The sequence below is a fragment of the Mycobacterium sp. 1245801.1 genome, assembly GCF_001673055.1.
Lineage (GTDB): Bacteria > Actinomycetota > Actinomycetes > Mycobacteriales > Mycobacteriaceae > Mycobacterium > Mycobacterium europaeum_A.
Map to the genome: position 1 here is coordinate 1 of NZ_LZKY01000158.1, position 56838 is coordinate 56838.

General features: G+C 68.7%; 56 protein-coding genes and 1 pseudogene (1 of these 57 only partly in view). 31 read left to right on the top strand and 26 right to left on the bottom strand.

Going from position 1 to position 56838, the window contains the following annotated elements; genetic code table 11:
- Window positions 1-53 precede the first annotated feature (53 nt).
- Window positions 54-950: pseudogene (locus A5622_RS09655) on the bottom strand (hypothetical protein); the annotation flags it as partial.
- A gap of 730 nt (window positions 951-1680) precedes the next feature.
- Between A5622_RS09655 and ag85B the strand changes: the two are divergent.
- The 8 genes from ag85B to A5622_RS09695 all read left to right on the top strand — a co-directional run bounded on the left by ag85B (window position 1681) and on the right by A5622_RS09695 (window position 7472).
- Window positions 1681-2673 carry a diacylglycerol acyltransferase/mycolyltransferase Ag85B gene (gene ag85B, locus A5622_RS09660; protein WP_066870705.1) on the top strand — a complete coding sequence of 331 codons (993 nt, stop codon included), beginning with the start codon at window positions 1681-1683 and terminating at the stop codon, window positions 2671-2673.
- A gap of 23 nt (window positions 2674-2696) precedes the next feature.
- Window positions 2697-3272, top strand: coding sequence for a chorismate mutase (locus A5622_RS09665; protein ID WP_369829232.1), 576 nt, complete (start codon window positions 2697-2699; stop codon window positions 3270-3272).
- 105 nt (window positions 3273-3377) lie between these two features.
- Entirely contained in the window at window positions 3378-3815 is a 438-nt protein-coding gene (gene rpfC / locus A5622_RS09670; protein WP_066870708.1) for a resuscitation-promoting factor RpfC, read from the top strand.
- Window positions 3816-3850: 35 nt separating this feature from the next.
- Window positions 3851-4327, top strand: coding sequence for an SRPBCC family protein (locus tag A5622_RS09675; RefSeq protein WP_197507983.1), 477 nt, complete (start codon window positions 3851-3853; stop codon window positions 4325-4327).
- A gap of 5 nt (window positions 4328-4332) precedes the next feature.
- Entirely contained in the window at window positions 4333-5166 is an 834-nt protein-coding gene (locus A5622_RS09680; RefSeq protein WP_066878144.1) for an SDR family oxidoreductase, read from the top strand.
- Window positions 5167-5178: 12 nt separating this feature from the next.
- Window positions 5179-5601, top strand: a complete 423-nt coding sequence (locus tag A5622_RS09685; protein WP_066878146.1) for a lipoprotein LpqH — start codon at window positions 5179-5181, stop codon at window positions 5599-5601.
- 57 nt (window positions 5602-5658) lie between these two features.
- Window positions 5659-6981, top strand: a complete 1323-nt coding sequence (locus A5622_RS09690; RefSeq protein ID WP_066878149.1) for a cytochrome P450 — start codon at window positions 5659-5661, stop codon at window positions 6979-6981.
- A 47-nt stretch (window positions 6982-7028) separates the two neighbouring features.
- On the top strand, window positions 7029-7472 hold the full coding sequence (locus tag A5622_RS09695; RefSeq protein WP_066878151.1) for a nuclear transport factor 2 family protein: 444 nt from the start codon (window positions 7029-7031) through the stop codon (window positions 7470-7472).
- A gap of 64 nt (window positions 7473-7536) precedes the next feature.
- Here the strand turns inward: A5622_RS09695 and A5622_RS09700 are convergent, their stop codons facing one another.
- The 10 genes from A5622_RS09700 to bfr form a co-directional block, all read right to left on the bottom strand.
- A complete protein-coding gene (locus A5622_RS09700; RefSeq protein WP_066870735.1) occupies window positions 7537-7971 on the bottom strand; it encodes an SRPBCC family protein in 435 nt (144 codons plus the stop codon).
- Window positions 7971-8804, bottom strand: coding sequence for a lysophospholipid acyltransferase family protein (locus A5622_RS09705; protein WP_066870792.1), 834 nt, complete (start codon window positions 8802-8804; stop codon window positions 7971-7973). The genes A5622_RS09700 and A5622_RS09705 overlap by 1 nt, the downstream gene beginning before the upstream one ends.
- Window positions 8805-8945: 141 nt before the next feature.
- Window positions 8946-9200 carry a DUF3761 domain-containing protein gene (locus A5622_RS30595; protein ID WP_082972107.1) on the bottom strand — a complete coding sequence of 85 codons (255 nt, stop codon included), beginning with the start codon at window positions 9198-9200 and terminating at the stop codon, window positions 8946-8948.
- A 135-nt stretch (window positions 9201-9335) separates the two neighbouring features.
- A complete protein-coding gene (locus A5622_RS09710) occupies window positions 9336-11294 on the bottom strand; it encodes an adenylate/guanylate cyclase domain-containing protein (RefSeq protein WP_156752907.1) in 1959 nt (652 codons plus the stop codon).
- A gap of 92 nt (window positions 11295-11386) precedes the next feature.
- On the bottom strand, window positions 11387-12520 hold the full coding sequence (locus tag A5622_RS09715) for an amidohydrolase family protein (RefSeq protein WP_066878155.1): 1134 nt from the start codon (window positions 12518-12520) through the stop codon (window positions 11387-11389).
- A 9-nt stretch (window positions 12521-12529) separates the two neighbouring features.
- Window positions 12530-13882: a glutamine synthetase family protein gene (locus A5622_RS09720; RefSeq protein WP_066878157.1), complete on the bottom strand. Its 1353-nt coding sequence runs from the start codon at window positions 13880-13882 to the stop codon at window positions 12530-12532.
- A 57-nt stretch (window positions 13883-13939) separates the two neighbouring features.
- Entirely contained in the window at window positions 13940-14821 is an 882-nt protein-coding gene (locus A5622_RS09725; RefSeq protein ID WP_066878159.1) for a TIGR03854 family LLM class F420-dependent oxidoreductase, read from the bottom strand.
- A 101-nt stretch (window positions 14822-14922) separates the two neighbouring features.
- The gene (locus A5622_RS09730; RefSeq protein WP_066870794.1) at window positions 14923-15417 is read right to left on the bottom strand and encodes a carboxymuconolactone decarboxylase family protein; all 495 of its coding nucleotides are present in this window, start codon (window positions 15415-15417) and stop codon (window positions 14923-14925) included.
- A gap of 65 nt (window positions 15418-15482) precedes the next feature.
- Window positions 15483-17552 carry an MDR family MFS transporter gene (locus A5622_RS09735; protein WP_066878161.1) on the bottom strand — a complete coding sequence of 690 codons (2070 nt, stop codon included), beginning with the start codon at window positions 17550-17552 and terminating at the stop codon, window positions 15483-15485.
- Window positions 17553-17588: 36 nt separating this feature from the next.
- Window positions 17589-18068 (bottom strand): bacterioferritin, encoded by a 480-nt coding sequence (gene bfr / locus A5622_RS09740; RefSeq protein ID WP_066870748.1) that lies wholly within the window; start codon window positions 18066-18068, stop codon window positions 17589-17591.
- 339 nt (window positions 18069-18407) lie between these two features.
- Between bfr and A5622_RS09745 the strand changes: the two genes are divergently transcribed.
- Complete coding sequence (locus A5622_RS09745; RefSeq protein ID WP_066870751.1) at window positions 18408-18593, top strand: bacterioferritin-associated ferredoxin; 186 nt, start codon at window positions 18408-18410, stop codon at window positions 18591-18593.
- A gap of 20 nt (window positions 18594-18613) precedes the next feature.
- Here A5622_RS09745 and A5622_RS09750 read toward each other — a convergent pair whose 3' ends face one another.
- Genes A5622_RS09750 through A5622_RS09765 form a run of 4 tightly spaced genes read right to left on the bottom strand, consistent with a single transcriptional unit; the run spans window position 18614 to window position 21507 of the window.
- Window positions 18614-19363: an enoyl-CoA hydratase/isomerase family protein gene (locus A5622_RS09750; protein ID WP_066870755.1), complete on the bottom strand. Its 750-nt coding sequence runs from the start codon at window positions 19361-19363 to the stop codon at window positions 18614-18616.
- A gap of 18 nt (window positions 19364-19381) precedes the next feature.
- Window positions 19382-19825: a TIGR03618 family F420-dependent PPOX class oxidoreductase gene (locus tag A5622_RS09755; protein WP_066878163.1), complete on the bottom strand. Its 444-nt coding sequence runs from the start codon at window positions 19823-19825 to the stop codon at window positions 19382-19384.
- 9 nt (window positions 19826-19834) lie between these two features.
- Entirely contained in the window at window positions 19835-20536 is a 702-nt protein-coding gene (locus A5622_RS09760; protein WP_066878165.1) for an EthD domain-containing protein, read from the bottom strand.
- Window positions 20537-20571: 35 nt separating this feature from the next.
- Entirely contained in the window at window positions 20572-21507 is a 936-nt protein-coding gene (locus tag A5622_RS09765; protein ID WP_066870763.1) for a hydrogen peroxide-inducible genes activator, read from the bottom strand.
- A 101-nt stretch (window positions 21508-21608) separates the two neighbouring features.
- On the opposite strand from A5622_RS09765, the gene A5622_RS09770 reads away from it, so the two are divergent.
- The 3 genes from A5622_RS09770 to A5622_RS09780 are packed head-to-tail and all read left to right on the top strand — an operon-like array spanning window position 21609 to window position 24115.
- On the top strand, window positions 21609-22196 hold the full coding sequence (locus A5622_RS09770; protein ID WP_066870766.1) for a peroxiredoxin: 588 nt from the start codon (window positions 21609-21611) through the stop codon (window positions 22194-22196).
- A gap of 40 nt (window positions 22197-22236) precedes the next feature.
- A complete protein-coding gene (locus A5622_RS09775) occupies window positions 22237-22773 on the top strand; it encodes an alkyl hydroperoxide reductase (protein ID WP_066878167.1) in 537 nt (178 codons plus the stop codon).
- Between the two features lie 10 nt (window positions 22774-22783).
- A complete protein-coding gene (locus A5622_RS09780) occupies window positions 22784-24115 on the top strand; it encodes an alpha-amylase family protein (RefSeq protein ID WP_082994560.1) in 1332 nt (443 codons plus the stop codon).
- A gap of 23 nt (window positions 24116-24138) precedes the next feature.
- Here A5622_RS09780 and A5622_RS09785 read toward each other — a convergent pair whose 3' ends face one another.
- The gene (locus A5622_RS09785) at window positions 24139-24576 is read right to left on the bottom strand and encodes a DUF1810 domain-containing protein (RefSeq protein ID WP_066878169.1); all 438 of its coding nucleotides are present in this window, start codon (window positions 24574-24576) and stop codon (window positions 24139-24141) included.
- Window positions 24577-24594: 18 nt separating this feature from the next.
- On the opposite strand from A5622_RS09785, the gene A5622_RS09790 reads away from it, so the two are divergent.
- From A5622_RS09790 to A5622_RS09820, 7 genes are all read left to right on the top strand, one after another.
- Window positions 24595-25836 (top strand): alpha-hydroxy acid oxidase, encoded by a 1242-nt coding sequence (locus tag A5622_RS09790; RefSeq protein WP_066878171.1) that lies wholly within the window; start codon window positions 24595-24597, stop codon window positions 25834-25836.
- A gap of 93 nt (window positions 25837-25929) precedes the next feature.
- Window positions 25930-28251 carry an endopeptidase La gene (gene lon, locus A5622_RS09795; RefSeq protein ID WP_066878173.1) on the top strand — a complete coding sequence of 774 codons (2322 nt, stop codon included), beginning with the start codon at window positions 25930-25932 and terminating at the stop codon, window positions 28249-28251.
- Window positions 28252-28482: 231 nt separating this feature from the next.
- Window positions 28483-28833 (top strand): hypothetical protein, encoded by a 351-nt coding sequence (locus A5622_RS09800; protein WP_066878175.1) that lies wholly within the window; start codon window positions 28483-28485, stop codon window positions 28831-28833.
- A 65-nt stretch (window positions 28834-28898) separates the two neighbouring features.
- On the top strand, window positions 28899-29288 hold the full coding sequence (locus A5622_RS09805; protein ID WP_066870781.1) for a nitroreductase family deazaflavin-dependent oxidoreductase: 390 nt from the start codon (window positions 28899-28901) through the stop codon (window positions 29286-29288).
- Window positions 29289-29295: 7 nt separating this feature from the next.
- Window positions 29296-29628 carry a TfoX/Sxy family protein gene (locus A5622_RS09810; protein WP_066878177.1) on the top strand — a complete coding sequence of 111 codons (333 nt, stop codon included), beginning with the start codon at window positions 29296-29298 and terminating at the stop codon, window positions 29626-29628.
- 41 nt (window positions 29629-29669) lie between these two features.
- Complete coding sequence (locus A5622_RS09815; RefSeq protein WP_066878179.1) at window positions 29670-30296, top strand: endonuclease; 627 nt, start codon at window positions 29670-29672, stop codon at window positions 30294-30296.
- Between the two features lie 7 nt (window positions 30297-30303).
- Window positions 30304-31029, top strand: a complete 726-nt coding sequence (locus tag A5622_RS09820; RefSeq protein ID WP_066870786.1) for a DUF72 domain-containing protein — start codon at window positions 30304-30306, stop codon at window positions 31027-31029.
- Window positions 31030-31042: 13 nt separating this feature from the next.
- Here the strand turns inward: A5622_RS09820 and A5622_RS09825 are convergent, their stop codons facing one another.
- The 3 genes from A5622_RS09825 to A5622_RS09835 all read right to left on the bottom strand — a co-directional run bounded on the left by A5622_RS09825 (window position 31043) and on the right by A5622_RS09835 (window position 37241).
- Complete coding sequence (locus A5622_RS09825; protein ID WP_066878180.1) at window positions 31043-33157, bottom strand: NAD-dependent epimerase/dehydratase family protein; 2115 nt, start codon at window positions 33155-33157, stop codon at window positions 31043-31045.
- Between the two features lie 113 nt (window positions 33158-33270).
- Window positions 33271-34755, bottom strand: coding sequence for an acetyl-CoA acetyltransferase (locus tag A5622_RS09830; RefSeq protein ID WP_066878182.1), 1485 nt, complete (start codon window positions 34753-34755; stop codon window positions 33271-33273).
- A gap of 83 nt (window positions 34756-34838) precedes the next feature.
- Window positions 34839-37241, bottom strand: a complete 2403-nt coding sequence (locus A5622_RS09835) for a CoA transferase (RefSeq protein WP_066878185.1) — start codon at window positions 37239-37241, stop codon at window positions 34839-34841.
- A 214-nt stretch (window positions 37242-37455) separates the two neighbouring features.
- Here A5622_RS09835 and A5622_RS09840 point away from each other — a divergent pair, with 214 nt between their 5' ends.
- The 4 genes from A5622_RS09840 to A5622_RS09855 all read left to right on the top strand — a co-directional run bounded on the left by A5622_RS09840 (window position 37456) and on the right by A5622_RS09855 (window position 42624).
- Window positions 37456-38373, top strand: coding sequence for an undecaprenyl-diphosphate phosphatase (locus A5622_RS09840; RefSeq protein WP_066878188.1), 918 nt, complete (start codon window positions 37456-37458; stop codon window positions 38371-38373).
- 109 nt (window positions 38374-38482) lie between these two features.
- Window positions 38483-39343, top strand: a complete 861-nt coding sequence (locus A5622_RS09845; protein ID WP_066878190.1) for an SDR family oxidoreductase — start codon at window positions 38483-38485, stop codon at window positions 39341-39343.
- A 44-nt stretch (window positions 39344-39387) separates the two neighbouring features.
- Window positions 39388-41781 carry a phosphoketolase gene (locus A5622_RS09850; RefSeq protein ID WP_066878191.1) on the top strand — a complete coding sequence of 798 codons (2394 nt, stop codon included), beginning with the start codon at window positions 39388-39390 and terminating at the stop codon, window positions 41779-41781.
- Window positions 41782-41862: 81 nt separating this feature from the next.
- Window positions 41863-42624: a CPBP family intramembrane glutamic endopeptidase gene (locus A5622_RS09855; protein WP_066878193.1), complete on the top strand. Its 762-nt coding sequence runs from the start codon at window positions 41863-41865 to the stop codon at window positions 42622-42624.
- Between the two features lie 6 nt (window positions 42625-42630).
- Here A5622_RS09855 and A5622_RS09860 read toward each other — a convergent pair whose 3' ends face one another.
- The 6 genes from A5622_RS09860 to modA form a co-directional block, all read right to left on the bottom strand.
- Window positions 42631-43659, bottom strand: coding sequence for a zinc-binding alcohol dehydrogenase family protein (locus A5622_RS09860; protein ID WP_066878194.1), 1029 nt, complete (start codon window positions 43657-43659; stop codon window positions 42631-42633).
- Window positions 43660-43704: 45 nt separating this feature from the next.
- Window positions 43705-44007, bottom strand: coding sequence for a GlsB/YeaQ/YmgE family stress response membrane protein (locus tag A5622_RS09865; protein ID WP_066872807.1), 303 nt, complete (start codon window positions 44005-44007; stop codon window positions 43705-43707).
- 145 nt (window positions 44008-44152) lie between these two features.
- Window positions 44153-45250: an alanine and proline-rich secreted protein Apa gene (locus A5622_RS09870; protein ID WP_066872804.1), complete on the bottom strand. Its 1098-nt coding sequence runs from the start codon at window positions 45248-45250 to the stop codon at window positions 44153-44155.
- A gap of 121 nt (window positions 45251-45371) precedes the next feature.
- Window positions 45372-46475, bottom strand: coding sequence for a sulfate/molybdate ABC transporter ATP-binding protein (locus tag A5622_RS09875; protein WP_066878196.1), 1104 nt, complete (start codon window positions 46473-46475; stop codon window positions 45372-45374).
- Complete coding sequence (locus A5622_RS09880) at window positions 46472-47272, bottom strand: ABC transporter permease (protein WP_066878198.1); 801 nt, start codon at window positions 47270-47272, stop codon at window positions 46472-46474. The genes A5622_RS09875 and A5622_RS09880 overlap by 4 nt, the downstream gene beginning before the upstream one ends.
- Before the next feature lie 7 nt (window positions 47273-47279).
- Window positions 47280-48050, bottom strand: coding sequence for a molybdate ABC transporter substrate-binding protein (gene modA, locus A5622_RS09885; RefSeq protein ID WP_066878200.1), 771 nt, complete (start codon window positions 48048-48050; stop codon window positions 47280-47282).
- A gap of 193 nt (window positions 48051-48243) precedes the next feature.
- Between modA and A5622_RS09890 the strand changes: the two genes are divergently transcribed.
- The 3 genes from A5622_RS09890 to A5622_RS09900 all read left to right on the top strand — a co-directional run bounded on the left by A5622_RS09890 (window position 48244) and on the right by A5622_RS09900 (window position 51468).
- The gene (locus A5622_RS09890; protein WP_066878202.1) at window positions 48244-48921 is read left to right on the top strand and encodes an SDR family oxidoreductase; all 678 of its coding nucleotides are present in this window, start codon (window positions 48244-48246) and stop codon (window positions 48919-48921) included.
- A 57-nt stretch (window positions 48922-48978) separates the two neighbouring features.
- A complete protein-coding gene (locus A5622_RS09895) occupies window positions 48979-49896 on the top strand; it encodes an LLM class F420-dependent oxidoreductase (RefSeq protein WP_066878246.1) in 918 nt (305 codons plus the stop codon).
- A 186-nt stretch (window positions 49897-50082) separates the two neighbouring features.
- Window positions 50083-51468 carry an NAD(P)/FAD-dependent oxidoreductase gene (locus A5622_RS09900; protein ID WP_066872790.1) on the top strand — a complete coding sequence of 462 codons (1386 nt, stop codon included), beginning with the start codon at window positions 50083-50085 and terminating at the stop codon, window positions 51466-51468.
- A 48-nt stretch (window positions 51469-51516) separates the two neighbouring features.
- Here A5622_RS09900 and A5622_RS09905 read toward each other — a convergent pair whose 3' ends face one another.
- Window positions 51517-51939 (bottom strand): PaaI family thioesterase, encoded by a 423-nt coding sequence (locus A5622_RS09905; protein ID WP_369829231.1) that lies wholly within the window; start codon window positions 51937-51939, stop codon window positions 51517-51519.
- A gap of 319 nt (window positions 51940-52258) precedes the next feature.
- Between A5622_RS09905 and A5622_RS09910 the strand changes: the two genes are divergently transcribed.
- From A5622_RS09910 to A5622_RS09930, 5 genes are all read left to right on the top strand, one after another.
- Entirely contained in the window at window positions 52259-52678 is a 420-nt protein-coding gene (locus A5622_RS09910; protein WP_066872787.1) for a BlaI/MecI/CopY family transcriptional regulator, read from the top strand.
- Between the two features lie 14 nt (window positions 52679-52692).
- Entirely contained in the window at window positions 52693-53643 is a 951-nt protein-coding gene (locus A5622_RS09915; protein WP_066878204.1) for a M56 family metallopeptidase, read from the top strand.
- A 100-nt stretch (window positions 53644-53743) separates the two neighbouring features.
- Window positions 53744-55213: an NADP-dependent phosphogluconate dehydrogenase gene (gene gndA / locus A5622_RS09920; RefSeq protein WP_066878206.1), complete on the top strand. Its 1470-nt coding sequence runs from the start codon at window positions 53744-53746 to the stop codon at window positions 55211-55213.
- A gap of 50 nt (window positions 55214-55263) precedes the next feature.
- Window positions 55264-56700, top strand: coding sequence for a GuaB1 family IMP dehydrogenase-related protein (locus A5622_RS09925; protein WP_066878207.1), 1437 nt, complete (start codon window positions 55264-55266; stop codon window positions 56698-56700).
- A 53-nt stretch (window positions 56701-56753) separates the two neighbouring features.
- Window positions 56754-56838 carry the 5' end (the start) of an acyl carrier protein gene (locus A5622_RS09930; RefSeq protein ID WP_066878209.1) on the top strand. It continues 191 nt past the right edge of the window, so only the first 85 of its 276 coding nucleotides appear in the window; its start codon is at window positions 56754-56756; its stop codon lies off the right edge, out of view.

The window sequence follows — 56838 nt, forward strand, 5'->3', positions numbered from 1 at the left end:
GGTGGGCGGCCACAGCGACATCGCCGCCCTCACCTTGCAGCTCGAAACGACTTTGCCGGTACCGGTTTTCGTGCAATCGATGGCCCAGGTGACGATCGCGCGCCGGCGGCGCTGGCCGGCCCCACGTGGATCCCCACCGCGAGTGATACCGACCCGACGAAGGTGATGGCACCGGCCGCCAACGCGGTCATGGCCCCGGCGTAGGACAACTGCCGCTTCTGAGTGGGCGCCGGAACGGGTTCGCCGATGTGCTCGACCAGCTGGTCGTCGGTGAATTCGGTGCTTGCAGCCGCCGACAGCGCCGCGCCGCGCGCGATCGTCACCTGGGCCATCGATTGCACGAAAACCGGTACCGGCAAAGTCGTTTCGAGCTGCCAGGAGAGGCCGTCGATGTCGCTGTGGCCGCCCACCACGACGACGCCGCCGGGCTGCCATCCGTTGCGCTCGAACATGCCGGTCAGCCAGCGGGTCAGGCCGTCGAAGCCGCCCCGCACGTGCTTGGTGGCCGTCTGGGTCTCACCGTCGTGCGTGTCGACCATGACCACGGTCGTCGAGTCCTGGTCGAGGATGCAGACGGCGGTCTGCTCGTAGCCGATGACCGGCGCGATGGCCCGAGCCAACGTCTCGATGGCTTCGAGGAACCGGATCGGCACGACGTTGTCGAATCCCGCGTCGGTCAAGGCCTCCAAGACCAGCGCGGCCTGTGCGGATGCTTCGTCGTTCCAGGTCACTCCGATGACACGCAGCCGGCGATCGCTCGCGGCCGCCTCGGTGTCGACCCGCAATACCTCGTCCACCACTTGTTCTGCGGTGCCCACGGCGCGCACACCGTGGCCCGCGCGCAACACCAGCTCTTGGTGATCGAGGATGGTGCCGTCGGCGCCATGTCCTTCGGCGAGGACCCAACCAACGGCGGTCGGCGTCACTGACAGGCCAAGAACCGTGTCCAAATCTATGCCCCAATCGGTCCCGCGTCCGACGCCCTCAGCCGCATCTACGCGCACCATGAAGCCGCGGGCGCGGTGATTCGAGAGAGCCGGAACAGACGCGGGATAGCGTGGTCTTCATCGGCTTGCTTCGAGAGCAGCCTACGCGGTCGGCGCAAGTCCGGCTGCCCCGGTCGGGCATGACCGCGGAATCGCCAGATGAAAGGGCGGCGCGGTGAAACGGAGCTGGGCCGCAGGCGGGTTCGCCGCTTCAGCCGGTTGCCGCCGGTTGCAGAGCTCCGACGAGGTGAGGGCCGCGAGGGCCGCGAGGGCCGTAGTGCGGGGGGCCTCTGGGTCGCCAAACCAGGCTTTATCGGCCGCGCAAATTAAATGCCCCGCACCGCGCGACCGTGGCGCCGTCAAACGATCAAACTGCCGACGCGCGGCGCGCCGGTGGCGATCAGCGAATCCGGTCCGGGCTTCATTTCGGGGGATTCTCAAGCGTGGGGCATCGCGAGAGCTCGACTCGACGTAAACCCGCTGCGGCCTGGCGTTTTCTCACCCGGTGTGTGGGGCGGTCATACAGCGGGTACGCGGGGCCCGACGCCGCCCGGTTGCGCCGGGTGGCGAAATTGTGAAGTGAAAAGCGATGCCGAAACGAGACGCGTTCGCGTCCCAATCGACATTTGACGGACTCACACGGTAAATTCCTGTGAGACCACGATCACACTGATCACATCGACAAGGGGCAGGTATGACAGATCTGAGCGAGAAGGTCCGGGCCTGGGGGCGCCGGCTTTTGGTCGGCACAGCGGCGGCAGCCACACTGCCGGGCCTGATCGGTCTTGCCGGCGGCGCTCCAACCGCGAATGCGTTTTCGCGGCCGGGCCTGCCAGTCGAGTACCTGCAGGTGCCGTCCGCCGGCATGGGCCGCAACATCAAGGTCCAGTTCCAAAGCGGCGGCAGCGGCTCCCCCGCGGTCTATCTGCTGGACGGTCTGCGGGCCCAAGACGACTACAACGGCTGGGACATCAACACCCCTGCGTTCGAGTGGTACTACCAGTCGGGCCTGTCGATCGTCATGCCGGTCGGTGGTCAATCCAGCTTCTACAGCGACTGGTACAACCAGGCCTGTGGTAAGGCCGGTTGCCAGACGTACAAGTGGGAGACCTTCCTCACCAGCGAGCTGCCGCAGTACCTGCAGTCCAACAAGAGTGTGAAGCCGAACGGAAGTGCGGCGGTCGGCATCTCGATGGCCGGTTCGTCGGCGATGATCCTGGCCGCCTACCACCCGGCCCAGTTCATCTACGCCGGCTCGCTGTCGGCGCTGCTGGACCCGTCGCAGGGAATGGGGCCGAGCCTGATCGGTCTGGCGATGGGTGACGCCGGTGGCTATAAGGCCAACGACATGTGGGGTCCGTCGAGCGACCCGGCGTGGGCGCGCAACGACCCGACCCTGCAGATCCCGAAGCTGGTCGGCAACAACACCCGGCTTTGGGTGTACTGCGGTAACGGCACGCCGTCCGAGCTCGGCGGGGCCAACATGCCGGCCGAGTTCCTGGAGAACTTCGTGCGCAGCAGCAACCTGAAGTTCCAGGACGCCTACAACGGCGCCGGCGGCCACAACGCGGTGTGGAACTTCAACGCCAACGGAACGCACAGCTGGGAGTACTGGGGAGCCCAGCTCAACGCCATGAAGCCCGACCTGCAGGGCACTCTGGGCGCTTCGCCTGGCGGCGGCGGATAACCCAACCGCCCGCTCGGTCACTACTGCGCCTGACGTCTCCGTCAGGCGCAGTAGTGCGTTGGGGGATCGCGGTCGTGAGCCTGGCGATGCTGGTGGCGCCCGCCCGGGCCGACACCGTGAGTCCGCTCACCCCGTTGGTCGACGCCGCCGCGCAACGGCTGCAGATCGCCGACCCGGTCGCCGCCTACAAGTGGCACCAGCACGGCGCCATCGAAGATCCGGCGCGCGTCCAGCAGGAACTGGCCAGGCTGGGTGACGAGGCCGTCGCCCAACACATCGACCGCGATTACGTCACCCGGGTGTTCGGAGACCAGATCAGCGCCACCGAGGCCGTCGAATACGGCCGGTTCGCAGACTGGAAGCTGAATCCGGGAAGCGCTCCGCCCGACGCACCGGACCTGTCGTCGTCGCGGTCGGCGATCGACGCCCTCAACCAGACGATGCTGACCCAGCTGTCGGGCAACTGGGGCGTGCTGCATTCGCCGGAATGTGGCGCCCAACTCGACGCCGCGCGAAGCGGCGTCACCCGCGGGCGGCAGCTCGACGACCTGTACCAAAAGGCCCTGTCATCAGCGACGCAGTCGTATTGCCAGCAATAACTTAATTTTTCCTCACCGATTTCTAACGGTCCGATTTGGCCCGCCGATAAGGCGGTTTCCGCAGATAGATGGCATATCTCGCGCCATTTTCGAATAGGTAACGCTTTGGCCACACGCGCCGAAATCCCGGACATGAAGAATCTCTGCAAGCTTCTCGTCAAGTCCGTAGTGGTCGGCGGGGTCGTTGCAGCGTCGATGGCTTCGTCCACGGGTGTGGTGAGCGCAGACCCCGCTCCCAACTGGGACGCGATCGCCCAATGCGAATCCGGGGGCAACTGGCACGCCAACACCGGAAACGGGAATTACGGTGGACTGCAATTCAAACCAGCCACCTGGGCGCGTTACGGCGGTGTCGGCAACCCGGCCGCCGCGTCCCGAGAGCAGCAAATCGCTGTGGCCAACCGGGTTTTCGCCGAGGAGGGTGTGGAGGCCTGGCCAAAGTGCGGCGCGCAATCCGGCCTGCCGATCGGTTGGTACTCGCACCCGGCCCAGGGCATCAAGCAGATCATCAACGGGCTGATTCAGGCGGCCGTCCCGCACTGATGAAACGCACCTGCGCTCTATGACCGGGCGCCACGCTGTGTTTGGATCAGCCCATGGAAGGTTCGGCGACTGTTCACATGGCGGCGCCTGCGGCCAAGATCTGGGATCTCATCGCGGACATCCGCAACACCGGAAAGTTTTCCCCGGAAGTCTTTGAAGCCGAGTGGCTCGGCGATGCAACCGGCCCCGCCCTGGGTGCCAAATTCCGCGGTCACGTCCGGCGCAATGAGATGGGGCCGGTGTATTGGACAACGTGCAAGGTCACCGCCTGCCAACCGGGCCGCGAATTCGGCTTCACAGTGCTCCTCGGTGACAGGCCCGTCAACAACTGGCATTACCGCCTGGCGCCCAGTGGCGGCGGCGGGACCGACGTCACCGAGTCGTTTCGGCTCAACCCGGCGCCGTGGCTCGCCTTCTACTGGTTGTTCGGCGGCTTTTTGCGCAAGCGCCGCAACATCCGCGACATGACCAAGACGCTGAACCGCATCAAAGACGTGGTCGAGGCGGACTGACGCCCGTGAAATCCGTCTTCATCACCGGTGCGGGCAGCGGCATGGGTCGCGAGGGCGCAAAGTTGTTCCACGCCAAGGGCTGGCGCGTCGGCGCGGTCGACCGCAACGAAGACGGCCTGGCGACACTGAACGACGAACTCGGCGGCGATCGACTGTGGACCCGCGCCGTCGACGTGACGGACAAGGCGGCCCTCGAGAATGCCCTGGCCGATTTCTGCGCCGGCAACAGCGGCGGCGGACTGGACATGATGTGGAACAACGCCGGCATCGGTGAATCCGGCTGGTTCGAGGACGTGCCCTATGACGCCGCGATGCGTGTCGTCGACGTGAACTTCAAGGCGGTACTGACGGGCGCGTACGCTTCGCTGCCCTACCTCAAGAAGACCCCGGGCAGCCTGATGTTCTCCACGTCGTCGTCCTCGGGGACCTACGGCATGCCGCGCCTGGCCGTCTACTCGTCGACCAAGCATGCGGTCAAAGGTCTGACCGAGGCGCTGAGCGTGGAGTGGCAGCGCCACGGCGTGCGCGTCGCCGACGTGCTGCCCGGGCTCATCGACACCGCCATCTTGACGACCACGACCAATCACTCCGACGACGGGCGCGCACCCATGACGGCGGAGCAATTGCGGGCCACCGCACCCAAGAAGGGCATGCTCCGGTTGATGCCGGCAAGCAGCGTGGCCGAGACGGCGTGGCAGGCCTATCACCATCCGAAGCGGTTGCACTGGTATGTGCCCAAGAGCATCCGCCTGATCGACTTTTTCAAGGGCGTGAGCCCGGAATTCGTGCGACGCAGCATCGTCAAGTCCCTACCCGCGCTAGCGCCGAAGCGGCAGTAAGGAGGTCGGCTGGTGGAAAACCGTTTGCTCACAGTCGCTTTGGTTTCGGCGGCGGTCGTCGTCAGTGTCGCGGGATGCAGCGCGGCGCCGACGACGCCCCGTCGGGCCGCGCGGCTGACCATCGACGGCGCCACGCACACGACGCGTCCCCCGGCGTGCCGGCAAGACCAGATGTACCGCACCATCAACATCCCCGACCGCGACGGTGGGGTCGAAGCCGTGGTGCTGCTCAGCGGCTACCGGGTGATGCCGCAGTGGGTCAAGATTCGCAATGTCGACGGATTCAGCGGCAGCTTCTGGCAAGGCGGGGTGGGCGACGCGCACGTCGAACTCAACAACGACGCCTACACCATCACCGGCAGCGCCTACGGCATCAACAGCAGCAACCCCAACAAAGTGGTGACCACCGACTTCAAAATCGTCGCCGAGTGCTGACTCCACAGCTGGTCGGGGCCTAGGCTCGAAACGACGCCTGATCGAGGGAGGGGGCCGGTGAAGGAACGGTTGCACTGGTTCGCGATGCATGGCTTCATCCGGGGCGCCGCGGCCCTCGGAGCCCGGCGAGGCGACGTCCAGGCCAGGCTGATCGCCGATCCGGCGGTGGCCGCCGACCCGGTCGCCTACTACGACGAAGTCCGTGCCCGGGGCAAGCTGGTGAAGGGCCGCGTGGCGTATCTGACGGCCGATCACGCGCTGGCGCATGAACTGCTGCGGTCCGACGATTTTCGGGTGCTGATCTTCGGATCGAATCTGCCGGCGCCGCTGCGATGGGTGGAGCGCCGCACCCGCGACGGCCTGCTGCATCCACTGCGTGCGCCATCGTTGTTGGCCGTCGAACCGCCCGATCACACCCGTTACCGCAAGACGGTGTCGGCGGTGTTCACCCCCAGAGCCGTTGCCGCCCTGCGGGATCGGGTCGAGCAGACGGCCGCCGAGCTGTTGGATCGGCTGGCCGGTGAGTCCGGCGTGGTGGACATCGTCGGACGGTACTGCTCGCAGCTTCCGGTGGCGATCATCAGCGACATTCTCGGCGTGCCCGAGTCGGAGCGCCCGCGCGTCCTCGAATTCGGCGAACTGGCCGCACCGAGCCTCGACATCGGCTTGCCATGGCGGCAATACCGCAGCGTGCAGGACGGGATCGCCGGCTTCAGCGCCTGGCTCGCCGAGCACCTGCAGCGGCTACGCCTGGATCCCAGCGACAATCTGATGAGCCAGCTGATCCAGACGGCCGAAAGTGGTTCTGCGGAAACCTATCTCGACGAGAAGGAGCTTCAGGCGATCGCCGGGCTGGTGTTAGCCGCCGGCTTCGAGACTACGGTCAACCTGCTCGGCAATGGGATCCGGATGTTGATGGACGCGCCGGAGCATCTGGACACCCTGCGCCGACGTCCCGAACTGTGGCCCAACGCCGTCGAAGAGATCCTGCGGCTGGAATCGCCGGTGCAGCTGACCGCGCGGATGGCGCGGGGCGACGTCGAGATAGCCGGCCGGCAGTTACACCGTGGCGATCTGGTGCTGGTGTATCTGGCCGCCGCCAACCGGGATCCATCGGTTTTTCCCGACCCGCACCGCTTCGACATCGAAAGGGACAACGCCGGACGGCATCTCGCCTTCTCCGGTGGCCGGCACTTCTGCCTGGGCGCGGCCCTTGCCCGGGCCGAGGGCGAAGTCGGACTGCGCACATTTTTCGACCGTTTTCCCGAGGTGCGCGCGGCGGGCGCCGGAAGCAGGCGCGAGACCCGGGTGCTGCGCGGATGGTCGTCGTTGCCGGTGGCTCTGGGGCCGTACGTACGCGAGTACGACCGAACCGGTTGACACCGGGGCGGCGACGAGGTTTATTTGCCGCTATGACAGAGGTTTCTATGATCGCGGTCGAGGACGTCGTACGTGGACTGTGGCAGGCGCTTTCGCGGCGAGATTGGGAAGCGATCAAGACCTTTTTGTCCGACGACTGCCTCTACGTCGACATGCCGGTCCCCGCACTGTCGGCGCGCGGTCCCGAGGGCATCGTGCAACGCCTCAGGATGGGACTCGAGCAGTTGGCCGGCTACGAGAACCACCCCGGCGTGCTGGTGTGCAACGGGTCCGACGTGCTCTACGAGCACTCCGAGACGTGGACTTTCGCGACAGGTGAGCAGGGTGTGCTGCGCTTCGTGACGGTCCACAAGGTCGTCGACGGCAAGATCACCGTCTGGAAAGACTATTGGGACATGAACAGCCTGGTGGCCTTCGCTCCCCCGAACCACTTCGAGGGCTTGGCGACCGGCGACACCAGTTGGATATTCGACGCCTCATCGCTGGTTTGACGAAGGCCGCTCCACGGCACCCCGACCGTCTGCCGCCCACGCCCGGTGGAACGCATGATGGCGGCTACGACTCGGCCAGTTTCCGGAGGCGTTTCAACGTTTCCGTCAGTGCGCGTCCCACCTGGCGCACGGCGATCCGATCGGCGATGTACCCGAGTATCCCCCCGGGCGCCTGATACGACAGCCGAAATGTCACCCGTGTGCAGCCGTCGCCTCTGTCACGCAACCGTATCCGCCCGCGCAGCGTCACGCCGGTAATTCCCACCCAGGCGAGGTCGCGGCCGTCGTCGAACTCGACCACCTCGATCACGCCGCCAACGGGTACGGAGCCGATCTTCCAATGGACGGTGTACCGCGCGCCGACGCCGGGTGGTTTGTCGTTCGACGACTCCCACCGCTCCAGGCTCGCCATGAACGACGGGTAACAGTCCGGGTCGCTGACGATTTTCCAGACGGCGGCACGGTCGGCGTTGATGACGCAACGGCGTTCGACGCGCATCAGCCGATCACCGGGAATCGTCGTTCGGCGGCCAGCCGGTCGACGCCCCCCTGCAGGGAGGCCATCACCTTGTCGTGCACCGCTTGATCGTCGCCGTCGACCTCGATCGGGTCTTGAACCTCGATCACGATCTTGGTGGGCAACGGGATGTGGCCCGCCAGGTCGCTGATGTTGAGTCCCCAGGGCAGCGCCAGCGATATCGGGACGCTCTTGAGCCGGAGCAACTTGTCGGCCATCAGCAACTTGGCCAGCCACTGCCCGCGATTGAGAAAGAGCGCGCTCTCCTGCCCACCGATGCTCGCGACGGGGACGATCGGCACCCCGGCCTCGCGGGCCAGCTTGACATAGCCCATGCGCCCGCCGAAGTCGACCTTGTGACGTTCCCAGGAGGGCCGGAACACCTCGTAGTCGCCACCGGGATAGACCAGCAGTGCTGCGCCGGAATCCAGCGCTAGACGGGCATTTTCGGGGTTGGCGGCGACGGTGCCGAATTTGCGCAACCAGCCGAGCGGCGGCGCGGACACGACGAGGTTGTGGGCCAACTGGTAAAAGGGCCGCTCAACGCCGAAATACGAGCAGAAGGCGAGCGTGAACACGAAGGTGTCGGGCGGTACATTGCCGCCACTGTGGTTGCCCACCAGCAGCACCGGTCCCTCGGCCGGAATGCGGTCCAAGCCCCGCACGTCCGCCCTGAAATAGAACGACGCCAGCAACCAGGTTCCCGGCAGTTGATCGCGGATGTAATCCGGATCTCGCTGGTCAAGGTCGGCTTTGGGCACCCACGACACAACTTTGTCGCGAGCCCAATTCAAGACGTCCTTCGCGGTCGCCATGTCGGCACGCATACCCCGGCGTCACCGGGGGTCAAACGCCGCGATGCAACCGGCCGGGCACGAAGATAACCGGGCCGCCGCAACACCTGGGATGGTCACCCCTCGTGTTTTGACCATCCCAGTGTTGTTGGCAGCCGATGGCTACAAGTACCGCTGGACGCCTCCGTGACCGTGACAGGTCCCACTGGCATGGGGGTGTTCGCTGAAAGACCAACTCCCATCCGAGCACTGGGCCGTGGCACCCTGCGGTTGTGAGCCACCCTTTTGCGGATATGGCACGCAGTCACCAGAACTGGCGGTGTAGCAACCGCCGCTGGGTGACGCGTAGGCCGATGGCGCCACAGCGGCGGCGCCGAAGACGACGGCTGCGATGACAAACGCAGCACGGGACAACACGTGCCCAAACCTCCCTTGTCCATCATCAGGTTGGCGACGTTTGCCCGATTCGTCGATCGAAGCCTATGCGCCCGGACCGTTGCCCACAGGCGAATCTCTGAAAAATTTCCCGCTGTCGAGGCGACGGCAGCGCCGCTACTGCGCCAGTCCGTCCAGCACCCGGACCCGAACGGGATCGCGCTTGCCCTTGACGTCAACCCAGCCGAGCATCCGCACGCGTGCGAACTCACCAAGCGCGACCGCGGTATTGGGTCCGATGACCACTTGCCCCGGCTCAGCCAGGCCCTCCAGCCGTGCCGCCAGGTTCATGGTGTCGCCGATCGCGGTGAAGTTGCGTACTTGCTGCGCACCGACATTGCCCACCAGCGCGGGACCGGTATTGATTCCCACCCGAAAGCGCGGCCAGTCGTCGCGTCCGGCCGCCGCCTGCTCGACGGCGGCATGCAGTGCGAGTCCGGTGCGCGCGGCGCGCACCGCGTGATCAGGTTGGCGCACAGGGGCATTCCAAATCGCCACCACCGCATCACCGGCAAAGGGCAGGACGGTACCGCCGGCTTCGAGGATGACCGGAACGATCGCGCCGTAGTAGGCATTGAGCATGCCGACCACCTGCTGCGGACTGGTCGCCTCGGTGAACGCGGTGAAGCCGTGCAGGTCGGCCATCAGCACCGTGATGTCGGTGATCGCACCGCCGAGGCCCGCCTGATCGGGATCGGCGAGCAGGGCCGTCGCGACCGTGGGTGACATGTAGCTACGGAACAGTCCATCGAGGTTCTGGTAAAGCCGGGCGTTCTCCAACGCGATCGAGGACTGCATGGCGAACGACCACAGCAGGGCGCTGTCGGCATCGGAGAAGGCGCCATCCGGTGCACGCGCCTCGATCACGCCCGCGACCTGGCCCTTCACCATCAGCGGCAGCTCGAGGACGGTGCCCTGCGGTGCGGTCGACTCCGACCCGTCGGCCGCGCCGTCGTCGAAGTAGAGCTCGCCGGCACGCACCCGAGCCAGCCGGAAATGGTTGCCCGGGAACGCGTCGGAGAGGGCGACCAGCACCCGATTGAGCAGGGCGTCCTCGTCCTGAATGACGCTGGATTCCTGGCCCAGCGCGACGAGTTCGCCGAGCTTGCGCACGCGTTCGCGTTCGGCGCCCAGGGCTTCCGCGCCGCGTTTGAGGACCGCCACCTGCTGCTCGGTGAGTTCGAACCGGTCGGCGAGGGCGGCGGCGGCAGCGCCGGGCGGAACCTGCTCGCCCCGCTCCCGGCGTTGCAACATGTCGACCATCGTCTCCAATGCCGCCGTGTAATCGCGGCGCAGGCCGGCGATGGTCTGTTGGGTGGCGAGTGCGTCGAAAAGACCTCTGACGGTGCCTTCGCGGCGGAACTGGACCCGCGCGCTGTAGGCGATGAAGCAGAAGGCCATCGTCATCAGCACGTGCCACAGCCACCAGGAGGCATGCCAGCTCATCCCGAACGCGAGGGCCACCGCCGCCTCGGACAGCAACGTGAACGCGGTCAGCACCGAGATCACGACCACCGCGGGACGGCGCCGGTAGACCGGCAGGTAGGCAAGCGCGGCGAGGGCGAACAGTGCGGCGCCGACCAGCGCGCAGGCCTGTTCCACGCGTTGCACCAGCTCCTGGTTCGGCAGCCGGTCGAGCAGTCCGAACAGGACGGTCACCGCGCAGGCCGCCATCAGCGCTCCCACCGTCACCGCCAGGGCGGGGCGCATCGACCAGAGGCGGGCGCTCCTGGCCGGGTCGAAGGTGATCGACGAGGCCAGCGCCACGAGCCCGGCCAGCACCAGGCCCACTCGGGTCGGCAACATGAAGTCCGCATCGGAGGTGTCGAACAGGACCCCCGGCGTGAAGACGGCGTGCACGCCGAAAAAGCCGGCGGTCGTCATGAATACGAGCGACACCAGCCAGAGCCGGGCGTCGTCGCGCGCGCGTGACGCCCGCGCGATCAGGGCGCCCAGCACGACGCTCACGGCCGAGGCGGTCAGCACCAAGATGAAATGGGCCACCCGGTTGTCCCATTCCAGGTCGACCTTGGGTATGCCCAGCAGCAGCCATAACGCGAGCATGGGCAGCGCCATGTGCATCACCCAGTTCGCCGTGCGCAGCCTCGATCCCCGGCGAACGCCCCGCGGCCTGCGTCGCCGGCAGTCGGCGGGCTTCGAACGGGCGATCACGGCCGGCCGCCGCGATGCGTCAGCCGGTAGATGCGGGCGGCGTTCTCGCGGGCGATGAGGTCGACCACCCGGATGGCGTCCGGTTCGCTCCACTCGCCGCGGTCCACAAATTCGCCGAGTACCCACTCCATGCCCCTGCGCCACAAGATCGCGCCGAGGAAATGCAGCTCCGGCGGACCGAATCCGTCCGACGAATAGAGGATCTTGGAAAACGGCGCCATTTCCAGCAGACGCGCAAGGAACGCCGGTGACCGCGCCCCCAGGTAATTGACGCTCAACCCGCCATCGACATAGACGTTGTTGAACGCCTGGGCCAGATAGCCGGCCTCGCGCTCGTAGGGGTAGCAGTGCAACAGCACGATCGGCACGTCTTTCGTGCTGCGCAGGAAGTCAAGCAGCAGCAGCGGATTGGCCTGGTGCAGATCGCAATCGCGGTCGCCGAACCCGACGTGGAACTGCAGTGGCTTGCCCAGTCGCAGTGCCTGGTGCAACCCGAACCGCAGCAGCACCCTGTCTTGTAACCGGGTACCGCCGCGGTCGCGCCAGCGGCTCGCGGCTTCGGCGACCTCGGCCGGCGACGGAGCGCTGAGGTCGCCCTCGAACCCGCCCCGGTACGCCAGAATCGACTTGGTGCCGACCGCGCCGGCCGCGCGCCGGTGCAAGATCTCCCCGAACGCCGCCGCGTAGTCGCCGCGGGCTTGCGCCGCCTGCTCGGCCACCTCCTCGAGCCGCACCACCTCGCGCGCATCACCGCCGGACAGCCGGGCCATATCCGCGACTCCGGCGACACCGCCACCACCGATCCCGGTATCCACCAGCCACTCGCTCACCCCGGCGGCCGACAAGAACAGCCGCGCCAAGTCATGCTCGTCGAACTGGCTACGGCGCTCCCAATACTCTTGCGGGTCAACGTGTTTGGACAAACCCAGGACGGGAGCGCAATGGGCGCGCACCGCGAACCCGAGTTGAGAGTCGAAACCCGGATGGGTAATGGGTTCGCTGTTGGCCTCGTTGAGCGCGTTCTCGAATCGCGGCCGGTCTGCCGGCGCCAACCAGCATCCGTGGACATGCTGATCAATCAGCGCCAGACCGCCGATGTGCTGGGCCAGGGCGCGAGTGTCGGAGACCATGACCGGCCGTCACAGGCTCCAGGCCATGCGGAATTTGTCCGCCAACTGCTCGGGCGCCAGGTCGCCGTAGCGCTCCCGCTCCAGGCGGCGCACCGCGACCACCATGTCGACGGCCGGATCGCCCAGGATGCGGCGCATCACCTCCGAACCGTCAAGCGCCGCAATCGCTTCGGCCTGCGAATCGGTCAGCCGCACGATACCGTCGCGCACCCGGTCGGATTCGGGCACGGTGGCCGGGTCGATCGTGACCTCCGGTGGCAGCGTCGTCTGGCACTTGATCCCGTCCAACGCCAGGCCGAGGATGGCCGCCGACGCCAGATACGGGTTCGCGGAAGGGTCGACGATCTTGACCTCCACGTTGCCGCCGCGCGGGGTGCCGGGCCCGCCGGTGACGAACCGCACTGCGGCCTCCCGGTTTTCGGTACCCCAGCAGGCGTAGGCGCCGGCCCAGTTGCCCGGCCGCAACCGCAAGCCGGACACGATCGACCCGCACAGGACGCCTTGAGCTTCCGGCAGTCCGTGCACCAGACCCGCGACCGCGCTCTCCCCCGCGGCCGTCATGCCCTGGCTCGCGTCGCCGCCGCAGAACAGCGGGCCTTCCGGCGTCGACAGTGAGAAGTGCTGATGTGCACCGGATCCCGCGCCCTCGACGAAGGGCGCGGGCGACAGGCTGATCCGCAGCCCGTGCCGACGCGCCGCGCGCCCGATGATCAGCCGCATCAGTATCAGCTGATCGGCGGCGGCCACCGGGGCCTGCGGCGAGAGCGAGATCTCGAACTGGTTGGCGCCGTATTCGGGGTGGAACTGTTCGATCGCGATGCCGGCCCCCGTCGCCGACCCGATCACATCGCGAACGAACGCCTCGTGTTCGAGCACACCGGCCAGGCCGTACTGCGCCCACAAGGTCGACGGCAGCCGGGCGCCGTCCGGGCCGACCAACAGAAATTCGATTTCGTGCCCGACCGCGGCCTCGATGCCGGCTTCGGCGAGCGCCGCCTCGACGCGCCGCAGCGTGCCACGGCTGCAGGTCGGCACCGGGGTGCCGTCCTGCTCGAAAAATGCGGCGGGCGCCCACGCCAGCCCGTCACCCACAATGCGCAACGCCGACAGATCGATCCGGAGGCGCTGGTCCCCCACCACGCCCGCATCGGCGGTGAAGGCGATCCCGGTCTGATCGATGGCGAACGCATGCCAGGACGGGCTGGCCCCCAGGCCGGGATCCGCGAACGTGTCGGTCCGCCGGATCGGGACCGTCTTGGCCAAGGTGAGCCCGGCCGGATTCACCACCGTGCCGATGACCGTGTCGACGCCCTCGGCCTCCAGCTGCGCGATCGCTGCGGCGGCGAGCGGTGTGCCGGTCATGGCAGCCATTCTCCCCACCTCGCACCGACCCGGACGGCTAACGGCGTCACCGCACGCTCAGTTCTGCCGGCCGACGAGTTCGGTGACGAAGCGATCGAGGAAACCGTCCCCGGGTGCCTTGCCCACCGGCCGGATGACGAATTTCGTCAGGCCCGCCTCGAGGTAGGCGTCCAGCTGCCGGTGCAGCCGATCCCACCCGGCGGCGACGAGCTCGCCGGGGTCCCGGTCCGGGCGACGCCGGTGCACGGCCGCGGCCAACTCCGCGGGCAATTCCCCGTCGGCTACGGCCAGGGAGATGCCGAAGTGGTCTGGCTCGATGCTGCGGCCGGCGTGCGCGGCGGCTCGCTCGATCGCCTCGCGCCCGGCCCGCGCCTCGGCGGGGGTGAGGAAACTGCCCAGCCAGCCGTCGCCGAGCGCGCCGATGCGCCGAAACGCGGCCGGCGCCGAGCCGCCCACCCAAATATCAAGCGGCGGTGATGGTTTCGGTGCGACGGCCACGTCGGTGACGCTGAAATATTGGCCGGTGAACGTCGTCGAATCCTCCACCAGCGCCGCGCGCAACAGCCGCAGCGACTCGTCGAACACCGCCGCGCGCTCGCCGTCGGGGACCACGAAGACCTCGCGTTCGGCCGGTATCGCCGAACGCAAGCCGAACACGGGAAGAACCCGTTTGGGCGCGACGGCCGCCAGCGACGCCAACTGCTTTGCCACCAGCACCGGATGCCGGCCCGGAAGCACGGCCACCGAGGTCCCCACCTTCAACCGGGTCGTCCGGGACAGCGCGTACGCCATGCCGACCATCGGATCGACCGCCGGGGAGTACACCAGTTCGGAAAACCACAGCGAGTCCACCCCGGTCGCCTCGAGGTGATCCACGATGGCGGCCAGTTGATCCGGCGCGGTGTCGGCACCCAGGCCGACGCCGAAGCGAATCTTCACCGCCGCCTCCCTCCGAGCTCCCTCACCCACACCGCACATCGGCGGCGCGTCTTTTGTGCCCGCGCCGCGCGCCATCGCCGGATGGCCGGGCAACACGAAAACTAGCCGCGGCTGGGGATGGTCAGCTTGCAGGCTTGGCCGATGTCGAGGGTCCGCAGCACTCGGCCCATGCCGACCCACAGCGCGCAGGACAGTGCCAGGTCGGCCAGCAGTTCATCGGAGAAGTGTGCGGCGCACCGGCTCCAGAAGTCTTCGTCGTCGCGCAGCGCGGTGTGCTCGGTGGCGAAGCGGTCGGCGAACTCGGCGGCCAGCCGCTCCTGTTCGCTGTAGCCGGGCCAGGTGCGCCACTCGTGGACGTGGTCATAGAGCTCCTCGTCGACACCCGCCGCCGGTCCGTCTTCATCGCGGGTGTTGACGCAGACGACGCATTCGTTGCGGTGGGCGATCACCGCGCGGGCCAGTTCGCGGGTGCGGATCGGCAACCGGTTCTTGGTGTACACCGCCTGGCTGAAGCCGCCGAGCGCGCCGCCGATGTCCGGGGACTTCACAAACCAGCCGGCCAGGTCGTCGTCAGCAAAAGTTCCGATTCGGCTCATGGCGTGATGGTACGCCCGCGTCATCACCCGGGTTGGGGATGTCGGCGAATGCGTATCGACACCGGTTAGCGAGCGGCCGACGGGATTGCCACGGTCGGCTGTTCCTCATGCCAATCCCGTTGGGCCAGCACACGATGCGCGACGCGGTCCAGCGCCGCCTCCACCGCGCGGCGGTCCGGGCGACCCTCGAATCCCGGTGACCGGGCGAGCTTGTCGACCAGCCAGGCCAACAGCAGCGAGTGCACGTATGCGACCTGTTGTCCCCCGGCCGGGGTGAGCCACATCCGCTCGCCGTCGCGCTGCGCGTAACCCCCGGATACCAGGCGGGCGAAGGTGGGCTCGAGCACCTCGAACGGTATCCGGAGGTAGTCGGCCATGTCGGTGAGCCGGGCGGTGCCGTACATCTCGGTGTAGCGATTGATCCGCAAGACCCCCCACAGTCCGGCGACGTCGAGCCGGCAATCGGGTCGCATGGCGATGCTGCGCAGCCGCATGCCGGTCTCGCCGCGCAGCATCCGCGCGATCGCGTTCTCCAGCATCTGGTCGGGCGTCTCGGTGGTCGGCATGCCGAACGCGTCGCCGAGATCGATTGTGCTGTCGTGGATGTCGCGCAGCGGGATCTCGCGCAAGAACAGCGCCAGCACGAATCCGACCAGGGCGACCGGCGCCGCCCAGAAGAAGACCTGGGTGAGCGACTCGGCGTAGGCCGCCACGATCGGGGCGGCCACGTCGTGCGGTTGCCGGTGCAAAGCCCCGGGTGAACTGACCGCGCTGGGCGGCGCGCCGCTGGCCGCCAGGGCCGCACCGATGCGGCCGTTGAGGAAGTTCACGAACAGCGAGCCGAAAATGGCCGCGCCGAACGAACTTCCGATGGTCCGGAAAAACGTCACACCCGAGGTGGCGACGCCGAGGTCTTCGAAGTTCGACGTGTTCTGCACGATGAGGATCAGCACCTGCATGGACAATCCGATGCCGGCGCCGAGGATCACCAGGTAAAGAGACTGGATCAGGGCGGAGGTGGACGGCTGCATGCGCGACATCAGCAGGAAGGCCAACGCCATCAGCGCGGTGCCGGCCACCGGAAAGACCTTGTAGCGCCCGGTCCGGCCGACGATGGTGCCGCTGCCTGTCGAGGTGACCAGCATGCCGAGCACCATGGGCAGGGTGCGCAGGCCCGAGGTGGTCGCCGAAACCCCGTTGACGTACTGCATATAGGTCGGCAGGAAGGTCATCGCGCCCAGCATGGCGAAGCCCACCACGAAGGACAGCACGCAGCAGACGGTGAACACCGGGCTCCCGAACAACCGAATCGGCAAGATGGGTTCGGCCGCGCGCCGTTCCACCATCACGAACACGCCGAGCGCTATCGCGGCGCCGACGAACAGACCGATGATGGTCGGTGATCCCCACGGGTAGAGGGTGCCGCCCCAGCTGGTGGCCAGCGTCAGGCCCGCGGCGCCCAGGCCCACGAACGTGATGCCGGCGTAGTCGATGGCGGGCTTGGCGGACGCGGTCAGGGCGGGAATCGCCGCTGCGGCAACGAAGATGACCACGACCGAGATCGGCACGTTGACCCAGAACGCCCACCGCCAGGTCAGGTAGTCGGTGAAGTAGCCGCCGAGCAGCGGGCCGATGACCGTGGTGACGCCGAAGACCGCCCCGAGGATGCCCTGATATCGGCCCCGCTCGCGCAGGGGGACGACCTCGCCGATCAACGCGCTGGCCGTGACGGTGATGGCGCCACCGCCAATCCCTTGCAGTGCGCGCGCACCCACCAGCATTGCCATCGACTGGGCCAGTCCGCACAGTATCGAGCCGACGACGAAAAAGACTATGGCCGTTTGGAATACGCGTTTGCGGCCGAAGACGTCGCCGAGCTTACCCACCAGTGCCGTGACGATGGTCGATGCGAGCAGATAGCTGGTGACCACCCAGGACTGATGCCCGGCATCGCCCAGGTTGGCGACGATGGTCGGCAGCGCCGTCGCGACGATGGTCTGGTCCAGCGCCGCGAGCAGCATGCCGAGCACGATCGCGATGAAGATCAGATTGCGTCGTTGCGGGCTGATCAGCTCGCCGCTGGATGCGGCACCGGAAGCCGGGCGAGTTTGGGTCGCTGCCCTTGGGCTCGTCATACCTGGGCGACGTTACCTATTTCGCCGCCGGCCGGGTCAGCTGGGTGGGCGCGACACGCACTGCGCCGAGTACAACTCCACACCGAGCTTGTCCATCAACTCGAGTTGGGTCTCGAGGTAGTCGATGTGCTTTTCCTCGTCCGCCACGATGTTCTCGAACAGCGTCGCGGTGGTGGAGTCCTGCTTTTCGCGGCACAGGATGATCGCCGGCTTGAGCCGCTCCATCACCTCGTACTCGATGGCCAGGTCGGCCTCGAACTGCTCACGCAGCGTCTGACCGATGCGCAGCGAGAAGAGGCGCTGGTAGTTCGGCAAGCCGTCGAGCAGAAGAATGCGGTCGGTGATCGCCTCGGCGTGTCGCATCTCGTCGAAGGACTCGGCCCGGGTGTGCCCAGCTAACTCGGTGAAACCCCAGTTGTCCTGCATCTTGGAGTGCAGGAAGTATTGGTTGATCGCGGTGAGCTCGCTGGTCAGCTGCTCGTTGAGCAGACGCAAAACTTCCGGATCCCCTTGCATTGTCACTCCTATGGTGTGAGCGGCTGTCGTATGTGGCCGCGGCGGGCACGCTGGGCTGGAGCGCACAAACCTGGGCTGTAGCAGCACTTTGCCACGGCCGCCGGGAATGTTCCAGCAAGGTTTGGCTGCGCTCAGTGGGTCCCCGAGTGGGGTAAGTCACCCCTTGGTTAGGTTAGACTCGGCTAATGAACTTAGGTTAGACTCCACTAATATGCGGCGTATGAATTCGGCCCCATCGCCCCGGTGCCTGATGACTCGGAACGCCGGCGGCCGGGACGATTCGCAGACGCTGGACCGGGCTTTCGACGAAGGGGACGCCGAAATGCGGGAGGTGCGCTGATGTACGTGTGCCTCTGTGTTGGGGCCACCAACCAGACCGTGTGCGACGTCGTCGCGCAGGGCGCATCGACCTCCAAAGAGATCGCCGCCGCCTGTGGGGCCGGTGGTGACTGCGGCCGCTGCCGGCGCACCCTGCGGGCCATCCTCGCCGCCTCGGCCAAGCTGCAGACGGCCCAGTCGGCCTAGCCGCCGTCAGCGTTTGCGCTTCAACTTTTGTTGAACGCGGCCAGCGCCGCGGCGTTGGCCTGTGCGCCCATGAGCTCGGCGAAGTGGGCGTTCTCGCGGGCGGTGGCCGCCACAATCTCGGGCCGGACGGGCTCCATCATGGTGTGCTTGACGGCCATCAAGCTCGAGATCGGCCGGGAGGCAAGGATTTCCGCGTGCTGACGGGCCTGCGTCAGCAGCTCGTCGGGTTCGCAGACCCGCCAGACCAGTCCCATCCGCAGGGCCTCGTCGGCGGCGACCCATTCCGACGACATCAGCAGCCAGGCCGCGTTCTGCCGGCCCACCAGCTGGGGCAGCAGGTATGACGATGCCGCTTCGGGCGCCACGCCCAGGCTGGTGAACGGGCACTTCAGGCGGGCGGTCGACGACATGAACGCCAGATCGGCGTAGCCGAGGATGGTGGCGCCGATGCCCACGCCGACGCCGTTCACCGCGCAGATCAGCGGCTTGGGAAAAGCGCTGAGCGCGCTGATCAGTCCGATGAAGCCATGCTTGCCCGGGGTGAAGTCCGGGTCGGTGATGCGTGCCTGCATTTCGGCCAGATCGGTACCGGCGCTGAAACCACGGCCCGCGCCGGTCAGCAGCACGACCGCGACCTCGGGATCGTCGGCGGCGGCCAGCAACGCCTCGGCAGTGGCGTCGTAGAGGGCTTCGTTGAACGCGTTGAGCGCCTCGGGCCGGTTCAGTGTGAGGGTACGTACCCGTTTGTCGTCATCGATCTGCAGCGTCACGCCAGCAGCCTAACCAGGCTAGCCGTTGCTGTAGACGCGGGTTGGCGCGATCAACACCACGGCGCGACCCTCGGCGGCCATCACCCTGTCGTATTCGTCCCAGTCGTCGTGCGTGCCGCCCGCGGCGGTGAACACGTCGCGAAGCAGCAGCCGCAACTGATCGGCGTCCGTGAGCCAGGGCCGGCTGTCGGCCGGGCCGGCCAGCTCGGCGCGGCCCTCGACCGTCGCCCACTGCCACCCGTTGCGAAAGGTGACGGCCAGCTGCGGTCGGGCCCGCAGGTTGGCCAGCTTGACCTTGCCGTAGGTGGTGAAGCCGAGAACTGGCTGGCCGTCCGCGGGGTGCGTCAGCAGCCCCACGTTCACCAGCGAAGCCTGGACCGTCGCGTCAGCGCGGACGGTCGACACCACCGCCAGGCCGCTTTCCGTCGCGGCCAAGGCGACCGCGTCGCGCAGTGTCGTCATGAGAGCCCCTCATCCGTTGAACGGGCTGGCGAAGACGTACCGGCTCGTCGGCACCGTGTCGATGTTCTCGTTGGCGCCAAAGGCGCTGGTGCTGGCGACCATTCGCCCCATCCGGTCCTGTAGGTCGTCGTCATCGGCGGCTCCGAAGAAAGCGTGGAGGTCGGTGATGGCCTCGATCGGGAACAACTCCTCGACGATGCCGGAGATTCCCGGCGCATCCGGGGTCAGCGCCCGCACCACCCAGTTCTGGGTGTAGCCGAACGTCGACTGCGTTTCGATCGCCACCGAGGTGTGGTGACCCTGCCACCGCGTCAGCCAGGTCGCCTGGTCCATGTCGGCGGGCCGGCGCAGCAGCGCGACGTTGGCCAAACCCGGTGTGCGAGCGCCGGATTCGACGGTTGGAGCCATCAGCGGGACGGATTCGGTCACCAGATACGCGGCGAGCTGTTCACATTCCTGGGCGAGGAATTTGAACGCCGCCGTCATCTGCTCGCCGTAGCACTGCTGGGTCCACATGCTCACCACCGCCGCGACCGGCGGGTCCAGGGTGGTCAGCGTCATCAGCGAGTGGCGCACGGTGCTGTCCCGAACATTCATCTGCAGCCCGGCGACGCCCAGTTGCAGCAGCGCGTCGGCGACGTGACCCCGTTGCCGGGCACACCACGCGTCATCCGGCTCGGCCCGCCTGAGCACCGCGATCACCTTTTCCATAGGCAGAACCTACCCGGGGCGGGCACCGGGTAGGCCTACTTCACCAGCCGCACCTGGTGCTGGCTGCTGATCACTGTGCCGATCAGCTCGGCCAGCCGGCGATAGGACTCGTCGCGCCCGCTCGATGACCGGTAGACCAAGCCGATCCGCCGCCCCGGGCGGGGTGCGGCGAACTGCGCCAGGCCCAGGCGGCTGCGCGAGGCCTCGACCGGCACCGCGCTCTGTGGAATGAGCGTGACGCCCAGGCCGCCGGTCACGCATTGCACCGCGGTCGCCAGGGAGGCCGCCCGGGTATTGGCCAGCTCTGCCCGCACCCCCGCCTTGTGACAGACGTCGAGTGCTTGATCACGCAGGCAGTGGCCTTCGTCCAGCAACAGCAGCGGCAGGTCGGCCAGGGCGGTCGCCGGAACCCGGCGCTTGCCAGCCAGCGGATGGCCGGGCGGTAGGGCGAGGACGAAATCCTCGTCGTAGATCGGGATCGCGGTGACACCGGCACCCTCGGCGGGCAGGGCGATCAGGGCCGCATCCAGTGCGCCCTCACGCAGCACCGCCAACAGCCGTTCGGTCTGGTCTTCGGTCACCCGCAACGTCAGGCCCGGCAGCCGCTCGGCGACGCCGGCCAGCACGGTCGGCAGCACATAGGGCGCCACCGTCGGTATCAGCCCCAGCCGCACGCCGGTCTGCAGCGGGTCGGTGGACCCGGCCGCGGCGGCGCTGAACGCGTCGGCGGCCTCGACGACCGCCTGGGCGCGCGGGAGCAGTTCCGTGCCCTGCGTTGTCAAGAAGACACGCCGCGTCGACCGCTCGACCAGCTGGGTGCCCAGGCCCGCCTCCAGCGCCGCCAGCGCCTGCGACAACGTCGACTGGCTGACGCCGAGATCCGTTGCGGCACTGCTGAATTGCCGCTTCTCGGCGATCGCCACGAACGCGCGCAGGCCGGCGATAGTGGGCTGATAAGTCTTATCGGTCATGCCTATGAGTCTAGTGGGAAATATCACCTTTACTTCAATAAGGCTACGCGGCAACATGGTGGAGGACATCTAATCTTGAGTAATTCCAGATAAGGAGCGATATGCCTCTGCTGACCATCGGCGACCAGTTCCCCGCCTACGAGCTCACTGCGTTGATCGCGGGCGATCTGTCCAAGGTCGACGCCAAGCAGCCTGGGGACTACTTCACCACCATCACCAACGAGGACCACGCCGGCAAGTGGCGCGTGGTGTTCTTCTGGCCGAAGGACTTCACCTTCGTATGCCCGACCGAGATTGCCGCGTTCGGCAAGCTCAACGACGAATTCGCCGACCGCGACGCGCAGGTGCTGGGTGTCTCGATCGACAGCGAGTTCGTGCACTTCAACTGGCGGGCCCAGCACGAGGACCTGAAGAAGCTGCCGTTCCCGATGCTCGCGGACATCAAGCGGGAGCTGAGCCTGGCCACCGGTGTGCTCAACGCCGACGGCGTGGCCGACCGGGCGACCTTCATCGTCGACCCGAACAACGAGATCCAGTTCGTCTCGGTGACCGCGGGTTCGGTGGGTCGTAACGTCGAAGAGGTGCTGCGCGTCCTGGACGCACTGCAGTCCGACGAGCTGTGCGCCTGCAACTGGCGCAAGGGTGACCCGACGCTGGACGCCACCGAGCTGCTCAAGCAGTCGGCCTGATCCCGGCCTGGATCGCATAAGGTTCGGAGAAGGAGGCAAGATGAGCCTAGAAAACCTCAAAGAAGCGCTGCCGGAGTACGCCAAGGACCTCAAGCTCAACCTGGGCTCGATCACTCGCACGACCGAGCTCAACGAGGAGCAGCTGTGGGGCACCCTGCTGGCCAGCGCCGCGGCGACGCGCAACACCCAGGTGCTCGCCGAGATCGGGGCCGAGGCGGCCGACATCCTGTCCGCCGAGGCCTACAACGCGGCGCTGGGAGCCGCATCGATCATGGGCATGAACAACGTGTTCTACCGTGGCCGGGGCTTCCTGGACGGCAAGTACGACGATCTGCGCGCGGGGTTGCGGATGAACATCATCGCCAACCCCGGCGTGGAGAAGGCGAACTTCGAGCTGTGGTCTTTCGCGGTGTCGTCGATCAACGGCTGCCCGGACTGCGTGGCCGCCCATGAGCACACGCTGCGCGAGGCCGGCGTCAGCCGGGAAACCATCCAGGAGGCGTTGAAGGCCGCGGCGATCATTTCCGGCGTGGCGCAAGCGATCATCGCCTCCCAGACGCTGGCCACCGTCGGCTGATCGCGCCGTCGTGACCAGAACCGTGACCGGACCCGCCTGGGTCCAGCACGCGATCTGGTGGCAGGTCTATCCCCTGGGGTTCGTGGGAGCGTTTCCCGCACCGCAGGCAGACGAGCCGCCGCAACCGGAGGAGCACCGGTTGCGGCGGCTCGTCGACTGGCTGGACCACGCCATCGAACTCGGGGCTTCCGGCCTTGCGCTGGGACCCGTCTTCGCCTCGCGCACACACGGTTACGACACCACCGACCACTACCGCATCGACCCCCGGCTGGGCGATGACGACGACTTCGACCACCTGATCGCCGAGGCTCATCGCCGCGGACTGCGGGTACTGCTCGACGGGGTGTTCAATCACGTCGGCCAGGATTTCGCGCGCTACCGCGAGGCCGCCGCCGACGACGACGCGGCCGCACGCTGGTTTCGCGGACGGCCCGGCCGATTTCACACCTTCGAAGGCCACGAGGGACTGATCACCCTCAACCACGACAACCCCGAGGTGGCCGACTACGCCGTCGACGTCATGGCACACTGGCTGGGTCGCGGCGCCGACGGCTGGCGACTGGACGCGGCTTATGCTGTGCCGCAACACTTCTGGGCATCGACGCTGCCGCGGGTGCGGAAGCGCTACCCGGACGCCTGGTTCGTCGGGGAACTCATCCACGGCGACTACGCCGCGGTCGTGGAGGCCGCCACCTTCGACTCGGCCACGCAATACGAGCTGTGGAAGGCGATCTGGAGCGGCCTCAACGACGGCAATTTCTTCGAGCTGGACTGGGCGCTGCAGCGCCACAACGAGTTTCTGACCTGCTTCGCGCCGCTGACCTTCATCGGCAACCACGACGTCACCCGCATCGCCAGCCGGCTGGAAAATCCCGAACACGTCGCCCACGCGCTGGTGCTGTTGCTGACGGTCGGCGGGGTGCCCAGCGTGTACGCCGGCGACGAACTGGGATTCCGGGGGGTCAAGGAGGAACGCTTCGGCGGTGACGACGCGGTTCGCCCCGAGTTCGGCTCTCCCCCACTGCAACTCGATGACTTCGGCGTCGAAACCTGGCGGCTGCACCAATACCTGGTCGGGCTGCGACGCCGCTACCCGTGGTTACATGCGGCGACCACCACCGCCCGGCTGCTGGAAAACCGGCGCTACGTGTACGAGACGCGCCACGGCGACGATGCCCTGCTGGTGGCGCTCAACATCGACGACGAGCCGCTGCGGGTGACGCTGCCGAAGCTGGGCACCGCTCGCGCCGAGGTGATCGGCGGATCGGCCGCCCCGCCGCAGGAGGTCGTCGACACCGTTGCCGTCGAGCCCCGCGGCTGGCGGATCCTGCGCCCGGTCTAGGGCCCGGCTTTTCACGGCGTCGCCTAGGGCGTCGCCAGCCGCTCCAAGGTCAGCCGGTCCTGGCGGCCGTCGTAATACTTGTCCAGCACCGCGACGAAGTCGGCGTTGTCCTCGGTCGCGCGGGCGAACAGCGTCATCGACGAGCACAGCTTGAGGTCGTCCGGCGAACCGAAGATCTGGCCGATCGAGCGCCCCTGCACCGCGGCGACCAGCCGGGCGCACTCATGCAACCGTGGCCCCAGCAGCTCATGGCGCAGATAGGCGTCGGCTTCGTCGAGCGAGGCGATGCCGAACCGTGCCGCCATGGCGCTGCCGCCCAGCCCGCGCAGCTGCGGAAAGACGAACCACATCCAGTGACTGCGTTTTCGCCCGGCGCGCAACTCGGCGATGACGTCGCCGTACACCGGCTCCTGCGCGTCCACAAAGCGATTGAGATCGAACGGGTCGCCTGTCGAGTCCATTTGACTACGGTTGCACACATGGCAGTCCGACGACGAGTGCCCAAGGTGCGCGACCTCGCGCCGCTGATGCAGTTCAAGCGGCCCCGGCTCAACGCGACCAGGCGCCGCCTCGACGCCGCGTACACCATCGAGGATCTGCGAGCCATCGCCAGGCGCCGCACCCCGAGGGCGGCGTTCGACTACACCGACGGGGCCGCCGACGACGAACTGTCCATCCAACGCGCACGACAAGCGTTCCGCGACATCGAGTTTCACCCGACGATTCTGCGTGACGTCTCCCAGGTCACCACCGGCTGGAATGTGCTGGGGCAGCCGGTCGTGTTGCCGTTCGGGATCGCCCCCACCGGATTCACCCGCTTGATGCACACCGAGGGCGAGATCGCCGGAGCGCAAGCGGCGGCCGACGTGGGGATCCCGTTTTCGCTGTCCACCTTGGGTACCTGTGCGATCGAGGATCTCGTCACCGCCGTCCCGCAGGGCCGAAAGTGGTTCCAGCTCTACATGTGGCGCGATCGCGAGCGCTCCATGGCCCTGGTGCGGCGCGCCGCCGACGCGGGCTTCGACACGCTGCTGGCCACCGTCGACGTCCCGGTCTCCGGTGCCCGGCTACGGGATAACCGCAACGGCATGACGATTCCGCCGACACTGACGCTGCGCACCGTGCTCGATGCCGTGCCGCACCCGAAATGGTGGTTCGATCTGCTGACCACCGAGCCGCTGGCGTTTGCCTCGCTCGATCGCTGGCCCGGCACCGTCGCCGAGTATCTGAGCACGATGTTCGATCCCAGCCTCACCTTCGACGATCTGGAGTGGATCAAGGCGCAATGGCCCGGCAAGCTCGTCGTGAAAGGGATTCAGACACTCGAGGACGCGCGCGCCGTCGTCGACCGCGGCGTCGACGGCATCGTCTTGTCGAATCATGGTGGGCGCCAACTGGACCGGGCCCCCGTGCCCTTTCACCTGCTGCCCACCGTCGCGCGGGAGCTTGGGCAACACACCGAGATCCTGGTGGACACCGGCATCATGGCCGGCGCCGACATCGTCGCCGCGATCGCGCTGGGGGCCCGCTGCACGCTGGTCGGGCGCGCCTACCTGTACGGCCTGATGGCCGGCGGTGAGGCGGGGGTGAGCCGCGCGATCGACATCCTCCGCAGCGGGATTGTGCGGACCATGGCGCTGCTCGGCGTCACCTGCCTCGAGGAGCTCTCCCCCCAGCACGTCACGCAACTGCGACGGCTGGGCCCGTTGCCGCCGGTGTGACGCCGGCCGCACACCCGCAACGGCCGGGGTCCCCGGGAACAAACCGGCGCCCGGCTGGGTTAAGCGCATCAGACTCAACTTTTGGAGGATTTGATGGCTGAAGCCAAGTCGGTGCCGGTGCTGTTTGTCACTGACACCATCGTGTTGCCCGGAATGGTGGTGCCGATCGCGCTGGACGACGCCGCCCGAGCGGCGATCGATGCCGCTGCGGCGAGCGAATCGGGACAGCTGCTGATCGCCCCCCGACTGGACGACCGTTACCCCTCGCACGGCGTGATCGCGAAAATCCTGCAGGTCGGGCGCATCGCCGGCGGTGGCACCGCCGCGGTGGTGCGCGGTGAGCGCAGGGCGCAGATCGGGGCGGGAGCGTCCGGGCCCGGTGCGGCCCTGTGGGTCGAGGTGACCGAGGTCCCCGACGGCGAGACGACCGACGAGATCAAGGCGCTCACGGCGGAGTACAAGAAGCTGCTGCTGGCCATGCTGCAACGCCGCGAAGCGTGGGAGATCATCGATTACGTCAACAGGCTGACCGACCCGTCGGCGCTGGCCGATACCTCCGGCTACGCCTCGTACCTGACCAACGCGCAGAAACGGCAACTGCTCGAGACCGTCGACGTCACCGAGCGGCTGCGGGTGCTGATCGACTGGACCAGCTCGCATTTGGCCGAGGTCGAGGTCAACGACAAGATCGCCGAGGACGTGCGCGAGGGCATGGAGAAGACGCAGAAGGAGTTCCTGCTGCGCCAACAGCTGGCCGCCATCCGCAAGGAACTGGGCGAGGGCGAACCGGACGGCTCGGATGACTACCGTGCCCGCGTCGAGGCCGCCGAGCTGCCCGAGCAGGTGCGCGAGGCCGCGCTGCGCGAGGTCGGCAAGCTGGAACGGTCCAGCGAGCAGAGCCCGGAAAGCGGCTGGATCCGCACCTGGCTGGACACCGTCCTGGACCTGCCGTGGAACGTCCGGACCGAGGACTCCACGGACCTGGAGGCGGCCCGGGAAATCCTGGACGCCGACCACCACGGGCTGGACGACGTCAAGGACCGCATCGTCGAGTACCTGGCCGTGCGGGCGCGCCGCGCCCAGCGTGGGCTCCAGGTCGTCGGCGGGCGCGGCTCCGGTGCAGTGATGGTGCTGGCCGGTCCCCCCGGGGTCGGCAAGACGTCGCTGGGCGAGAGCGTGGCCAGGGCTTTGGGCCGCAAGTTCGTCCGCGTCGCCCTGGGCGGTGTGCGCGACGAGGCCGAGATCCGCGGGCACCGGCGCACCTATGTGGGAGCGTTGCCGGGCCGGATCGTGCGTGCGATCGGTGAGGCGGGATCGATGAATCCCGTTGTGTTGCTGGACGAAATCGACAAGGTCGGTGCCGACTTTCGCGGTGACCCGAGCGCGGCGCTGCTCGAGGTGCTCGACCCCGCGCAGAACCACACCTTCCGCGACCACTACCTGGATTTGGACCTGGACCTGTCCGACGTGGTGTTCCTGGCCACCGCCAACGTGATCGAGAACATTCCGTCCGCCCTGCTGGACCGCATGGAGCTGGTTGCGATCGACGGCTACACCGAGGACGACAAGGTCGCCATCGCGCGTGACTACCTGCTGCCCCGGCAGCGCCAGCGCGCGGCGCTGACCGAGGACGAGGTCGCGGTGACCGACGCGGCGTTGCGCAAGATCGCGGCGGATTACACCCGCGAGCCCGGCGTGCGCCAGTTCGAGCGGCTGTTGGCCAAGGCGCTGCGCAAGGCCACCACCAAGCTGGCCGCCAACCCGGAGCCGTTGACCATCGACGAGCCGGATCTGGTTGGCTACCTTGGCCGCCCGCGATTCACGCCGGAATCGGTCGAACGCACGGCGGTGCCCGGGGTGGCCACCGGCCTGGCCGTGACCGGCCTGGGTGGTGACGTGCTCTACATCGAGGCCGGCGCCACCGACGGGGAACCGGGTTTGCAGTTGACCGGCCAGCTGGGCGACGTGATGAAGGAGTCGGCGCAGATCGCGCTGTCCTACGTGCGCTCCCACGCCGACGCGCTCCGTGTCGAGCCCGAGGCGTTGAACCGGCGCATCCACGTCCACGTCCCCGCGGGTGCGGTGCCCAAGGACGGCCCGTCGGCCGGTGTCACCATGGTGACCGCCCTGGTGTCGATTGCGACCGGGCGTCAGGTCCGTTCCGACGTCGGCATGACCGGTGAGGTCACGCTGAACGGTCGGGTGCTGCCGATCGGTGGGGTGAAGCAGAAGCTGCTGGCGGCCCAACGTGCCGGTCTGTCAACGGTTTTCATTCCGGCGCGCAACGAGCCCGATCTGGACGACGTGCCCGCCGAGGTGCTCGAGGCGCTGGACGTGCGGCCCATGACCGATGTCGCCGAGATCGTTGCGCAGGCCCTGGAGCCGGCGGCGCAGGCCGCCACCGTGGCCGCATGACGCTGTCTAGGCGGTGTTGAACCCGTGTCGAGCTAGTGACGACGCCATGGCCCCGGGGCAAGGCAAGAAGTTTTGGCTTCCCCCGGGGCCGGGTATCTGTCAGCGCAGAGGGAAGACCAGCCGAGGGGGGAATGACCTCTAACCCGACGTCAAACGGCGCGGGTGGACGAACAACAGATCACTGCCGTGACGCCGCGGTAGGCGGTCGACCGGCCGGATAAGGAGTTCATCATGAGGTTGAACAGAATTGCTGCTAGCGCCGCGATCGCGGGTGCTTTGACGTCCGGTGCGCTGGGAATCGGTGCCGGGTCGGCGCAGGCCGACCCGCATGGGCCGAATCCGCCGGTGCCGGGTTGCGTCGGCGGCCCCGGCGCCAACTGCAACGGCCCGGGCACCCCGCTTCCGCCGGGGCAGCGCGGATTCCCGCCGCCGGGGCACTTCAACGACCCGATCGGTTACGGGTACCCGGCTCGCTGGACTCCGCCGGGCCAACCGGGCGACTACCCGGTGGTATTCAACCCGGACTTCAACCAGTGGGGCGTGTTCCTGCCCGGCGGCCAATTCGTGGCCTACGCCACGTAAAACCGCATAACGAGACAGCCGCCGCGCATGTGGCGGCTGTTCTCGTTTGCGGCAGAATCGACGGCATGAGCGACTTCGCGACACTGAAACGGCAAGTGGTCCATCGGGTTCAGCGGCTGCTCGTCAACCCGGTGGGGCGGCAGCTGCCGACGACGATGCTGGAAACCACCGGGCGCAAGAGCGGGCAACCGCGCCGGACCGCGGTGGGTGGCCGCGTCGTGGACAACCGGTTCTGGATGGTCGCCGAACACGGCGAGCACTCCGACTATGTTCGCAACATCAAAGCGAATCCGGCTGTGCGCGTGCGGGTTGGCGGGCGGTGGCGCAGCGGGACAGCGCACCTGCTGCCCGACGACGATGCCGTGCGGCGGCTGGGCGAGCTGCCGCGGATGAACAGCGCGATGGTGCGCCTGATGGGCAGCGACCTGCTCACCATCCGCGTCGATCTGGACTGAAGGGTTCATGGCCTACGACGAAGACCTGGCCAACCGGATCCGCGAACTGTTGGGATCGGAGTCCGGCGTCGAGGAGAAGCGCATGTTCGGCGGCCTGGCGTTCCTGGTCGACGGCAACATGTCGGTGGCCGTGAGCGGGCAGGGCGGACTGCTGGTACGCGCGTCCTCCGCCGAGTTCGAGTCGCTGCTGCGGCGAACGCACGTCCACCCCATGGTGATGGGCGGCCGAGAGGTGCGCGGCTGGCTGCGTGTCGAGGCCGCCGGGGTGCGGACCAAGCGGCAGCTGCAGGGGTGGGTGAACCGTGGGGTCGGCTACGCGCGCACCCTGCCGCCCAAGTAGCGTGCGGTTTGCTCGCGCGGGGCGCGGGTACGCGGGTGCGTATGGACAAGCGGGTGCGACGACTTCTCGACGTTGCCGGCACGACCTATGCGGCGCAGGCGCGTATCAAGCTGAGCGACAAGCCGATGCCGCTGTTTCAGCTGCTGGTCCTGTGCATGCTTGCCAGCAAGCCGATCGACGCCGGCATCGCCACGGCCGCCGCGCGTGAGCTGTTCAAAGCCGGCCTGCGCACACCCAAAGCCGTGCAGGCGGCCGACCGGCACACCATGATCGAGGCGTTCGGGCGTGCCCACTACGTGCGCTACGACGAGAGCTCGGCGACCCGGCTGGCGGATATGGCCGACCGGGTTCGCGACGACTACTCCGGCGATCTGCGCCGTCTGGCCGATCGCAGCCGGCATGATGCCGCAGCGGCCAAACGGATGCTCAAGCAGTTCAAGGGAATCGGCGACACCGGCGCCGACATCTACCTGCGCGAAGTTCAAGACGTGTGGACCTGGGTGCGCCCGTATTTCGATGACCGGGCCACCGGCACCGCCAAGCAATTGGGTCTGCCCGCCGCGCCGGCGAAGCTGGGATCCCTTGCGCCGCACGCCAATGCGAGGTTGGCCGCCGCGCTGGTCAGGGCGTCGCTGGACGACGATGTGCGTCAGCGGGTGACCGGCTGAGCGGCCCGTGACCATACGCATCGGTACCTCAGGGTGGTCCTACAACCACTGGGCGAATGTGTTGTATCCGACGGGAACGCCGTCGGGGCGCCGCCTCGCCCGCTACGTCGAGGTGTTCGACACCGTCGAGCTGAACGCCAGTTTCTACCGGTGGCCGCAGGATTCGACCTTCACGGGCTGGCGCCGCCAGCTGCCGGAGGGTTTCACCATGTCGGTCAAGGCTCATCGCGGATTGACCCACTATCGCCGGCTGGCCTCACCCGAACCGTGGATCGAACGATTCGAACGTTGTTGGCGCCTGCTGGGAGATCGGCACGGGGTGCTGCTCGCGCAGTTGCACCCCGAGCAACAGCGCGACGACGCGCGCCTGGATACGTTCCTGGCACTGATGCCCGAATCGATCCGCGTCGCCGTCGAATTGCGCCACCCCTCGTGGAATGACCCCGCGGTGTTCGAGTTGCTGGAACGCCGCCGCGCCGCCTATGTGGTGATGAGTGGCCTCGGGCTGGAGTGCATCCCGCGTGCCACGACCGATTTGGTGTACATCCGGATGCACGGCCCGGATCCGGAAGCCAACTATGCCGGCTCCTACTCCGATGACGACCTACGGCGCTGGGCCGAGCGAATCGCAGGCTGGGACGGCGAGGGACGCGAAGTGTGGATGTACTTCAACAACGACCTGGGCGGCCACGCGGTCCGCAACGCGCTGGCACTGCGCGAGCTTCTGGGTTGACGCACCCCAGCGACTAGCCCGCGGTGCGCTCGGGGTCCGAGCCGTCAGCGCCGCGCGGCACCGGCGTCCACGCCCCGTCGATGACCTCGGGTGGGCATTGCGCCTGCAGCCGTTCGCGTTCGGTGCGGCGGCGTTTGATCCGCAACCGCGCATCACCGGGCAGGGTGACCAGTTCGTTGCAGGTCAGGTAGTACATGTCCTCGACATCGTCGATGAGGTCCGCCTCGACCCGCAGCGAACCCAAGGCGCGCAACGTCATTCGGAGTTCGTGCGTGAACCGCATCGTGGTGTCGTAGGCCAGCTCCCGAGAACCACGGGCGGCGCGCGCTGGCCGTTGCTGCGGCGTCGGCGGCTGTTCGCAGGTGGCCGCGGCGATCAGCAACATGGTGGGATCGTCGGCGAATGTCGTGGCGGCCAACTCGGCCTCTCCCGGCCCGCGGTGCCCGATTCGCGCGACGGCGTCGTCGACGGCGGCAGCCGTCTTGGGTGACAGCGCGCGGATGCTGGCGAGGTTGCCGTCGGCGGCCAGCGCGCGCAACGGCGGGTCGGCTCGCAGCGCCGCCGCCAACTCGGCGATCTCGGCGTCGACGAGATGGCTGTCGGCGATCATGCCCACCCCGGACACACTGCGCCCCGCCTGGCCGCGCACCGGTGTCGCGGCGCTGACTCCGGCGTCGATCAGCCACAGCGCGTTGAGGATCCACCCTTGATGGATGCGATCGCGCAGCAGCCGCAGCCGAACTTCCAGTGCGGCCTCCGGTAGCAGCGCCAGTTGGCCGGTGTCGAGGTGTTCCGCGGCCGCGGCGGCGCCGTAGGCGCGGGTGTCGGACCGCAGGTGGCGCAGCAGCGCCACCGATCGACCCGCCGCGACGGCCTTGGCCAGCGAGCCCAGGGCGCCGCCTACCAGGGCCGGCTCACCGAACGGCAGCGGATCCCCGATGTGGGGCTGGCCGACCAGGGCGTCGCGGGCGAACGCCTCCTGATCCCAGCCGGGCAGCTGAGCGGCGGCGACCATGTTGACCGAGACCCCGATGTAGGGACGATGGCCGAACACCGCGACGGCCCGGCTGGCCCATTCCTCGTCCACCGCGCCGCCGAGCGCGAGTGCCTGGCCCAATACCCTGCTCGCCGTGCGCAATCCGCTCAGTTGGACGTCAAGCGTGATCGGGGTGAGCGGTCCGGGCAGCGCCTCGTTGAGGGGGGACGCACTGAAGACAGGAAACCTCGGATCGATCTGGTCGTCGAATTCGCCCTCGATGCCTTCCGGTGCCGCACTGCGGGCGTCCTCGGAAGGCCGTCGGGAGTGGGCCAGCACCTCGACCGGGAGCGCGAGCCGCCCGCCGTGATTGATCGCGCCCGCGGTGTCGACTCGGCGACCGACGAGTCCGCGCGCGGTGTCGGCGACCGCGTCAAGCGCGTGCCAGCCGAATTGGAACGACCAATCTTCTTGCGCGGCAAAAACATCCATCTCGGGGACCAGTTGCGACCAGCTACGCACCCGATGCAGCCGGGACCGCGGGTCGGCGGCACGTAGCACCCGCCAGGCGGTGACCAGGTTGACGGTGTCCGGGCTGGCGAGGTCCACCACACCGGTGCGGTCGGTGTCGAGCACCGACACCAGAAAGCGCATCAGGTCGTCGAGATGAAGCACCCGCATGGGTTGGGTCGAGACCTTGGCGCGCAGCAGGGTGGCCACGGTGCGGCACACCATCCAGTCGAGCTGGCGACCGACCGGTGGCGCGATCCGGACCACGACGGTGGGGCCCCAACTCGACGAGACCAGGTCCTCGGCCGGCCGGTACAGCTCGGGCCGGCCGGCGGCCTGCGACACGAACAGCAGCCGGGACCCGGCGCGGGCGGCGGCATCGGTCACCCGTGCGAGGCCGTCGATGTCCGCGCTGCCCGGGGCGGTCGGGTCGATGGGGGCCAGGTGGATCACCGCGTCGGCCTCCTCGGTCAGGTCCCGCAGGACCCGATCGCGCAGCGACGCGCAAACAAACTCGACGTTGCGGTCCAGGCATGCATGGGGCAGTTCAGCAATGCCGGTGACCGTGTGCCCGGCAGCGATCAGCTGCCCAGCGACCAGCCGCCCGAGTGCGCCGGTGGCGTCGGTAACCAGGATGTGCACCTGGGCTCACCTCCCCCAACCCTCAGCATTCAACAATAGGCAAGTAGGCGTGGGCTACGCGACCGTTGGTCCGGTAACGGTTCGGCCGACCTGGTGTGATGTTGCCGGCCGGGCTATTGCAGCGTCGCGCTGCCGTCCGCGGCGACGGCGGCCTTGGCGCCACCGATGTCCTCCCGCACCGACTCCTGCGCCGCGGCGGGATCGGTGACCACGGCCAGCGCACGCGCCCCGTCGGGCGTACGGACGGCCAGAAAAGCCTTCTCGGGCCGGCCCTCGCGGTCGAACGGGGTCGTCCAGGCCTCCACGGTGCCGATGCCTTCCCACCCGACCGCCGCGTCGGTCGTCGGCTCCCGATCGACGGCGGGTTGCGTGTCTTCCCAACGGAATTCGGCCGGTGGCTCGGTGCTGTACACGCCGAAGCTGTGTTTGGTCAGGTAGCCGCCGTTGGCGGTGATCAGGCCGCGCCGGCCCGGATTGGCCACCAGCAACTCCGCCATGGTGGCGATCGAATGCATCACGTAGTTGCTCCATGGCCCGCCCGCGAACGTCAGACCGCCGGTCACCGTCAGCGGGCGGGCGGGATCGTCGACGCTCAGCCCGAGCTCGGCCGCCGCCACCTGAACCGCGGAGGGGAAGCAGGAGTACAGGTCGACGTAGTCGATGTCGTCGATACCCACGCCGGCCAGCTTCAGCGCCCGCGCGCCGGCGATCCGGATCGCGGTCGAGCGGTGCAGTTCGTGACGTTCGGCGACCGACGGCGTGTCGTGGGCGTCGGTGCCCGCGTGCGGGTAAACCCACCGCTCGGCCGGAATCTTGAGCCGTGTCGCCTCCCCGGCCGAGGTCAGGACCAGCGCCGCGCCCTGGTCGACCATGTTGTTGGAGTTCATCAGCTTGGTGTAGGGCCAGCTGATCATACGGTTCTGCGGACCGGCGCTGCGGATCTCGTCGGCGCTCGACGGCTTGCGGATCCAAGCGTTCGGGTTGTCCACCGCGACGGCGTTGAACCGGGCCCACAGCGCCCCGATGCGCTCGAGGTGATCGTCGATCGACTCGCCGTTCGCGATCCGCAGCGCCTCCTCGAACAGCGGATAGACGTAGGCGGGCCGGTCCAGGGAGATCCTGATCTCGGCGTCACCGGCCATCGGGACGTCGTCGCCGCTGATTTCGGCCATCGGGACCGAGTGGTCCTGCTCGGTCCACACCAGCTTGGCGCCCTTGGCCCGCAACCCGCGCCGGGTGCGCCAGGTTTCGGCGCCGGCCAGCAGCACCACCCGGGCGTGACCCCGCTGGATGTCCAGGCAGGCCTGGTTGACCAGCGACTGTGGCACGTTGCCCCCGACGGGGCTGTACAGCGTGCTGAAGTCCGTCGCCCCGATCCGCTGGCCGAGCAACAGGCCCGGGTCGCGGTATTGGGCCGACAGGATGTTGACGATGCGAATGGAGTCGACGGCCTGGATCACCGCGGGGTCGGCGGCTTGCTCGGCCGCGGCCACCATCAGGTCCATCGGCTCGACCGAGCGGCCTTCCGGGTCGATCTCGTCGCGATGGTTGACCTGGCCGTAGCCGATCAACACCGGGGTCGTGGGGTCGACGCTCATGGGAACGAATTTAGCGTGGCTATGGATCTGGTCCCGGCGGGCCTCGCCGTGGCGCCCGCGGGGTGGCGCTGCGGGCTCGACCGCTAGACGGTGTCGGCCGGGGCGGACAGGACGCCGTCGTCGAGCAGCCGCTGGATGTCCGCGGGGTTCATCCCGAGCACCTCCCGGCAAATCTCGACGGTGTGCTGGCCGGGCAGCGGCGCCGGGGCGTGCCGGGCCGCCGGGATGTGGCGATACGGCGCCGGACCCGTCTCGGCCGGCAACGGATTGTCGATCAGGGGATGCGTCATGGGGCTGTAGACGTTCCGCGCCACCAGCTGGGGGTCCTCGAGCACGTCCGGCGGGCGGTTCATCGGCCCCGCCGGGACCCCGGCCGACTGCAACAGTTCGGCGGCCCGCAAGGGGGTACGGGTGCGGGTCCACCCGGAGACCAGCTCCACCAGCTCGCGGCGATGGGCCAGCCGCGCCTCGCCGGTGGCGAAGCGCGGGTCCTCGGCCCACCCGGCGTGATCGAAAACCCAAGCGGCGCGGCGCCATTCGTCGTCCGACCGGATCGAGATGACGCACCATTCGTCGTCACCGGCGCAGGAATAGACCGCATGCAGCCCGGTGTCCTCGCGGATCTGCGTGACGCCCGCGGCCAGCGCGGCCTCGGTGACGTACAGCGTGTCGAGTTGGTTGACCACGACCTCGGCCTGCGAGATGTGGACGTGGGCGCCCCGGCCGGTCCGGTCGCGGTGGATCAGCGCGGCCAGCGCCGCGATCGCGGTGACCCGGCCCACCACGTGGTCGGGGAAGACCGTCGTCGCGTCGTAGAACCCGTGCCGGCCCGCGGCGGCGTTGTCGGTCGCCTCGTCTGACGTCCAGAGCCGGGTGACCCCGGTGGTGGCGCGCACCAGTGGGCCGTAGCCCAGCCGCGCGCTCCACGGCCCCGTGTCGCCGAACGCGCTGCTTTCGGCCAGCACAATGCGCGGGTTGAGCGCGCGCAGGTCGTCGTAGGAAAACCCCAGTGCCCCAAGGGTCCCCGGCTTGAAGTTGGCGAAGACGGCGTCGGCCTCGGCCACCAGGCGGCCGAAGATCTTCTTGCCCGCGGCGCTGCGCAGATCCAATCCCAGGCCCCGGTTGTTGCGGTGCGTCCAGGCGAACGACTCGCTCATCGCGTCGCCGATCCGGGCCTGCCGCAGTCCGTCCGGGTAATCGACGCTTTCGACTTTGATGACGTCGGCGCCCAGGTCGCCGAACAACCGGCTCAGCTCGCCGCCGGCCACGATGATGCCCAGATCCAGAATCCGCAGCCCGGCAAAGGGATAGTCGCCGAGCCGGCCCGAGGACGACGGCACCACCGACGGGTTGGCGCGCCAATAAGGTTCGTCGCTTCCCGCGGCGGGGACCGGCGTCCGGAAACCCGCGCGGCGGCCGTCGACGACGAAATATCCGGTCGGCACGGCGGTGCGCACGCCGGGGACCAGTTCGGCCTCGGTGATCGCGCCCACCGCCTGGAAGTGTTCGGACCCCAGGATCCGGGCGGGTGTCAGCACCGCGGCGATCGGCACCCCGTTGGCCTGCCCGGCGGCCACCAGATCCTGCATGGTCTGCCCGGCGAACAGCTCCCGGATCAGCTCGCTGATCTGCGGCCAGGCCGTGAACCGCTCGCCGATCGCGTCGAATTTCGGGTCCTGGAACTGTTCCGGCTCCCCCAGCCAGCGCCGCAGGCCGCGCCACTGCCGCGGCGCCATCACACACAGCCGGACGTAGCCGTCCCGGCACGGATAGATCGGGTAGGCGTCCTGGTTCTTCGGCCGGCCCCGCCACCGCCCGCTGCGGCGGACGCCGGCGGCGGCCTGCCCGTGCGCGCCGAACGCGGGATCGAGCGCCATCACGACGGCGTCGAACCAGGAGAAGTCGATGTAATCGCCCGTGCCGCAGCGTAATCGGTTGTAATACGCCGCGAGCGCGGCCCACGCCGCCTGGACGGCGGCGGTCGCCGAAGCGATGCCGTCCGGCGGCAACACGGGCGTGCCGGTGGTGGGGCCCGACCGCGACAGCGCGCCGCACATCGCGTACAGCACCGGATCGGTGGCGCGCCAGGACGACCGCGACCCCGTCGCACCGAAGTCGGTGATCGAGAGCACCACCAGGTGTGGGTAGCGGGCCGCCAGCTCCTCACCGGAGGTCCCGAACATGGCCCCGCGCTCGTCGGCGCCGGTGTCCACCAGGATGTCGGCCTCGGCGGCCAGCTCCAGGAAGCGGGCGCAGTCCTCGTCATCGAACGGGTCGAGCACCGTGCTGCGCTTGTTGGCGTTGTGCACGGCGAACGGAATGCTGGCGCCGCGCAGCGTGGGCAGCGCATCGCGTCCCAGGCATCCGCCCGGCGGTTCCACCTTGAGGACGTCGGCACCCAGGTCGGCGAACAGGCGGGTGACCGCGTCGGCGACGCCGCTCGACAAGTCGAGCACACGCACGGCATCGAGCAGCCCGTCGGCCATCTGGACACCGTACCTGCCTGGTCAGGCGGGTGCCCGTCGGGCATTCCCCATGCGGATCGATCGCCGGAGCGGCCAAAGTGCCGGGTGGGCAAGCTGATTCGGCGCACCGGTGATGGTGGTCGGTGGTCGGTCGAAGACCCGCGCCGGTGCGGCGTCGGCTATCGTCACAGGCCGATTCGCCAGGCCCACCCGTCGTCTCATGGAGGCATCCCGTATGACCGCGCACCTGAGCTACCTCGAGGCCGTGGTGGTCGGCGCCTTCCAAGGCGTCACCGAGCTGTTCCCGGTGTCCAGCCTGGGGCACGCGGTGCTGGTGCCCGCGCTGGCCGGCGGGCGATGGGCCCAGGACCTCAGCGTCTCGGCCCCCAAATCGCCCTACCTGGCGTTCATCGTGGGCCTGCATGTGGCCACCGCCGCGGCGCTGCTGCTGTTCTTCTGGCGTGACTGGGTGCGTATCCTGACCGGGTTCTTCACCTCGCTGCGTCATCGCCGGATCCGGACGCCCGACGAGCGGCTGGCCTGGCTGATCGTGGGCGGCACCATCCCGGTGGGCCTGGCGGGGCTGGCGCTAGAACAGCTGTTCCGCACCACACTGGGCAAGCCGGTCCCCGCGGCGGCCTTCCTGCTGCTCAACGGGATCGCGCTCTACGCGGGAGAAGTGTTGCGCCGGCGGGTCGCGCCCGAACCGGATGGGCCGGCGGCGACCGGCCAGGAACTCGAACACGGCGACGAGGCGTCGGACCGCCGGCTCGCCCAACTGCCGCTGCCCCGCGGCGTGGTGATCGGTGCGGCGCAGATCCTGGCGCTGTTCCCCGGCATCAGCCGCTCGGGAATCACCATCGTCGCCGGGCTGTGGCGGGGCCTGTCGCACGAGGACGCGGCGCGGTTTTCCTTTCTGCTCGCGACCCCGATCATCCTGGCCGCGGGGGTGTACAAGATCCCGGAACTCTTCGGGCCGCTCGGCGCCGGGATCGGGGGTCAGGTGTTGGCCGGCAGCGTCGCCTCCTTCGTCTGCGCCTACCTCGCCGTGCGCTTCCTGACGCGCTACTTCCAGACCCGGACGCTCACGCCGTTCGCGATCTACTGCGCCCTGGCCGGCGGGGCCAGCCTGGTTTGGATTGCCCTGCGCTGAACCGGCGGGCTACCGGTCATCTGGGGATTGTTGCGCGGGGCGACTTCGAGTGGTGTGCTTAGCCCACTGGCGAAGTTGACACCCGTCAAGAATCTGGAGGGGACCGGGAATGGCAGACACGGCTTCCGTCGGCGTGAAGGGCAGGGGCCGGGTGAAAGGCAAGGTCATCGTGATCACCGGCGGCGCCCGGGGAATCGGACTGGCCACCGCGACCGCGCTGCACAAGCTGGGCGCCAAGGTCGCCATCGGCGACGTCGACGAGGTGCGGGTGAAGGAGTCGGGCGCCGACCTGGGCCTCGACGTCTACGGAAAACTCGACGTCACCGACCCCCACTCGTTCGCCGACTTCCTGGACGAGGTCGAGCGGCAGCTCGGCCCGATCGACGTGCTGATCAACAACGCCGGCATCATGCCCGTCGGCCGAGTCATCGACGAGCCGGACGCGGTCACCCGCCGGATTCTGGACATCAACGTCTATGGCGTGATGCTGGGCAGCAAGCTGGCCGCCCAGCGCATGGTCCCCCGCGGCACGGGGCACGTCATCAACGTCGCCTCGCTGGCCGGTGAGCTCTACATCGTCGGCCTGGCCACCTACTGCGCCAGCAAGCACGCGGTGGTCGCGTTCACCGACTCGGCCCGGCTGGAGTACCGCAAGGCCGGGGTGAAGTTCTCCCTGGTGTTACCGACGTTCGTCAACACCGAGCTGGTCGCCGGCACCCCCGGCATGAAGGGCTTCCGCAACGCCGAGCCCGCCGAGATCGCCGACGCGATCGTCAACCTGGTCGCCCACCCCAAGCCGCGGGTGCGGATCACCAAGGCGGCCGGCGCGATGGTGGTCTCCCAGAAGTTCTGGCCGCGTCGAATCGCCGAGGGGCTCAACCGGATGCTCGGCGGCGATCACGTCTTCACCGACGACGTCGACGTGGCCAAGCGGCAGGCGTACGAGGCCCGCGCCCGCGGCGAAGGCTAGCCGCGCACGAGCATTGTGCGCCGAAGGCGCGCACAATCGGCCCAGTGAGCCTAGAAACCCGAACCTCCGTGCCCGCGCAATCTCCGCTCTCCGACGACGAACTCGCTCTCATCGACAAATACTGGCGCGCCGCCAACTATCTCTCGGTGGGGCAGATCTACCTCCTCGACAACCCGCTGCTCACCGAGCCGCTGTCCACCGAACACGTCAAACCGCGCCTGCTGGGGCACTGGGGCACCACGCCCGGGCTCAACCTCGTCTACGCGCACTTGAACCGGATCATCCGCAACCGCGACGCCGACGTGATCTACGTGACCGGCCCGGGCCACGGCGGCCCCGGGCTGGTCGCCAACGCCTACCTGGAGGGCACCTACAGCGAGGTGTACACCGGCATCGAGGAGGACACCGAGGGGCTGCGCAAGCTGTTCCGGCAGTTCTCCTTCCCCGGCGGCATCCCCAGCCACGTCGCCGCGCAGACGCCGGGCTCCATCCACGAGGGCGGTGAGCTGGGCTACGCGCTCGTGCACGCCTACGGCGCCGCGCTGGACAATCCGTATCTGGTGGTGGCCTGCGTGGTCGGCGACGGCGAGGCCGAAACCGGGCCGCTGGCCGCCAGCTGGCACTCCAACAAATTCCTGAACCCGGTGACCGACGGCGCGGTGCTGCCCATCCTGGCCCTCAACGGCTACAAGATCGCCAACCCGACGGTGCTGGCCCGCATCCCGCACGACGAGCTGGAAGCGCTGCTGCGCGGCTACGGCTACCGGCCGATCACGGTTGCCGGGGACGACCCGGCCGACGTGCACCAGCAACTGGTCGCGGCGCTCGACGACGCGTTCGACGACATCGCGGCCATCCAGAGCGCGGCCCGCGGCGGCGGCGAGGTCGAGCGGCCGGTGTGGCCGATGATCGTGCTGCGCACGCCCAAGGGCTGGACCGGACCCAAGGTGGTGGACGGCAAGAAGGTCGAGGGCACCTGGCGCTCGCATCAGGTGCCGTTGTCCGAGACGCACGACAATTCCGAACACCGCGCCCAGCTCGAGGAGTGGCTGCGCAGCTACGCCCCCGAGCAGCTGTTCGACGAAAACGGCAGGCTACGTGAGGAATTGCGGGCCCTGGCGCCCACCGGCGATCGGCGGATGAGCGCCAACCCGCACGCCAACGGCGGCCTGCTGCTGCACGACCTGGACCTGCCGGACTTCCGCGACTACGCCGTGGCCGTCGAGCGGCCGGCGGCCGCCACGCACGAGGCCACCCGGGTGCTGGGCACGTTCCTGCGCGACGTGATCGCCCGCAACCGGGATCGGTTCCGGCTGATGGGGCCCGACGAGACGGCGTCGAATCGGCTCGACGCCGTCTACGGCTCGACCGACAAGGTGTGGCTCTCGGAGGTCGAGCCCGACGACGAACACCTCGCCCCCGACGGCCGGGTGATGGAGGTGCTCTCCGAGCACCTGTGCCAGGGCTGGCTGGAGGGCTACCTGCTGACCGGCCGGCACGGGCTGTTCAACTGCTACGAGGCGTTCGTGCACATCGTCGACTCGATGCTCAACCAGCACGCAAAATGGCTTGCCACCAGCCGGGAACTGCCGTGGCGCCGCCCCATCGCGTCGCTCAACTACCTGCTGAGCTCGCACGTCTGGCGCCAGGACCACAACGGCGCGTCCCACCAGGACCCGGGGTTCATCGACCTCGTCGCCAACAAACGTCCCGAGCTGACCCGCGTCTACCTGCCGCCGGACGGCAACACCCTGCTCTCGGTGGCCGACCACTGCCTGCGCAGCCGCGACTACATCAACGTCATCGTGGCCGGCAAGCAGCCCGCGCTGGCCTACCTCGGCATGGACGACGCCATCGCGCACTGCACCCGCGGCCTGGGCATCTGGGACTGGGCGAGCACCGCCACCGACGAACCCGACGTGGTGCTGGCCTGCGCCGGCGACATCCCCACGCTCGAGACGCTGGCCGCCGCCGACATCCTGCGCCGCGAGCTGCCGGACCTGGGGGTGCGGGTGATCAACATCGTCGACCTGATGCGGCTGCAGCCGGACTCCGAGCACCCGCACGGCCTGCCGGACCGCGAGTTCGACGCGCTGTTCACCCGGGACAAGCCGGTGATCTTCGCCTACCACGGCTATCCCTGGCTGATCCACCGGCTCACCTATAGCCGTACCAACCACGCCCACCTGCACGTGCGCGGCTTCAAGGAGCGCGGCACCACGACCACGCCCTTCGACATGGTGATGCTCAACGACCTGGACCGCTTCCACCTGGTCATCGACGTGATCGACCGGGTGGACGGGCTGGCCAGTCGCGCCGCCATGCTGCGCCAGCGCATGGTCGACGCCCGCCTGGCCGCGCGGATGTACACCCGCGAACACGGCGAGGACGACCCGAAGATCTCCGGCTGGACCTGGTCGCCGAGCGACCAGGGCTGACACCGCGTTTCGGCGCCACCGGGATCGTGACGGCCACCTCGTCGAACGTCGAGGCGGGACCGGCGCCGGTAAGCTGGTCGGATGCTTGACGCCACCGGGACCGCCCGCATCGAGCCCCTGGTGTCCCCGCTGGCGGCGCCGCACCGATTCCGGATCCACCTCGACATCGCCGTCGTCGTCGCGGTGCTGGTGCTGACCAACCTGATCGCGCACTTCACCACGCCGTGGGCGAGCATCGCGACCGTGCCCGCCGCGGCCGTCGGCCTGGTGGTCCTGATGCGGTGGCGCGGCCTGGGCTGGGCGGACCTGGGTCTGGGCCGCGAGCACTGGAAACCCGGCCTCGGTTACGCGGTGGCCGCCGTGGTTGTCGTGGCCGCGGTGATCGCGGTGGGCGTCCTGCTGCCGGCCACCCGGCCGATGTTCATGAACAACCGCTACGCCACCATCTCCGGGGCGCTGATCGCCTCGATGGTCATCATCCCGCTGCAGACCGTGATTCCCGAGGAACTGGCCTTCCGCGGCGTGCTGCACGGAACGCTCAACCGGGCCTGGGGCTTTCGCGGCGTCGCGCTGGCCGGCTCGCTGTTGTTCGGGCTGTGGCACGTCGCGACGTCGTTCGGGCTGACCAGCAGCAACGTCGGCTTCACCCGGCTGTTCGGCGGCGGGATCGTGGGCATGGCCGCGGGGGTGACCGGCGCGGTGCTGGCCACCGGGGCGGCCGGGTTCGTCTTCAGCTGGCTGCGCCGGCGCAGCGGCAGCCTGATCGCGCCGATCGCGTTGCACTGGTCATTGAACGGCCTTGGCGCGCTGGCGGCCGCACTGGTGTGGCACCTGTCCGCCTGACCGGGTTCACACCAGCAGCACCGCCGCACCGGCGATGCGCCCGGCGCTCAGATCCGCCAGCGCCCGATCGGCCTGTCCCAGCGGATATTCCGGCGTCGTCACCTCGATGTGGTGTTTGCTCGCGAAGTCGAGGAAGGCCCGCGCGTCGGCCCGGGTGTTGGACGTGACCGATCGGACCTGGCGTTCCTGGAACAGGTGGCGCTGGTAGTTCAGGGTCGGAATATCGGACAGGTGGATCCCGGCGATGGCCAGGGTGCCGCCGCGGTCCAGCGCCTCGAGCGCGGGCAGCACCAGATCCCCCACCGGGGCAAACAGGATCGCGGCGTCCAGCGGCACCGGCGGCGGATCGGCCGCGCCCTGAGCCGACGCGGCGCCGAGCTGCAACGCCAGTTCCTGCGCCGGGGCTCCGCGGGTCATCACGTGCACCTCGGCGCCTTGCGCCAACGCCACCTGCGCGGTGATGTGCGCGCTGCCGCCGAAGCCGTAGAGGCCCAGGCGGCCGCCGGGTGGCAGCTCGGCGCGCAACAACGAGCGGTAGCCGATGATGCCCGCGCACAGCAGCGGCGCCAGCTCGCTGTCGCTGTAGCCGCTCGGCAGTGGGTGCGCGAATGCCGCCGGGACGGTGGCGAATTCGGCGTAGCCGCCGTCGGCGTCCCAACCGGTGTAGCGGGAGTGGGGGCACAGGTTCTCGTCGCCGCGACGACAGTATTTGCAGACGCCGCAGGTGTGGCGCAGCCAGGCGATGCCGACCCGATCCCCCACCCGGAATTCGCCGGCGGCCTCGGCGCCCATCTCGATGACTTCACCGACCACCTCATGGCCGGGAGTGACGCGGTCGCGGTGCACCGGCAGGTCGCCCTCGGTGACATGCAGGTCGGTGCGGCAGACGCCGCAGGCGCGCACGGCCACCAGCAGTTCGGACGGTCCGGGGCGCGGTATCTCGGTGGTGACTTGCTCCAGCGGGCCGGTGTTCATCGGCCCGGGTCGACGTACGCGCCAGGCGCGCATTGCCGTGGTGGTCACCGGTGGAGGCATCAATCCATCATGCCGCTAACCACCACGGCCGCAACGGGTTAAGCCCTACGTCCTGTGTCGCACCAAGCCGACGACCCAGAGCAGGAGCACGGCGCCGAGCAGCGCGGTGAAGAAGGTGAAGATGATCCCGCCGCCCGCGGTGTTGACGAAGAAGCTCAGGATGAACCCACCAATCAGGGCGCCGACGATGCCGATGACGATGTCCATCAGGATGCCGGCCCCGCTGCCCCGGATGATCCTGCTGGCGAGCGCTCCGGCGAGACCGCCGATGATGATGTAGCCGATCCAGCCGACGCTGGTCAAAGTGGTGGAGCGGGCAAGAAATTCGGTTGCTGCCATGACAGTCATGAAAGTCTCCTTGCAATCGCTGGCAAAGCCCAGCTATTTGCTGGGCGTCATTCCGGTATACCCAGTTTGGGTCACGAAATGAGTGCCGAATCGGAGACGGTTGACCAGTCGGTTTCCGTCGCGGCCGAACCGGTCGGCGGAGCTGTCAGGCCGACAGGGTCTGCTGCGGTGTCGGCGTGGGGGGCGGGCTCACCTCGGAGGCGGGCGCCCCACCCGGAGCCTGCGCCGGTGCTCCGGGCGCCGCGGGGGCCGCGGGAGCCGGCGCTGGGGCACCAGGGGCGGCCGGCGCCGCCGGGGCGGCCGGTGGCACTGCCCCGGGTGCCGGTGCGGGCGCAGCCGGGGCGCCCGGCGCCGCGGGGGTTCCCGGCGCCGGCGCCGGTGCCGCCGGCGGTGTCCACGCCTGGATCGACTCGGTGAGCGCCTTGGCCGCGCCCCGGTCCACCGGGTCGTTCGAGGTTCCGAGCCACACCACGAACCAGCGTTGGGCGGTCCCGCCGTTGGCCGCGCCGATGACCCCGGTCCAGATCTGGCCGTTGGGCTTGGACGCGTCGCTGAACTTCACTTCGTAATACGACGCGCTGCCGGTGCTGCCGTTGCTCCCGGTGAGCGGCGTGGCGTCCTGGTTGATCCGGGTGCCGGGATAGGGCATGAAGAACTCGCCCATGTCCGAGCCCAGCCGCACGGCGGCCTTGGCATTGTTGGCTTCCGCGCTCGCGTAGAGCTTTTGGTCCAGGCGGCCCATCACGATGCGGGTGTCATTGGCGACGGCCGGTGGCTGGTCGGGCGCCGGCGGCGGGCCGGTGACCTTGCTCAGCAGCGCCGAGCCGTAGTCGAGGTGCGACGCGTCCGACTCCACCCAGCCGCCGGGCAGGACGTAGCTGAATCCCCCGACCGCGTTGGTGATCCGCCCGGCGTTCGGATCGGCCGGCGGTGGCGGCGGGGCGTTCGGGTCGACGGGCGGCGGCGGTGCGCCGTTGGGGTTGAGCGGCGGCGGCGGGGCGGCGTTGGGATCGCCGGGTGCCGGTTGCCCGTTCGGCGCCTGGGCGGCCGGCGGCACCGTGGGCGCCGGGGCGCCGGGTGGGGCCGTGGCCGTGGTTGGCGGGACCGGGGTCGGCACCTCGGGATCGGCGTTCGAGGTTGCCGGCAACGCGATGGCGACGGCGCTGGCGCCGGTCACCGTGGTGATTGCCAGGGTCGTCCACAATCCTTTGCGACGGGTCGAGGTCGGATCCACCTGCTCCATGGCGACGAACCTACCGTGTTACCGCTGTGACGCAAGGATGCATTGCGACGAATGCTGCGCGGATTTACCGATGTTGCCAATGTGCAACCTTCGTCGGGCGGCGCGGCCCCGCGCGGCGCCGTCACCGGGCGGCGGGATGCAGCGCCACTTCGTGCGCCTTGACGGAGAACCACACCCGGTCGCCGGGCGCCAACTGCAGCTCCGAAGCGGCGTCGACGGTGATCTCCGCGGCCAGGCCCGGGGCGCCGTCGGGTTGCTGAGTGCCGCGCACCAAGACCGCGGGGCCGCGGACATCCAGCTCCGCGACGGTGACCTCGACGGTGTTGCGGGGGCTGCCGTGCGGCCGATCGCGGTAGACGGCCACCGCCGTCGGCGAAAACACCGCGATCGCATGCTGCTCGGGCGAAAAGGCTTCGCCGCCCTGTGCAGGGGCCGCATACCAGCGGACACCGGAGTCCGCGCGCAGCGAGCCGTCCCGGCCGACGGTTCCGTTCACCAGGTTGATGCCCGCGATCCGGGCCGCGAAATGACTGCGTGGTGCGGTGAGAACGTCTGGCACCGGCCCGATTTCGGCGATTGTGCCCGACTCCAGCACCAGGACGCGATCGGCCAGGGTGAACACGTCCAGCAGGTCGTGGGTGACCAGGACCGCCGCACAGCCGGTGCGGGTGATCACCCTGCGCAGCATGGCCCGGATCGCGGCCGCCGCGGCGACGTCGAGCCCGGCCAGCGGTTCGTCGAGCAGCAACACGTCGGGTTGGGCGGCCAGCGCCCGGGCGATCGCGACCCGCTGCGCTTGCCCGCCGGACAGCTGGCGCGGCTTCCGGTCGGCCAGGCCCTCCGCGTCCACCTCGCGCAGCCACCCCAGCGCCGTGTCGGATCTTGCGGTGCGACCCGCCCGCCACCGCGCCCGACGGCTGTGCGGTCCGAAACCGACGTTGGCGGCAACACTCATGTGCGGGAACAGCAGCGCATCCTGCAGCAGCAGCCCGACCCGGCGGTCGTGTGTCGGCACGCTGACGCCGGCCGCGGTGTCGGTCAGGACCCGGTCCCCCAGCCGCACCACCGCGTGGTCGGGCCGAAGTAGCCCCGCGATGACGTGTAGCACCGTCGATTTGCCGGCGCCGTTGGGGCCGAGCACGGCGAGCACCTCGCCCGCGGATACCTCGAACTCCACGTCCACCCCGCGGTCCGCGACGATCGCGCGCAGCTGCAATTCGCTCACGGTTGCCCCGTGTCGGCCCCGGCCAGCCGGCGGGTGCCCAGGCCCAGCACCGCCAGGGCCGCCACCACCACCAGCAGGATCGACAGCGCCACAGCGGCATTGGCGTCGGTCACCCGCTGCAGGTAGATCTCCAGCGGCAGCGTGCGGGTCACCCCCTGGCGGGATCCCGCGAAGGTCAGTGTCGCCCCGAATTCGCCCAGCGAGCGGGCGAAGGCCAGCACCGCCCCCGACACCACGCCCGGCAACAGCAGCGGCAGGGTGACCCGCCACCACACGACGCTCGGGCGCGCCCCCAGCGTCGCGGCCACCAGCTCGTAGTCGGCGCCGGCGGTGCGCGCGGCGCCCTCGAGGGAGATGACCAGGAACGGCAGCGAGACGAAGGTCTGGGCCAGCACCACGGCGGTGGTGCTGAACGCGATCCCGACACCGGCGGCCTCCAGGTACCGGCCGAGCAGCCCCAGCCGGCCGAACGCGTAGAGCAGCGCGATGCCACCGACCACGGGCGGCAGCACCAGGGGCAGCAGGATCAGCGGCCGCAGCAACCGGACCAACCGCGCCGTGCTGCGCGCCAGCACCAGCGCCATCGGCACGCCGAAGACCACGCACAGCGCCGTGCTGGCGGCGGCGGTCTTCAGGCTCAGCAACAGCGCCGTTTTCGACGACGAGCTGGTGATCAGCGACCAGAAGTGCGGCCAGTCGACCTTGACCGCGATGGCCAGCAACGGCAGCACCACGAAGACGGCCCCCGCCGCCGCGGGGAGGTACACCCAGCGGGGCAGGTCCGTCGGCCGGTGCACGGGCGGCTCAGGGTTTCGCGAAGCCGGCCTGGACCAGGATCTGCTGCCCGGTCGGCGAGGTCACCAAGTCGACGAACTTGTGCGCCTGCGCAGCGAGCGGTGCGTTCTTCAGCACGCCGATGGGATAGACGTTCGCCGCGGCGGCGGCCTCCGGGAAGGCCACGCTCGCCACCTTGGCGCCGGCGTTCTTGGCGTCGGTGACATAGACCAGCGCGGCGTCGGCCTGGCCGCTGGTGACCTTGGTGAGGGCGTCGGTCACGCTGGGTTCCTCGCTGACCGGGTTGAGGCGCACGCCCGTGCGGTCTTCGACGCGGCGGGCCGCCGCCCCGCACGGCACCGGCTGCTGGCAGGTCACCACGTTGAGGCCGGGTCTGGCCAGATCGGCGAAGGAGCCGATTCGCTTGGGGTTGCCCGGAGCGGTGACGATGACCAGGGTGTTCGACGCGAAGTTTGTGGGGTCGCCGGCCAGCAAGCCGGCCTTGCTGACCGCATTCATCTGGGCGGTGTCGGCCGAGGCGAACACGTCGGCCGTTGCGCCCTGCGTCAGCTGGGTCGCCAGATCAGAGGAGCCGGCGAACTCGAAGTCGACGCCCGCGCCCGGATTCTGGGCCGTGAACTGCTGGCCGATCTGGGTGAACGCCGGCTTGAGCGACGCCGCGGCGAACACCACCACCTTGCCGGAGGCCTGCGCGGGCTGCGCGGGCTGCGAACCGCATCCGATCGGCCCCGCTGCCAGCACCGTCGAAACCACAGCGGCCAGGATCCCGATCCGACGCATGGATGCACCCTAGCCCGCCGATAATGCGGTGCGCTCGGCGGTTGAATCGCCGCAAGAAAGTGCGCGGGAAAGTGACGCCCGAATAGTTACGCAACTGATCCGCGCGTCGCGCCGGCGAAAGTTTCGCCGGCTAGCTACTGTCCAGTAACATATCCGGGGACGATGCCATAACGCGCGTGCACACGAGGAGGTCATGGCGGTGGAGGTGCTGGTTACCGGCGGAGACACGGAGCTGGGACGCACGGTGGCCGAGGGCTTCCGCGACGACGGCCACAAGGTGACCCTGGTGGGTGCGCGCAAGAGCGACCTGGAGATCGCCGCCAAGGAGCTGGAGGTCGAGTCGATCGTCTGCGATACCGCCGACCCGGCCAGCCTGGAAGAGGCCCGTCCGCTTTTCCCGCACCACCTGGACACCATCGTCCACGTGCCGGCGCCCACCTGGGAGGCCGGCGACCCGCGCACCTATTCGATCGCCGACACCGCCAACGCCTGGCGCAAGGCCCTTGACGCGGCGGTGCTATCGGCGGTGCTGACCGTCCAGGCCGTCGGTGATCACCTGCGCTCGGGCGGCTCGATCATCAGTGTGGTGCCCGAGAACCCACCGGCCGGCAGCGCCGACGCCGCCATCAAGGCCGCGCTGTCGAACTGGGCCGCGGGCCAGGCGGGCATCTTCGGCACCCGCGGCATCACCGTCAACGTGGTGGCGAGCGGACGCAGCGCCGAGGCCGGCTACGACGGGCTGTCACGCACGCCGGCGCCGGTGTCCGCGGAGGCCGCCCGGTTGGCGCTGTTCCTGACCACCTCGGCGGCCCGCCACATCACCGGCCAGACGTTGCACGTGAGCCACGGCGCGCTGGCCCGTTTCGCCTGACGCGTAACACGCCGCGCGCCCTTCTTTCGGGCAGGGCCGATCGCTACGGTGATTCTCGTGGCTATTCGACTCGGTCTGCAGATTCCCAACTTTTCCTACGGCACCGGGGTTGAACAACTCTTTCCCACCGTCGTCGCCCAGGCCCGCGAAGCCGAATCAGCCGGATTCGACTCGGTTTTCGTGATGGACCACTTCTACCAACTGCCGATGTTGGGTTCGCCCGACCAGCCGATGCTGGAGGCCTACACCGCCCTGGGGGCGCTGGCCACCGCCACCGAGCGGGTGCAGCTGGGCACGCTGGTGACCGGCAATACGTATCGAAACCCGAGCCTGCTCGCGAAGATCATCACCACGCTGGACGTCGTCAGCCAGGGACGGGCGATCCTGGGCATCGGCACCGGATGGTTCCAGCTGGAGCACGACCAGTTGGGCTTCGAATTCGGCACCTTCACCGACAGGTTCAACCGGCTCGACGAGGCCCTGCAGATCATCTTGCCGATGATCTCCGGCGAGCGGGCCACCGTCTCGGGCCAGTGGTACCAGACCAGCGAGGCGTTCGCCAATCCCCGCTTCCGGGAACACATTCCGCTGATGATCGGCGGCAGCGGGGAGAAGAAGACGATCCCGCTCGCCGCCCGGCACTTCGACCACCTCAACGTGATCGCGGGCTTCGACGAACTGCCGCGCAAGGTGGACGCCGTGCGCCGGTCCTGCGAAGAGGTGGGCCGCGACCCCGCCACCCTGGAGACCAGCGCGCTGATCACGGCCCTGATCGACGACAACGCGAGCCTCGACCAGATCCCCGCCGAGATGACGCAGCGCATGGTGGCCGGCACGCCGGACGCGGTCGCCGATCAGCTCAAGTCCAAGGTGATCGACGCGGGCATCGACGGCGTCATCATCAACCTGCCCGCCTACACGCCCGGCGTCATCGAGGCGGCCGGCGCGGCACTGCGTCCGCTGGTGGGCCGGTAGGTCTTTCGCCAGCTCAGCGCCCCGGTCGGCGGAGCATGACGAGTATCACGTTGGGCGACCAGCAGTGATACAGACGATGTGTTTGATTACACATGTTGCCAACTAGGTTTGGGGGTATCCGCCTGACTAGCGTGGTCGTTGACTGCAGTCGCGCGTCCAGGAGCCCCCGTCAGGAGCAGCGGAAACATGAGCCCCCAGCCAGGAACCACAGATGGACCGGAGCGTCGTCACCAGGTCGTCATCATCGGCTCCGGCTTCGGCGGACTGAACGCGGCCAAGAAGCTCAAGCACGCCAACGTCGACATCAAGCTGATCGCCCGGACCACGCACCACCTTTTCCAGCCGCTGCTGTACCAGGTGGCGACGGGCATTGTGTCCGAAGGCGATATCGCACCCCCCACCCGGGTCGTCCTGCGCAGACAGCGCAACGTCCAGGTGCTGCTCGGTGACGTCACCCACATCGACCTGGAGGGCAAGTTCGTGGTGTCCGACCTGCTCGGGCACACCTACGACACCCCCTACGACAGCTTGATCATCGCCGCCGGCGCGGGCCAGTCCTATTTCGGCAACGACCATTTCGCGGAGTTCGCGCCGGGCATGAAGTCGATCGACGACGCGCTCGAGGTGCGCGGCCGGATCCTGAGCGCGTTCGAGCAGGCCGAGCGCTCTCGCGATCCGGAGCGGCGGGCCAAGCTGCTGACGTTCACCGTCATCGGGGCCGGCCCCACCGGCGTCGAAATGGCCGGGCAGATAGCGGAATTGGCGAAGGACACGTTGCGGGGCTCCTTCCGGCACATCGACTCGACCAAGGCCCGGGTGATCCTGCTCGACGCCGCTCCCGCCGTGCTGCCGCCCTTCGGCGACAAGCTGGGTCAGCGGGCGGCGGCCCGGCTGGAAAAGATGGGCGTGGAGATCCAGCTGGGTGCGATGGTGACCGACGTCGACCGCAACGGCATCACGGTCAAGGACTCCGACGGCACCGTCCGGCGCATCGAGTCGGCGTGCAAGGTCTGGTCCGCCGGCGTGTCCGCCAGCCCGCTGGGTCGCGACCTCGCCGACCAGTCGTCGGTCGAACTCGACCGCGCAGGCCGCGTCAAGGTCCTGCCCGACCTGTCGGTCCCCGGCCACCCGAACGTGTTCGTCATCGGCGACCTGGCCGCCGTCGAAGGCGTGCCCGGCGTGGCGCAGGGCGCCATCCAGGGCGCCAAGTACGTCGCCAGCACCATCAAGGCCGAGCTCGGCGGCGCCAACCCGGCCGACCGGGAGCCCTTCCAGTACTTCGACAAGGGCTCCATGGCCACGGTGTCGCGGTTCTCCGCGGTCGCCAAGATCGGCCCGGTCGAGTTCAGCGGGCTGTTCGCCTGGTTCGCCTGGCTGGTGCTGCACCTGGTGTACCTGGTCGGGTTCAAGACCAAGATCAGCACCCTGCTGTCCTGGACGGTGACGTTCCTTAGCACCCGTCGTGGCCAGCTCACCATCACCGAGCAGCAGGCGTTCGCCCGTACGCGGCTGGAACAGTTGGCGGTGGTCGCCGCCGAGGCCAACCGGCCGGCGGCCAGACGCGCCAGCTAGCTTGCCCGACAGCGCAATTCAATGACGGCGGTGTGACGGGCCAACCGCTCAGCGGGCCTCGAGGTTCTGCAGCCGCACCTGACCGCGAGCGACGACGCGGTCGTCGTCGTCGGTGATGGTGACCAACCACAATTGCTGGCTGCGGCCGCGGTGGATCGGCTCGACGGTGCCGTAGACCATGCCCGAGCCGATCGAGCGCAAGAAATCGGTGTTGTTGTTGACGCCCACCACGTTTCCGCCGCCGCGGGTGGCCAGCCAGGTGTAGGCGGCCACGCTCGCCATGCTTTCGATCATCGAGCAGTAAACGCCGCCGTGCACCAAACCCATCGGCTGCAACAGCTTGGGGGTGACCTCGAGTTGGGCCCGCGCACCGTCGGGGCTGAGTTCGGTGAACTGCAGCCCGATCTCGCGGTCGAAGGGTGCGGAGAAGTCCGGCGGGATAATGGCATTCTGCGGCTCTGGCACGTCCATGTGTCTACACCATGGCCCGCAAGCGTTTTCGCCGTGGGACTTTGGCCCCGAAAACGGCTGAGCCCCGTACCTGTTGGCACGGGGCTCGCCGATCGAGTAGACCGGGGGTCGCTGCAGCCCTCAGGACACTCACACGGTCCGTTATCGCTCGACTCGATCAGCATAGGCAAGGCTGCCCTAACTTCGCAAGGGGTATTGTTCTTCTTGTTCGCCCCGGGGGCGCGCGCGTCGGCCGACACCGTGATTTGTCAGCCTTCCGTACGACCGTCGGTAGTAAGCCGGAGTACGCTGGTTTCGACGCTCAGGAGATGAACGAACTATGGCCAAACTGACTCGGCTGGGGGATCTGGAACGGGCCGTCATGGACCACCTGTGGTCCACGCCCGAGCCTCAGACCGTTCGCCAGGTCCACGAGGCGTTGTCGGCGCAGCGCGATCTCGCCTACACCACGATCATGACCGTGCTGCAACGGCTGGCCAAGAAAAACCTGGTCTCGCAGATCCGGGACGACCGGGCGCACCGGTACGCGCCTGTTCATGGTCGCGACGAGCTGGTCGCCGGACTCATGGTGGACGCGCTGGCCCAAGCCGAGGATCCCGGGGGCCGGCAGGCCGCGCTGGTGCACTTCGTCGAACGGGTCGGCGCCGACGAGGCGGAGGCGCTGCGGCGCGCGCTCGCCGAACTGGAAGCCAATCAACGCAATAACTCACCATCTGCTGGCGCTGCACCGGAGGCCTGAGGGACACTGACAGTGTGTCCGCGCTGGCTTTCACCATTCTCGCGGTGCTACTGACCGGTCCGGTGCCGGCGATGTTGGCACGCGCGCGCTGGCCGCTGCGCGCTCCCCGCGCCGCCATGGTGCTCTGGCAGGCGGTCGCACTGGCCGCGGTGCTGTCGGCGTTCAGCGCCGGCATCGCGATCGCCACCCGGCTGTTGATGCCCGGCCGCGACGGGCGACCCACGACCAGCATCGTCGGCGCCGCCGACCGCCTCGGCTGGCCGCTGTGGATCGCGTACGTCAGCGTGTTCGCCCTGACCGTGCTGGTCGGCGCCCGGCTGATGGTCGCCGTGGTCCGGGTGGCCATCGCCAACCGGAAGCGACGGGCCCACCACCGCATGGTGGTCGACCTGGTCGGGGTCGGCCACGGTGCCGCGCTGTCGCAGCCCTGCGCCCGCACCCGCGATCTTCGTGTGTTGGACGTCCCACAACCGCTGGCCTACTGCCTGCCCGGCGTGCGCAGCCGCGTGGTGGTCAGCGAGGGGACGCTGAGCACCCTCGCCGACGCCGAAGTGGAGGCGATCCTCACCCACGAGCGCGCCCACCTTCGGGCGCGGCACGACCTGGTGCTGGAGGCCTTCACCGCCGTGCACGCGGCCTTCCCGCGGCTGGTCCGCAGCGCCAACGCGCTCGGCGCCGTCCAGCTGCTGGTCGAGCTGCTCGCCGACGACGCGGCGGTGCGCGCCGCGGGTCGCGCTCCCCTGGCCCGGGCGCTGGTCGCCTGCGCGTCCGGCCGGGCCCCGTCGGGTGCATTGGCGGCCAGCGGTCCCAGCACGGTGCTGCGAGTGCGCCGCCTGGGCGGACGCGGCAACAGTCCCCTGCTGTCGGCGGCCGCATACCTGGCCGCGGCCGCCGTGTTCGTCGTGCCCACGGTCGCGCTGGCCGTCCCATGGCTCACCGAGCTGCAACGCCTGTTCAACCTCTGACACCGCCGAGAACCGATCACCCCGGGCGCCTGACTGTTCGCTGTGCCACAGTGTCACCGAAAGCTTTTGGTGAAAGTTCTCCAACTTGAGAGGCGACAACATGAGTTCGTCGGATGCCCCCTCCGGATCCAAGACCGGCACCGCGCAGATCGGCGTCACGGGCCTGGCCGTGATGGGTTCGAACATCGCCCGCAACTTCGCCCGGCACGGCTACACGGTGGCCCTGCACAACCGGTCGATCGCCAAGACGGACGCGCTGCTCAAAGAGCACGGCGACGAGGGCAAGTTCGTGCGATCGGAGACCATCGCCGAGTTCCTGGACGCGCTGGAAAAGCCGCGCCGGGTGCTGATCATGGTCAAGGCCGGTGAGCCCACCGACGCCGTCATCAACGAGCTCGCCGACGCCATGGAAGAAGGCGACATCATCATCGACGGCGGCAACGCCCTCTACACCGACACCATCCGCCGGGAGAAGGCCATCCGGGAGCGCGGGCTGCACTTCGTCGGCGCCGGCATCTCCGGCGGCGAAGAGGGCGCGCTCAACGGCCCGTCAATCATGCCCGGCGGCCCGGCCGAGTCGTACGAGTCGCTGGGCCCGCTGCTCGAGGAGATCTCCGCACACGTCGACGGCGTGCCGTGCTGCACCCACATCGGCCCCGACGGCGCCGGGCACTTCGTCAAGATGGTGCACAACGGCATCGAGTACTCCGACATGCAGCTGATCGGCGAGGCCTACCAGCTGTTGCGCGACGGGCTCGGCAAGACCGCCCCCGAGATCGCCGACGTGTTCGCCGAGTGGAACAAGGGCGACCTGGACAGTTTTCTCATTGAGATCACCGCCGAGGTGCTGCGCCAGACCGACGCCAAGACCGGCAAGCCGCTGGTCGACCTCATCCTCGACGAGGCCGAACAGAAGGGCACCGGGCGCTGGACCGTGAAGTCCGCCCTGGATCTCGGCGTGCCGGTGACCGGCATCGCCGAGGCGGTCTTCGCCCGCGCGCTGTCGGGCTCGGTGGCGCAGCGCAAGGCGACCACCGGGCTGGCGTCCGGCCACCTGGGCGAGAAGCCAAGCGACGCAGCGCAATTCATCGACGACGTGAGTAAGGCGCTGTACGCGTCGAAGATCATCGCCTACGCCCAGGGCTTCAACCAGATCCAGGCCGGCAGCGCCGAGTACGACTGGGACATCACCCCCGGCGACATGGCGACCATCTGGCGCGGCGGCTGCATCATCCGGGCGAAGTTCCTCAACCGGATCAAAGAGGCGTTCGACGAAAACCCCGACCTGCCGACGCTCATCGTCGCGCCGTACTTCCGCAGCGCCATCGAGGAATCGATCGACAGCTGGCGCCGCGTCGTGGTGAAGGCCACCGAACTCGGCATCCCGATCCCCGGGTTCTCGTCGGCGTTGTCCTACTACGACGCGCTGCGCACCGAGCGGCTGCCGGCCGCACTCACCCAGGGCCTGCGCGACTTCTTCGGCGCGCACACCTACGGCCGCATCGACGATGACCCGGCCAAGCGTTTCCACACGCTGTGGAGCGGGGATCGCACCGAAGTGCCCGCGTAGCGGGGACAGCACTGGCGTGAAGGGGGCGTGAGTTTGGTGGGGCGACTGCGATGAGGTTTCTCGACGGGCACCGACCCGCATACGACCTGACCTACAACGACGTGTTCGTGATGCCGAACCGTTCGGAGGTCGCGTCCCGCTTCGACGTCGACCTGTCCACCGAGGACGGTTCGGGCACCACGATCCCCGTCGTCGTCGCCAACATGACCGCGGTGGCGGGGCGGCGGATGGCCGAGACGGTGGCACGCCGCGGGGGCCTCGTCATCTTGCCGCAGGACCTCCCCATCACCGCGGTGCAGCAGACGGTGGAGTTCGTCAAGAGCCGCGACCTGGTGCTCGACACCCCGGTGGTGCTCGGGCCCGACGATTCGGTGTCCGACGCCACGGCGCTGATCCACAAGCGCGCGCACGGGGTCGCGGTGGTGACCTTCGAGGGCCGTCCACTAGGCCTGGTCAGCGAGTCATCGTGCCTGGGCGTGGACCGCTTCGCCCGGGTGCGCGACGTCGCCTTGACCGATTTCGTCAGCGCCCCGGTGGGGACCGAGCCGCGCAAGGTCTTCGACCTGCTCGAGCAGTCACCCCTCGGTGTCGCGGTGGTGACGAACGCCGACGGCACGCTGGCCGGCGTGCTGACCCGCACCGGCGCCATCCGCGCGGGGCTGTACACCCCGGCGGTCGACGCGCGCGGGCGGCTGCGGGTGGGCGCGGCCGTCGGCATCAACGGCGACGTCGGAGCCAAGGCGCGGTCGCTGGTCGAGGCCGGCATCGACGTGCTGGTGATCGACACGGCGCACGGGCACCAGGTCAAGACCATCGAGGCGATCCGGACGGTCGCGGCGCTGCAGCTGGGGGTGCCGCTGGTGGCCGGCAACGTCGTCTCGGCCGACGGCACCCGTGACCTGCTGGACGCCGGGGCGACCATCGTGAAGGTCGGCGTCGGGCCGGGGGCGATGTGCACCACCCGGATGATGACCGGTGTCGGCCGCCCCCAGTTCTCCGCTGTTGTCGAATGCGCTTCGGCGGCAAGGGAACTGGGTGGGCATGTATGGGCCGACGGCGGTGTCCGGCATCCGCGGGACGTGGCGCTGGCGCTGGCCGCCGGAGCGTCCAACGTGATGATCGGGTCGTGGTTCGCCGGCACCTACGAGTCGCCCGGCGACCTGATGCGCGACCGCGACGACCAGCCGTACAAGGAGAGCTACGGCATGGCCTCCAAGCGTGCGGTGGTTGCGCGCAGCGGGGCGGACACGGCGTTCGACCGGGCCCGCAAGGCGCTGTTCGAGGAGGGGATTTCGACGTCCCGGATGGGGCTGGATCCGGCCCGCGGCGGGGTCGAGGACCTGCTCGATCACATCACCTCCGGCGTGCGCAGCACCTGCACCTATGTCGGCGCCGCGAACTTGGCGCAGCTGTACGAACGGGTGGTGATCGGGGTGCAGTCGACCGCGGGCTTCGCCGAGGGGCATCCGCTGCCGCAGGGGTGGTGACCCGCGATAGTAAGGCTAGCCTTGCCTAACTATGGCTGCTAATCTACTGCGCCATGACCTCCTCTTCCCCCACCTCCTCGGCCTCCCCCGCCCACGTCAGCCCCGAGCTGCTCAGCATCCTGCGCGACGAGCTGAACG

Excerpts from the sequence above, each read along its gene's own strand:
- ag85B (WP_066870705.1), top strand. The coding sequence starts at position 1,681 with ATGACAGATCTGAGCGAGAAGGTCCGGGCCTGGGGGCGCCGGCTTTTG.
- A5622_RS09695 (WP_066878151.1), top strand. The coding sequence starts at position 7,029 with ATGATCGCGGTCGAGGACGTCGTACGTGGACTGTGGCAGGCGCTTTCG.
- A5622_RS09700 (WP_066870735.1), bottom strand. The coding sequence starts at position 7,971 with ATGCGCGTCGAACGCCGTTGCGTCATCAACGCCGACCGTGCCGCCGTC.
- A5622_RS09705 (WP_066870792.1), bottom strand. The coding sequence starts at position 8,804 with ATGGCGACCGCGAAGGACGTCTTGAATTGGGCTCGCGACAAAGTTGTG.
- A5622_RS09710 (WP_156752907.1), bottom strand. The coding sequence starts at position 11,294 with ATGGCGCTGCCCATGCTCGCGTTATGGCTGCTGCTGGGCATACCCAAG.
- A5622_RS09715 (WP_066878155.1), bottom strand. The coding sequence starts at position 12,520 with ATGGTCTCCGACACTCGCGCCCTGGCCCAGCACATCGGCGGTCTGGCG.
- A5622_RS09720 (WP_066878157.1), bottom strand. The coding sequence starts at position 13,882 with ATGACCGGCACACCGCTCGCCGCCGCAGCGATCGCGCAGCTGGAGGCC.
- A5622_RS09730 (WP_066870794.1), bottom strand. The coding sequence starts at position 15,417 with ATGAGCCGAATCGGAACTTTTGCTGACGACGACCTGGCCGGCTGGTTT.
- A5622_RS09735 (WP_066878161.1), bottom strand. The coding sequence starts at position 17,552 with ATGACGAGCCCAAGGGCAGCGACCCAAACTCGCCCGGCTTCCGGTGCC.
- bfr (WP_066870748.1), bottom strand. The coding sequence starts at position 18,068 with ATGCAAGGGGATCCGGAAGTTTTGCGTCTGCTCAACGAGCAGCTGACC.
- A5622_RS09745 (WP_066870751.1), top strand. The coding sequence starts at position 18,408 with ATGTACGTGTGCCTCTGTGTTGGGGCCACCAACCAGACCGTGTGCGAC.
- A5622_RS09755 (WP_066878163.1), bottom strand. The coding sequence starts at position 19,825 with ATGACGACACTGCGCGACGCGGTCGCCTTGGCCGCGACGGAAAGCGGC.
- A5622_RS09760 (WP_066878165.1), bottom strand. The coding sequence starts at position 20,536 with ATGGAAAAGGTGATCGCGGTGCTCAGGCGGGCCGAGCCGGATGACGCG.
- A5622_RS09765 (WP_066870763.1), bottom strand. The coding sequence starts at position 21,507 with ATGACCGATAAGACTTATCAGCCCACTATCGCCGGCCTGCGCGCGTTC.
- A5622_RS09770 (WP_066870766.1), top strand. The coding sequence starts at position 21,609 with ATGCCTCTGCTGACCATCGGCGACCAGTTCCCCGCCTACGAGCTCACT.
- A5622_RS09775 (WP_066878167.1), top strand. The coding sequence starts at position 22,237 with ATGAGCCTAGAAAACCTCAAAGAAGCGCTGCCGGAGTACGCCAAGGAC.
- A5622_RS09785 (WP_066878169.1), bottom strand. The coding sequence starts at position 24,576 with ATGGACTCGACAGGCGACCCGTTCGATCTCAATCGCTTTGTGGACGCG.
- A5622_RS09790 (WP_066878171.1), top strand. The coding sequence starts at position 24,595 with ATGGCAGTCCGACGACGAGTGCCCAAGGTGCGCGACCTCGCGCCGCTG.
- lon (WP_066878173.1), top strand. The coding sequence starts at position 25,930 with ATGGCTGAAGCCAAGTCGGTGCCGGTGCTGTTTGTCACTGACACCATC.
- A5622_RS09800 (WP_066878175.1), top strand. The coding sequence starts at position 28,483 with ATGAGGTTGAACAGAATTGCTGCTAGCGCCGCGATCGCGGGTGCTTTG.
- A5622_RS09805 (WP_066870781.1), top strand. The coding sequence starts at position 28,899 with ATGAGCGACTTCGCGACACTGAAACGGCAAGTGGTCCATCGGGTTCAG.
- A5622_RS09810 (WP_066878177.1), top strand. The coding sequence starts at position 29,296 with ATGGCCTACGACGAAGACCTGGCCAACCGGATCCGCGAACTGTTGGGA.
- A5622_RS09815 (WP_066878179.1), top strand. The coding sequence starts at position 29,670 with ATGGACAAGCGGGTGCGACGACTTCTCGACGTTGCCGGCACGACCTAT.
- A5622_RS09830 (WP_066878182.1), bottom strand. The coding sequence starts at position 34,755 with ATGAGCGTCGACCCCACGACCCCGGTGTTGATCGGCTACGGCCAGGTC.
- A5622_RS09835 (WP_066878185.1), bottom strand. The coding sequence starts at position 37,241 with ATGGCCGACGGGCTGCTCGATGCCGTGCGTGTGCTCGACTTGTCGAGC.
- A5622_RS09840 (WP_066878188.1), top strand. The coding sequence starts at position 37,456 with ATGACCGCGCACCTGAGCTACCTCGAGGCCGTGGTGGTCGGCGCCTTC.
- A5622_RS09845 (WP_066878190.1), top strand. The coding sequence starts at position 38,483 with ATGGCAGACACGGCTTCCGTCGGCGTGAAGGGCAGGGGCCGGGTGAAA.
- A5622_RS09855 (WP_066878193.1), top strand. The coding sequence starts at position 41,863 with ATGCTTGACGCCACCGGGACCGCCCGCATCGAGCCCCTGGTGTCCCCG.
- A5622_RS09860 (WP_066878194.1), bottom strand. The coding sequence starts at position 43,659 with ATGCCTCCACCGGTGACCACCACGGCAATGCGCGCCTGGCGCGTACGT.
- A5622_RS09865 (WP_066872807.1), bottom strand. The coding sequence starts at position 44,007 with ATGACTGTCATGGCAGCAACCGAATTTCTTGCCCGCTCCACCACTTTG.
- A5622_RS09870 (WP_066872804.1), bottom strand. The coding sequence starts at position 45,250 with ATGGAGCAGGTGGATCCGACCTCGACCCGTCGCAAAGGATTGTGGACG.
- modA (WP_066878200.1), bottom strand. The coding sequence starts at position 48,050 with ATGCGTCGGATCGGGATCCTGGCCGCTGTGGTTTCGACGGTGCTGGCA.
- A5622_RS09890 (WP_066878202.1), top strand. The coding sequence starts at position 48,244 with ATGGCGGTGGAGGTGCTGGTTACCGGCGGAGACACGGAGCTGGGACGC.
- A5622_RS09900 (WP_066872790.1), top strand. The coding sequence starts at position 50,083 with ATGAGCCCCCAGCCAGGAACCACAGATGGACCGGAGCGTCGTCACCAG.
- A5622_RS09905 (WP_369829231.1), bottom strand. The coding sequence starts at position 51,939 with ATGGACGTGCCAGAGCCGCAGAATGCCATTATCCCGCCGGACTTCTCC.
- A5622_RS09910 (WP_066872787.1), top strand. The coding sequence starts at position 52,259 with ATGGCCAAACTGACTCGGCTGGGGGATCTGGAACGGGCCGTCATGGAC.
- gndA (WP_066878206.1), top strand. The coding sequence starts at position 53,744 with ATGAGTTCGTCGGATGCCCCCTCCGGATCCAAGACCGGCACCGCGCAG.
- A5622_RS09925 (WP_066878207.1), top strand. The coding sequence starts at position 55,264 with ATGAGGTTTCTCGACGGGCACCGACCCGCATACGACCTGACCTACAAC.